Source organism: Pedobacter sp. T50_32 (assembly GCF_057652195.1).
The window spans coordinates 288358-346028 of the sequence record NZ_JBYFBY010000004.1; the positions used below are offsets into that span (position 1 = coordinate 288358).

The 57671-nt window shown below is 37.4% G+C and carries 50 protein-coding genes (2 of these 50 only partly in view); 27 read left to right on the plus strand and 23 right to left on the minus strand.

Annotated features, from left to right (window positions below):
* From rnr to AC23ME_RS14895, 9 genes are all read right to left on the minus strand, one after another.
* On the minus strand, window positions 1–766 hold the start of the coding sequence (rnr, locus tag AC23ME_RS14855) for a ribonuclease R (protein ID WP_487728561.1). Its footprint begins 1370 nt before the window's first position; only the first 766 of its 2136 coding nucleotides appear in the window; its start codon is at window positions 764–766; the stop codon falls past the left edge of the window.
* 147 nt (window positions 767–913) lie between these two features.
* Window positions 914–2122, minus strand: a complete 1209-nt coding sequence (locus AC23ME_RS14860) for a hypothetical protein (protein ID WP_487728562.1) — start codon at window positions 2120–2122, stop codon at window positions 914–916.
* A 176-nt stretch (window positions 2123–2298) separates the two neighbouring features.
* Window positions 2299–4005 carry an ABC transporter ATP-binding protein gene (locus AC23ME_RS14865; RefSeq protein WP_487728563.1) on the minus strand — a complete coding sequence of 569 codons (1707 nt, stop codon included), beginning with the start codon at window positions 4003–4005 and terminating at the stop codon, window positions 2299–2301.
* Window positions 4006–4133: 128 nt separating this feature from the next.
* A complete protein-coding gene (locus AC23ME_RS14870) occupies window positions 4134–4847 on the minus strand; it encodes a 3'-5' exonuclease (RefSeq protein ID WP_487728564.1) in 714 nt (237 codons plus the stop codon).
* A gap of 304 nt (window positions 4848–5151) precedes the next feature.
* Entirely contained in the window at window positions 5152–6543 is a 1392-nt protein-coding gene (locus AC23ME_RS14875; RefSeq protein ID WP_308848226.1) for an arginine decarboxylase, read from the minus strand.
* A gap of 423 nt (window positions 6544–6966) precedes the next feature.
* Window positions 6967–7521 carry a fasciclin domain-containing protein gene (locus tag AC23ME_RS14880; RefSeq protein ID WP_487728565.1) on the minus strand — a complete coding sequence of 185 codons (555 nt, stop codon included), beginning with the start codon at window positions 7519–7521 and terminating at the stop codon, window positions 6967–6969.
* 191 nt (window positions 7522–7712) lie between these two features.
* Window positions 7713–8366, minus strand: coding sequence for a hypothetical protein (locus AC23ME_RS14885; RefSeq protein ID WP_487728566.1), 654 nt, complete (start codon window positions 8364–8366; stop codon window positions 7713–7715).
* 17 nt (window positions 8367–8383) lie between these two features.
* Window positions 8384–9304, minus strand: a complete 921-nt coding sequence (ctlX, locus tag AC23ME_RS14890; protein ID WP_487728567.1) for a citrulline utilization hydrolase CtlX — start codon at window positions 9302–9304, stop codon at window positions 8384–8386.
* Window positions 9305–9354: 50 nt separating this feature from the next.
* On the minus strand, window positions 9355–10806 hold the full coding sequence (locus AC23ME_RS14895) for an arginine deiminase family protein (protein WP_487728568.1): 1452 nt from the start codon (window positions 10804–10806) through the stop codon (window positions 9355–9357).
* A gap of 623 nt (window positions 10807–11429) precedes the next feature.
* Between AC23ME_RS14895 and AC23ME_RS14900 the strand changes: the two genes are divergently transcribed.
* The 10 genes from AC23ME_RS14900 to AC23ME_RS14945 all read left to right on the plus strand — a co-directional run bounded on the left by AC23ME_RS14900 (window position 11430) and on the right by AC23ME_RS14945 (window position 26319).
* Entirely contained in the window at window positions 11430–13103 is a 1674-nt protein-coding gene (locus AC23ME_RS14900) for a glycoside hydrolase family 28 protein (protein ID WP_487728569.1), read from the plus strand.
* Window positions 13104–13106: 3 nt separating this feature from the next.
* On the plus strand, window positions 13107–15041 hold the full coding sequence (locus AC23ME_RS14905) for a glycoside hydrolase family 88 protein (protein WP_487728570.1): 1935 nt from the start codon (window positions 13107–13109) through the stop codon (window positions 15039–15041).
* An 81-nt stretch (window positions 15042–15122) separates the two neighbouring features.
* Window positions 15123–16172: a pectate lyase gene (gene pelA / locus AC23ME_RS14910; RefSeq protein WP_487728571.1), complete on the plus strand. Its 1050-nt coding sequence runs from the start codon at window positions 15123–15125 to the stop codon at window positions 16170–16172.
* Between the two features lie 37 nt (window positions 16173–16209).
* Window positions 16210–18189 (plus strand): alpha/beta hydrolase family protein, encoded by a 1980-nt coding sequence (locus AC23ME_RS14915; RefSeq protein ID WP_487728572.1) that lies wholly within the window; start codon window positions 16210–16212, stop codon window positions 18187–18189.
* 268 nt (window positions 18190–18457) lie between these two features.
* Window positions 18458–19555, plus strand: coding sequence for a hypothetical protein (locus AC23ME_RS14920; protein ID WP_487728573.1), 1098 nt, complete (start codon window positions 18458–18460; stop codon window positions 19553–19555).
* A gap of 13 nt (window positions 19556–19568) precedes the next feature.
* On the plus strand, window positions 19569–20234 hold the full coding sequence (locus AC23ME_RS14925; protein WP_487728574.1) for a DUF4397 domain-containing protein: 666 nt from the start codon (window positions 19569–19571) through the stop codon (window positions 20232–20234).
* Window positions 20235–20662: 428 nt separating this feature from the next.
* Window positions 20663–23596: an Ig-like domain-containing protein gene (locus AC23ME_RS14930; protein ID WP_487728575.1), complete on the plus strand. Its 2934-nt coding sequence runs from the start codon at window positions 20663–20665 to the stop codon at window positions 23594–23596.
* Window positions 23597–23627: 31 nt separating this feature from the next.
* Window positions 23628–24371, plus strand: coding sequence for a hypothetical protein (locus AC23ME_RS14935; protein WP_487728576.1), 744 nt, complete (start codon window positions 23628–23630; stop codon window positions 24369–24371).
* A 24-nt stretch (window positions 24372–24395) separates the two neighbouring features.
* A complete protein-coding gene (locus tag AC23ME_RS14940; RefSeq protein ID WP_487728577.1) occupies window positions 24396–25334 on the plus strand; it encodes a T9SS type B sorting domain-containing protein in 939 nt (312 codons plus the stop codon).
* A gap of 1 nt (window position 25335) precedes the next feature.
* Entirely contained in the window at window positions 25336–26319 is a 984-nt protein-coding gene (locus AC23ME_RS14945; RefSeq protein ID WP_487728578.1) for a PorP/SprF family type IX secretion system membrane protein, read from the plus strand.
* Window positions 26320–26387: 68 nt separating this feature from the next.
* On the opposite strand, the gene AC23ME_RS14950 is transcribed toward AC23ME_RS14945, so the two are convergent.
* A complete protein-coding gene (locus AC23ME_RS14950; protein WP_487728579.1) occupies window positions 26388–27776 on the minus strand; it encodes an MBL fold metallo-hydrolase in 1389 nt (462 codons plus the stop codon).
* Between the two features lie 334 nt (window positions 27777–28110).
* Between AC23ME_RS14950 and AC23ME_RS14955 the strand changes: the two genes are divergently transcribed.
* The 9 genes from AC23ME_RS14955 (at window position 28111) to AC23ME_RS14995 (ending at window position 35571) form a co-directional block, all read left to right on the plus strand.
* Window positions 28111–28587, plus strand: a complete 477-nt coding sequence (locus AC23ME_RS14955; RefSeq protein WP_487728580.1) for a YMGG-like glycine zipper-containing protein — start codon at window positions 28111–28113, stop codon at window positions 28585–28587.
* Between the two features lie 143 nt (window positions 28588–28730).
* Entirely contained in the window at window positions 28731–29108 is a 378-nt protein-coding gene (locus AC23ME_RS14960; protein WP_487728581.1) for a hypothetical protein, read from the plus strand.
* Entirely contained in the window at window positions 29099–29947 is an 849-nt protein-coding gene (locus AC23ME_RS14965; RefSeq protein WP_487728582.1) for a hypothetical protein, read from the plus strand. Before AC23ME_RS14960 ends, AC23ME_RS14965 begins: the two co-directional genes overlap by 10 nt.
* Window positions 29940–30866, plus strand: coding sequence for a tRNA (adenosine(37)-N6)-dimethylallyltransferase MiaA (gene miaA, locus AC23ME_RS14970; protein WP_487728583.1), 927 nt, complete (start codon window positions 29940–29942; stop codon window positions 30864–30866). The genes AC23ME_RS14965 and miaA overlap by 8 nt, the downstream gene beginning before the upstream one ends.
* Before the next feature lie 20 nt (window positions 30867–30886).
* A complete protein-coding gene (locus AC23ME_RS14975; protein WP_487728584.1) occupies window positions 30887–32011 on the plus strand; it encodes a DNA adenine methylase in 1125 nt (374 codons plus the stop codon).
* A 4-nt stretch (window positions 32012–32015) separates the two neighbouring features.
* Complete coding sequence (locus tag AC23ME_RS14980; RefSeq protein ID WP_487728585.1) at window positions 32016–32633, plus strand: hypothetical protein; 618 nt, start codon at window positions 32016–32018, stop codon at window positions 32631–32633.
* Window positions 32634–32945: 312 nt separating this feature from the next.
* Window positions 32946–33476 carry a hypothetical protein gene (locus tag AC23ME_RS14985; RefSeq protein ID WP_487728586.1) on the plus strand — a complete coding sequence of 177 codons (531 nt, stop codon included), beginning with the start codon at window positions 32946–32948 and terminating at the stop codon, window positions 33474–33476.
* A gap of 163 nt (window positions 33477–33639) precedes the next feature.
* Window positions 33640–34185, plus strand: a complete 546-nt coding sequence (locus AC23ME_RS14990) for a DUF3347 domain-containing protein (protein ID WP_487728587.1) — start codon at window positions 33640–33642, stop codon at window positions 34183–34185.
* Between the two features lie 117 nt (window positions 34186–34302).
* Window positions 34303–35571 carry a citrate synthase gene (locus AC23ME_RS14995; RefSeq protein WP_487728588.1) on the plus strand — a complete coding sequence of 423 codons (1269 nt, stop codon included), beginning with the start codon at window positions 34303–34305 and terminating at the stop codon, window positions 35569–35571.
* A gap of 407 nt (window positions 35572–35978) precedes the next feature.
* Here the strand turns inward: AC23ME_RS14995 and AC23ME_RS15000 are convergent, their stop codons facing one another.
* The 5 genes from AC23ME_RS15000 to AC23ME_RS15020 form a co-directional block, all read right to left on the minus strand.
* A complete protein-coding gene (locus AC23ME_RS15000; protein WP_487728589.1) occupies window positions 35979–37061 on the minus strand; it encodes a DUF3667 domain-containing protein in 1083 nt (360 codons plus the stop codon).
* A 14-nt stretch (window positions 37062–37075) separates the two neighbouring features.
* Complete coding sequence (locus AC23ME_RS15005) at window positions 37076–38461, minus strand: nucleoside permease (RefSeq protein WP_487728590.1); 1386 nt, start codon at window positions 38459–38461, stop codon at window positions 37076–37078.
* A gap of 185 nt (window positions 38462–38646) precedes the next feature.
* The gene (locus tag AC23ME_RS15010; protein WP_487728591.1) at window positions 38647–39267 is read right to left on the minus strand and encodes a bifunctional nuclease family protein; all 621 of its coding nucleotides are present in this window, start codon (window positions 39265–39267) and stop codon (window positions 38647–38649) included.
* Window positions 39268–39319: 52 nt separating this feature from the next.
* Window positions 39320–40288: an electron transfer flavoprotein subunit alpha/FixB family protein gene (locus AC23ME_RS15015; RefSeq protein ID WP_487728592.1), complete on the minus strand. Its 969-nt coding sequence runs from the start codon at window positions 40286–40288 to the stop codon at window positions 39320–39322.
* A gap of 82 nt (window positions 40289–40370) precedes the next feature.
* Window positions 40371–41108 (minus strand): electron transfer flavoprotein subunit beta/FixA family protein, encoded by a 738-nt coding sequence (locus AC23ME_RS15020; RefSeq protein WP_487728593.1) that lies wholly within the window; start codon window positions 41106–41108, stop codon window positions 40371–40373.
* Between the two features lie 269 nt (window positions 41109–41377).
* Here AC23ME_RS15020 and AC23ME_RS15025 point away from each other — a divergent pair, with 269 nt between their 5' ends.
* The 3 genes from AC23ME_RS15025 (at window position 41378) to AC23ME_RS15035 (ending at window position 43814) form a co-directional block, all read left to right on the plus strand.
* Entirely contained in the window at window positions 41378–41713 is a 336-nt protein-coding gene (locus tag AC23ME_RS15025) for a tetratricopeptide repeat protein (protein ID WP_487728594.1), read from the plus strand.
* A 136-nt stretch (window positions 41714–41849) separates the two neighbouring features.
* Window positions 41850–43049 carry a chromate efflux transporter gene (chrA, locus tag AC23ME_RS15030; RefSeq protein WP_487728631.1) on the plus strand — a complete coding sequence of 400 codons (1200 nt, stop codon included), beginning with the start codon at window positions 41850–41852 and terminating at the stop codon, window positions 43047–43049.
* 18 nt (window positions 43050–43067) lie between these two features.
* Entirely contained in the window at window positions 43068–43814 is a 747-nt protein-coding gene (locus AC23ME_RS15035) for an LOG family protein (protein ID WP_487728595.1), read from the plus strand.
* A gap of 130 nt (window positions 43815–43944) precedes the next feature.
* Here the strand turns inward: AC23ME_RS15035 and dnaB are convergent, their stop codons facing one another.
* Window positions 43945–45504, minus strand: a complete 1560-nt coding sequence (gene dnaB / locus AC23ME_RS15040; RefSeq protein ID WP_487728596.1) for a replicative DNA helicase — start codon at window positions 45502–45504, stop codon at window positions 43945–43947.
* Window positions 45505–45793: 289 nt separating this feature from the next.
* On the opposite strand from dnaB, the gene rlmB reads away from it, so the two are divergent.
* Together rlmB and AC23ME_RS15050 are read left to right on the plus strand one after the other, a co-directional pair.
* Window positions 45794–46591 carry a 23S rRNA (guanosine(2251)-2'-O)-methyltransferase RlmB gene (gene rlmB, locus AC23ME_RS15045; protein ID WP_487728597.1) on the plus strand — a complete coding sequence of 266 codons (798 nt, stop codon included), beginning with the start codon at window positions 45794–45796 and terminating at the stop codon, window positions 46589–46591.
* Between the two features lie 11 nt (window positions 46592–46602).
* A complete protein-coding gene (locus AC23ME_RS15050; protein ID WP_487728598.1) occupies window positions 46603–47601 on the plus strand; it encodes a hypothetical protein in 999 nt (332 codons plus the stop codon).
* Here AC23ME_RS15050 and AC23ME_RS15055 read toward each other — a convergent pair whose 3' ends face one another.
* Window positions 47602–48693: a mannose-1-phosphate guanylyltransferase gene (locus AC23ME_RS15055; protein ID WP_487728599.1), complete on the minus strand. Its 1092-nt coding sequence runs from the start codon at window positions 48691–48693 to the stop codon at window positions 47602–47604.
* Between the two features lie 411 nt (window positions 48694–49104).
* On the opposite strand from AC23ME_RS15055, the gene recQ reads away from it, so the two are divergent.
* Together recQ and AC23ME_RS15065 are read left to right on the plus strand one after the other, a co-directional pair.
* Window positions 49105–51294, plus strand: a complete 2190-nt coding sequence (gene recQ / locus AC23ME_RS15060) for a DNA helicase RecQ (protein WP_487728632.1) — start codon at window positions 49105–49107, stop codon at window positions 51292–51294.
* Between the two features lie 27 nt (window positions 51295–51321).
* Window positions 51322–52044 carry a YqjF family protein gene (locus AC23ME_RS15065; protein ID WP_487728600.1) on the plus strand — a complete coding sequence of 241 codons (723 nt, stop codon included), beginning with the start codon at window positions 51322–51324 and terminating at the stop codon, window positions 52042–52044.
* On the opposite strand, the gene AC23ME_RS15070 is transcribed toward AC23ME_RS15065, so the two are convergent.
* Together AC23ME_RS15070 and AC23ME_RS15075 are read right to left on the minus strand one after the other, a co-directional pair.
* Window positions 52041–53936 carry an OmpA family protein gene (locus AC23ME_RS15070; protein WP_487728601.1) on the minus strand — a complete coding sequence of 632 codons (1896 nt, stop codon included), beginning with the start codon at window positions 53934–53936 and terminating at the stop codon, window positions 52041–52043. The genes AC23ME_RS15065 and AC23ME_RS15070 overlap by 4 nt on opposite strands.
* Window positions 53937–54016: 80 nt before the next feature.
* A complete protein-coding gene (locus AC23ME_RS15075; RefSeq protein ID WP_487728602.1) occupies window positions 54017–54640 on the minus strand; it encodes a 7-carboxy-7-deazaguanine synthase QueE in 624 nt (207 codons plus the stop codon).
* Window positions 54641–54721: 81 nt separating this feature from the next.
* On the opposite strand from AC23ME_RS15075, the gene AC23ME_RS15080 reads away from it, so the two are divergent.
* Window positions 54722–55051, plus strand: a complete 330-nt coding sequence (locus AC23ME_RS15080; protein ID WP_487728603.1) for a Rieske (2Fe-2S) protein — start codon at window positions 54722–54724, stop codon at window positions 55049–55051.
* Here the strand turns inward: AC23ME_RS15080 and AC23ME_RS15085 are convergent.
* The 4 genes from AC23ME_RS15085 to lepA all read right to left on the minus strand — a co-directional run.
* Window positions 55044–55463, minus strand: coding sequence for a PIN domain-containing protein (locus tag AC23ME_RS15085; RefSeq protein ID WP_487728604.1), 420 nt, complete (start codon window positions 55461–55463; stop codon window positions 55044–55046). The two genes, AC23ME_RS15080 and AC23ME_RS15085, sit on opposite strands and share 8 nt — an antisense overlap.
* Window positions 55464–55730, minus strand: a complete 267-nt coding sequence (locus AC23ME_RS15090; RefSeq protein ID WP_487728605.1) for a DUF6364 family protein — start codon at window positions 55728–55730, stop codon at window positions 55464–55466.
* A gap of 192 nt (window positions 55731–55922) precedes the next feature.
* Window positions 55923–56801 (minus strand): bifunctional 5,10-methylenetetrahydrofolate dehydrogenase/5,10-methenyltetrahydrofolate cyclohydrolase, encoded by an 879-nt coding sequence (locus AC23ME_RS15095; protein WP_487728606.1) that lies wholly within the window; start codon window positions 56799–56801, stop codon window positions 55923–55925.
* A gap of 86 nt (window positions 56802–56887) precedes the next feature.
* On the minus strand, window positions 56888–57671 hold the 3' portion of the coding sequence (gene lepA / locus AC23ME_RS15100; protein ID WP_487728607.1) for a translation elongation factor 4. 1004 nt of this gene lie beyond the right edge of the window; only the last 784 of its 1788 coding nucleotides appear in the window; its start codon lies off the right edge, out of view; the stop codon is at window positions 56888–56890.

The window sequence follows — 57671 nt, forward strand, 5'->3', positions numbered from 1 at the left end:
GACCTGCCAGATCAGCTTCACTTATTTGCTCGGGAATAGCATTCGCTTCTTTTTCTACTTCTGACGGGAAACTTAAAGGAAATCCGTATTCGGCCAAAATGGCGTTCATTTCTGTGTCGTTTTCGCCTTGCTCGCCTAAAATATGTATAACTTTTCCTATTGGATTTTTTGCTCCCTCTGGCCAGTCTTCTAACGCAACTTGTACTTTCTGACCATTTTTAGCTCCGTTTAAATCTCCAAGTGGCACAAAAATATCATGCAACATTTTTCGATCGTCAGGAATAACAAATGCAAAACGTTCAGACACTTTGGCTACGCCGATAAAATCTGTTTTTGCTCTCTTAATGATTTCTACAATCTCGCCCTCATTTTTTCTGCCACTTTTTTTCTTGGCAAATACATAAACCTTTACCTTATCGCCATGTAAAGCATTTTTTAGCTTTCTAGGGGCAACGAAAATATCTTTCTCAAACTCGTCATCAGGTACAATAAATGCAGAACCATCAGCGGTCATATCAACCGTTCCTGTTAGAAAAGTTTTTAGATCCTTCATTTTGAACTTACCTCGCTCTCGTCTAACAAATAAACCTTTTTCGGTTTGTTCAATGAGAACTTCAAGTATTGTATCTATAGATGCTTTATCATTTAAATTTAAACGGCTAGCTACCTGCTTATGGTTAAGAGCTATATTCTTGTTTTTTTCAAAAACATCGCTTATTAGCTGAGTGAGAACTAGTTTGAATTGTGCGTTCTTATTTTTTGCCATAATCGTTTTCCAATTGTACCGAAGATAACAAATGTTGGCGTAGGAATGTGTTTTTTAAGGCAAATAAATGCATTCATCATCATGCTTAAATGCAAAAAGAGCCCCGAATAAATTCGAGACTCCTTCAAAAAAATTACCAATTATCCGTTAAGATTTTTTCAGATTGAAAACATAAGTTCCTCTACTTCCGCAAGCTACAAAAACATAGCTGCCTGCAATTCTAGAGCTAATTACGTTGAAGTTTCCACCAAATGTACTTTGGAAGTGCGTCTTAGCAATTACTTTGATTTTATTGTTTTCAATTTGCGCTACCACTAGGCTGTTGCCAGTAGAAACGTATATTTTGTCTGCTACGATAGATATCGAATTTACCCAGCCACCAACATCTACTTGGTCTAGTAGTGCATTTGTAGCTTTATCTACGTGAATTAGATAATAGTTGTTACCGAATAAGAAGTTTCCATTAGTTAAAGCAGCTACAGATCCGATACCAACATTGTTGCTAGGAATTGGCCAGTGTGTATAATTGCCTTCTGCTGCAGTGTTTGCATCAAAAGTAGCATAGCTATATCCGTTTGTAGCAATGATATCACGGTTAGAAATAGCGATAGATCTTGAACCACCATAAGGTTGGAAAGCGGTTCTGCTAGCTTTTTGTCCGTTGAAAGAAATTATGCTGATACCACCATTTGAAGAAGATGCAGCATATAATTTTCCATTATATTCGTTGTATTTTACGTCTTTTGTTGAATAACCCTCTAGACCTACTGCTTGAGGCTCTGATAAGCTGCCGCCATTAGTTTTAACGATACCAACTACCGCGGGAGCAGGGTATTTATATCTTTCGTAAGTTTTTAAGTCCATACCTAAGTAAAGGCGGCCACCACCGTTGTTGATACAAGTAATATCTGCATCTGGCGTACTAACCGAAGCAACTAGTTGTGGGCTTCCAGATTGGATTTGGATAACATCTACACCGCCACCATAAGCAGCACCTGGAGTTTGATAAGCAATAGCATAGTTGTTGCCATAAGCAGAAACTTCTAACGCACTTAAAGGATTGTTGTTTGCACCCATTTGAGGCTCAATTTTTCCTTTGTAAACTAACTGAAAAGGAAATGCTGTAGCAGTTGCCTCTGTAGTTCTTCCTGAACCATTGGTTTCGGTTGCAGCTTGAAAGTTTAAAGTTACACCTTCGTTAGTCAAATCTACACGGTTAGAAGAGGTAGTGTTATCAATTTTAATGATATTCGCTGCTTCATCTTCCTGCACTACTTCTTGCGTTTCTTTTTTACAAGAGTAAATTGTTGCTGATAATAAAAGTGCTGCAACTAATAAATACTTGTTTCTTAACATCTTTTTTAAGTTTAATTTACATTGCTATATCGAAAAATTATACCAAAAAGGAGTAATGATGAAAAGTGCTTTTAAAGTAGCTTTAAAACGGTTTTATAAAACTATAAGTTGTGGAAATGGGAATTTAAAATGTGGAATTACTCTTTTTTTGAGTAATCAATTCCCCGTTTTTATCACTAGAAATTTCCCGGTATAGCATCAATTAATTTTTGGGTGTAAGCAGCTTTCGGATTTTTATAAATCTCTTCTGGAAATCCCTGTTCTTCTATTTTCCCTTTGTTCATGATAATCATTCTATCGGAAATGTGTTTTACCACAGCAAGATCATGAGAGATGAAAATGTAGGTCAATCCAAATTCTTCCTGCAAATCTCTAAGCAGATTTAATACTTGCGCCTGTACCGAAACATCCAAGGCAGAAACAGATTCATCGCAGATGATGAATTTTGGTTGGAGCGCCAAAGCTCGGGCAATTACAATACGTTGACGCTGACCACCAGAAAACTCATGTGGGTAGCGATTAAAGTGCTCTGCACCTAAGTTTACCTTTTCTAAAAGTTCTACTACATGTGCTTTTCGCTCTGCATCATTAGCATGAACGTTATGGACTATCAAGGGCTCCATAATAGATTGCCCAACGGTAATTTTAGGATTTAAAGATGAGTAGGGGTCTTGAAAAATGATCTGAATATCTCTACGTAGTTTCCTGAGCTCTTTTTTATTTAAGTGGGTGATGTCGTTGCCGTCGAATATTAACTGACCAGACGTAGGTTCTACCAAACGTAAAATGGTGCGTCCTAAAGTCGTTTTTCCACATCCAGATTCGCCTACTAGACCTAAAGTCTCACCTGGAAAAACCTCGAAAGAAACTTGGTCTACCGCTTTTACATAATCATGTGTTTTACCAAATAATCCTTTTTTAATTGGGTACCAAGTGCATAAATTATCAACTTTTAAAATAGGCGCCTGCTCATATAGTTTTGTCCTTCGATGATCAACTTCTTCTTGCGTAAAAGCATTTGCTTCTAAAAGATGCTGCAAACCAACTTCTCTATCTTCATTTAAAAAGTCGGCTACGGTAGGCAACTTTTTGAGTAATCTTTTTGGCGATGGCCTGCAAGCTAATAAACCTTTGGTATAGGGATGGCGAGGGTTTTCGAACAATTGTGCTGCAGTTCCTTGTTCTACAATATCGCCTTTGTACATCACCAAAAGCTCATCGGCAATTTCACTCATTAAGCCTAAATCGTGAGAAATGAAGATCATCGCCATGTTACGTTCGGTTTTTAAGCGCAGCAATAATTGCAGGATTGTTTTTTGAACAGTAACGTCGAGAGCCGTTGTGGGTTCATCAGCAATCAGTAGTTCTGGGTTACAGCTTAAAGCCATTGCAATCATTACCCTTTGCTTTTGTCCGCCAGAAAGTTGGTGCGGATAACTCTCAAAAATATTCTCCGGACGAGGCAGCTGCACTTCCTTAAACAAAGCAATGGTCTGTTCTTTGGCAGTTTGTTTATCCACCTGTTGGTGCAACATAATGGCTTCCCTAACTTGCTCGCCACAGGTAAAAACTGGGTTTAGCGAGGTCATTGGTTCCTGAAAAATCATGGCTATTTTGTTGCCACGATATTTCCTGATTTCCTGGTCGCTGAGATTGAGTAGGTCTACTGTATCTAAATTAATTTCTCCATCTATCTGCGTGTTCTTGCTATCGTGCAAGCGCATAATTGAAAAAGAGGTAACCGATTTTCCTGATCCCGATTCACCAACAATGCCTAAAACCTTACCTCTTTCGAGATTGAAACTTACTTTATGAACGGTTTCTAACCAAACTTTGTCTTCTTGGTTATAAAATTTTACGGCAAGGTCTTTTACTTTCAGCATTTATCAAGCGGATTTAATCACATAGACACATAGCATTATGTTTTTTAAATTGAAATTCATTAAAATTTGATGAATTTGAAAATGCTATCGATTTTGAAACCTATGTTCCTATGTGTTTCATTTTATCTTTACTTCACTAAAGTAATATTTTCTTGCGTAATTATCGGTAATCCTTTAAAGCGTAACAACAATTGTGCAGTAGTAACTACATCATTTTGGCAATACTTCGTAATTCGAGCTAAATCTTTTTGTTGGTAATAAACATCTTTCACCTGACTGCCATCGATATCGTTTTTGGGAGTTGGTAAATCAAATATCGCTGCAAGCAAATTTAACGATGTGTAGTTTTTATAATCGCCGAATTTCCAAAGTTCCATCGTATCTAAGTGGTGAATTTCCCAAGGTTTTTTGCCTGCTAGTTGCAGTTGAGTAGGAATAGGTAAACCGTTAATTAGCATTCTTCTGCATAAATAAGGAAAATCGAATTCTTTACCATTGTGCGCACAAAGCTGCAAGTTTTTAGTTTGCTTGTTCAGTAGGTTGATGAATTGCTTCAATAGGATAGTTTCGTCGTGGTGTGCAAATGAACGCACTCGCAAATGAATTTGCTTACGTTCTAAATGATAGATGCCTACGCTAATGCAAACTATTTTTCCAAACTCTGCCCAAATGCCAGCTCTGTCGTAAAATTCGTTAGCAGTTTGTCCGTCTTTACGCTGATATCTACTTTTCAGTTCCCATAAATCTTGTAAGTGTGGTGGTAATTCATCGAAATTTTCCTTCTGCGGAACAGTTTCAATATCTATTACAAAGACATTGTTCAGTTTAAGGTCTTTTAGCATAGGATGTAGGATAGATGTATATCCAAATTAGTAAATTTTTCTGAACTACTTCACATTATTATCCCGCAGATTTTCGCTGATGTTCCCGCAGATTTAAGGAGATAAATTTTAATGAATAAAAAAATAACCACCTAAGACACCAAGCACACATTAGTTTTAATTAGTATTATTCTCTACCAGATTTAAAGTATAACCCTTAAATGAACTTATATGCCTTATATGGTCAGCCTTAAACCAAAAAATCCCTTCCATAACGGAAAGGATTAATTTATGCTTGACAACCCCCCCTTTAGGGGTTGGGGGTTTAAACGTAACCTAGAATTTTAAGTACCTGCTTACTATTTTGCTCTTCGCCAAAAACCTCAAAGTTGAAAGTCTCATCGCGGTTTCTACGAATAATCACATGTTTCGGACTAGGTAATAAACAGTGATGAATACCACCGTAACCACTTAAAACCTCCTGATAAGCACCAGTATTAAAGAAACCTAAATACTGCACCTTACGGGTTTTAGGCATAAATACACTATTCATGTGCGCCTCTTGGTTGTAGTAATCTTGCCCATCGCAGGTAATGCCACCCAAGTTTACACGCTCATATTCAGCATCCCAATTGTTGATAGGCAACAGCACATATTTTTGGTTCAACGCCCAAACATCCGGTAAATTAGTAATGAAAGAACCATCCAACATCAACCATTTTTCACGGTCGTTTTGTTGTTTACGGCCCAATACTTTGTATAAAATACCAGATGCTTCAGCCACAGTGTATTTACCAAATTCAGTAATAATATCTGGTTCAACTACATCGTGCTCAGCACAAATTTCTTTGATACGTTTTACAATTTCGTTTACCATGTACTCGTAATCGAAATCGAACACCAAACTATCTTTAAATGGCATACCGCCACCAATATCTAAAGTATCTAATTCCGGATTGATTTTCTTGAATTTGCAATATAAAGTCACATACTTCTCTAGCTCATTCCAGTAATATGGCGTATCAGAAATACCAGAGTTAATAAAGAAGTGCAATAATTTTACCCTAAAATTCGGGTTTGCAGCCACTTTGCTATTGTAAAAATCAATCACATCTTCCATACGCACACCTAAACGCGACGTATAGAATTGCGAATCTGGTTGTTCCTCAGCAGCAATACGGATACCCAAGTTACAAGGTGTATCCATCTCAATTTCATCGTCGTAAAGGTTAAATTCCTCCTTGTTATCCAATACCGGAATGATGTTTTTATAACCATCGTGCAACATATCTATAATATATTGCTTGTATTGGAAAGTCTTGAAACCGTTGCAAATAATGGTCGTTTCTTTAGTAAGGTTGCCCTTTTTCTCCAAAGCCTCAATCATTGGCATATCAAAAGCCGACGAAGTTTCTAAGTGGATGTCGTTCTTTAAAGCCTCTTCAACAATATGCTTAAAGTGCGAACTTTTAGTACAATAGCAATATTTGTAGTCGCCACGGTAATTATTTTTGATAATAGCCTGTTGAAACAACAATTTTGCCTGCTGAATTTTCTTGCTCACCATAGGTAAGTAAGTGAAACGCAAGGGCGTACCATAGGTTTCAATCATTTCCATCAAATTTAAATCGTGGAAATATAATTCATCATCTATAATGCTATAGCCCTCTTGCGGGAAACCAACACTCAGATCAAGGAATTCTTCGTAACTCTGCATTGTCTAAAAATTTTTGCAAAAATGTAATTAATAATCGAGAAAAATGTAGCTTCAATAACATTTTTATATTAACTCTAAAAAACAGCTTTAGTTTTTACTTTTTCTAAAGTCTAGCGAAGATTTCTAGTCGTTGTAATTATTTGATTTACTTTGTTTTATATTTAAGTTGTTCAATTTCAAATACTTTTGCTCAAAAACTAATATTACCAGAATATTTTAGGATGTTTTAGGCGTATTTGCTGTTGTTGATTTTGAAAATCAGTTGTAGTATCATTTAAGTTCCGAAAGTCCCGCTTTTTGTTACAAGTCCCGATAAAATCGGGAGCTTTCCACTTCAATCGGGTTTAATTAACAAAATGATATGCTATAAACTTTGTCAATCTTACAGGCATATCGCACATCAAGATTGACAAAGTACTTTATTTATTTCGGAAGCAGCACATCGTTAATTACATGTATTACGCCATTAGATGCTTTTACTGTCGAAATAATTTCGCTGCCGTTTACGTAATTTTTACCATCCTTTTGGGTAATTTTAACTTTACCACCAAATACCATATCATACTCCAAGCCATCTTGAAACAAAACGCCATCTAGTACGCCAACATAAGTATGATAACCTAGTATATTACTTAAATCATCTTTTTTCTCAGGTTTTAACAAATCTTCCACGGTTCCTTTTGGTAGCTTTTCAAAGGCTGCATTTGTTGGCGCAAAAACTGTAAACGGACCAGCGTTGCTTAAGGCATCTACCAAGCCACCCGCTTTAACAGCAGTAACTAATGTCGTAAAGTCAGCGCTTTTTGCTGCCACTTGAACAATGTTCGGGTTAGAAACATCATCAACAACCGCCGACTGTCCGACGCTATTTTCTGAAGTGCTGGAATTGTTTGATGTTTCAGTTGTGGTTTCAGACTGGCTGCTGGTACAAGCCATAAGAAAGGTTGCGGCTACAAGAGCAAATAGATTTTTTTTCATGATGCATAATTTTATTACTAAAATATTCTCGTTTAGTAAATAAAAGTATGATTTCAATCATCTCATTACCATTGATTTAAAATAGTTTTAAGGGCTGATTTTTTGCGTGTTGAAAAGCTGTTGAATATGAATTGAAGTGATGAGTCGTTAAAATTTAATCAATCTTACGAAATCAATAAGAATGACAAAATTTAAATCACATCGAACTTTTTAGCATTGTTGTAGTCAATAATAATTGCTCTGATATTTTTAAATTTCGTTTCACCAATTTTTTCTACAATTTTTGGCTTATCAGCAAAAGCCTCGCTAAGTATATTTTTGTAGTTGCTTTTGGTTATTTCAAAAGTTGCTCCGTCTTTTTCGTACATTATCTTTTGGAAGCCACTTATAATTCGTCCTTCTTTCCACCCGAGATTATTTGTAAATGCAGGTTGCGAACCTCGAGAACCCATTACTGGCGATACTCCAACCGTCATCGTTGGTGCAGAGTTTCTTTCAGGGAAAGTTTTATAGTATAACTTAATTTTAGCATTTTCCGAAGCTACTATTGCTAGGTAAAGACCTTTACCTATTTTTCCAGTAGATTGAACAGAAAGGCTATCATTACCTTTTATAACAACTACAGATAAAAAATCTTCGAAGTCTATTTTTTCTACTTTAGCGTTTTCATCCTTCTTGAAATAGATTTTACTCTTATATTCGGGTTTTGCGTTGACAAGTCCTGAAATTTTTTCTCCATTTTTATTGTAGTAATAGCCAGCGGAATAACTTCTCCCAAATAATTGAGCCTTAACTTTTAAATGACAAGCTGTTAATAGTAAAGAAGCGATAATAAGATGTTTCATTTGAGTTTGTTTATGATTTAAATTTCAGTTTTCAAAGGCAAATGTATCTCCGCTAACATGCACCTCGCACTACCGCCACCATTTTTTTCAATGGTATAAATAGGAGCAGTTACAATTTTTGAAAAAGCAGATAGCGCAGTAATTTGTGTGCCATGTAGGGCTTTCAACGCTTGCTCCGACATTACCAATAAACTCTCACCATCCTTATTCTCTACTTCAAGCATATTACCAGCAAAGTGATTCATTTGCTCGAAAGAAATATCAATTATGGTTTTGTTGGTAGTCTTGAAACTTTCTAGTACCGCTATTTTATCTTCCGTGTACTTAATGCTGTCCAAGCAAACCACGGCAAACTTTTCTCCAATACACATCATCACATTGGTATGGTAAATAGGGAAACCGCCTTCGTCTACCGCTTGAAATGCTACAACTTCGTAGCCACTCAACATTGCGAAGTTCTCCAAAACTTCTTTATCCGTGCGGACACTTAAACAAGCGTAAGCTATTTTGTTTGTCCTATCTAAAACCAAACTGCCTGTGCCTTCTAAAAACAATTGCTGTTGCTCAAAAAAACTCAAATCAGTTAAATGTGCTACTTCAAAAGTCTTTCCCAATTGTTCAATAATATCTTTTCGGCGTTCCAACCTTCTATTTGGCGAATGCATCGGATACAGAAAAACCGAACCATCGTCGTGGAAAGAAACCCAGTTGTTAGGGAATATCGAATCCGGCGTTTCTGGGTCAAGTGTATCACTGATTACAGTAACATCAACACCAATCTTTCTAAGGATATTTACGAAACCATCAAACTCGGACAAAGCCTGCTGCTGAACATTTTCTTGCTCGCCAGCAACCTGAAATTTATTATCGCCAGCTGTTTGATCGTTAAATTTAAAATCAACCGGGCGTATCATTAAAAGGTGGGAAGTTGTCTGCATTATATCAATTTACGATTTTAGATTTTAAGACTCACAATTTAACAATTAACCTAAATTTCATCTCTCAACAGCGGCAAGCTCATACAATGGAAACCGCCTCTAGCTCTAGACAATTCTGCCGATGGCATCAATACTAAAGTGTCTGTTAAGATATCAGCGTTAACCTTCTCGTTTTCTAAATCTTGTATCAAATCTTCAACTTTTACTACGCTAAAACCTTGTGCTTTAAAAGCCTCAACAGTTTTATCATTACGGTCGTAGCCTAAAACTACACCTTCTTTAATAGCTAAAAGGTTGCAAGAGTCTGTCCATTGTTCTCTGCTGTCGTAAGGGAAAACGTTACCGCCGCTGTAAATGATTTTAGTAGGCGAAGTGCTGCCCAAATCATTTCTACTGATATCATCTAACAAAGCCTCCACATGTTCAAAAGTTTTTGGCTGCCCGGGCTTGTTTTTATGAAACTGGATTGCAGTTGTAGTCTCCAACTTCTCGGGTTCTTTTAAGAAATGGATTGGCTCCGTGGCATCATAAACCGGACTATGCGCAATGCTGTGCAAAATTACCCAAGTATCTCGTTTCACCTGCGTAAAAACCGTGTCTAAGTGCATGTAGTCACGCTTGGCAGGAATTTTCACTACTGTTACTTTTTCTACCACGTTGTGCTCGAACAATAATTTAATCGCTTCGTTAGCACCTTCTTCAGATGTACGCTCACTCACGCCAATCAGCACATGGTTTGGAGCTACCATCATCACATCGCCACCTTCTAAGGTAGTACGAAACTCAGGTTCATCTCCCGGGCGCAAAAAGTGCATCGTAGGGTCAGGAATTTCTATGATGTTGTCTCTGTAAACCTTAAAAAACGGATGATTAAAGAAAATATAACGCATCAATAAGGTTTCACGCACACGAGCTTTTTTAGCTGGTTTATTCAATAGAATATGATTGTTAATGGTTGTGCCAACATCCCTAGTGAAAATCAGATTGGGGATAGGAGCAAAAATCATCGTGTCATCTGCCGTACTGCCCGAAATAAACGTTTCTGCCAATTCTTTTGGATCAGTTGCCGTAAGCTTCAACTGCAGTTTGTAAGTGCAGCCTTCAATGGCACAAACCGCGGCGGTTAACTTCTTGCGGATGTATTCATCAGCTAAAATATCGGCCAATAAATTCTGCAGCTCCACCACATTTTCAGAGTTGTGAAAATTCGGGTGGTTTGGCTTGTAAAAACCTCTATTTGCGGCTTCGCTGTCTATTTCTGTAAGTTTTCCTTTAATCTTCTGCGGATCAAGGAAATACATCAGCAACTTGGTGTAGTAATCGTATTCGTCTTTTCTAATCGTGTCTAGGTGTACAATATCTTCAAAAAGCCAATCTTGCGCTTTAGAAGGCACCACTTTGCCCAATCCGCTATCTGGACTGTGCACCAATAATTTTCTCAATCTTCCAATTTCGGTAGTAACGCCTACTTTAAAAACGCTCTCAAGTGGATTTTTATGCATGTTCATATCATTTTGGTGTTGCTACAAAACTATTCTTTTTTTTGAAAGGCGCAAGTTGGTTCAATAGTCCATTTGTTCACAACTTCATTAGTGTGGTTTTTTGAAAAGCAATAGAGGTGCTAGTAGGTAAATTTAGTCCCGCTTTACACTGTAGCCCTCGTTCGCTATCGCTCTCTCGGGGCTGTCGTTTCAATCGGGTTTGGTTAACAAAAAACTGCCTTACTATGTACCAACCTAAAAAGTCGCCAAGACCCAACTTTGTATTAAATCTGTCGTAAAAGTTTTTTTGCAAGGCGCACAAGGTTTTAAACACAAGCTTTTGTATCATAAACCCGATTGAGCGGATTAGCCCGCATCCCGTCCCGATAAAATCGGGATAATCGGGAGCGGCTATGAGCGAAAGCGGGACTGGGCGGCTGCCAAAAGCACAGAAATTTGATTTTCTAAAACTTAAAATTGTAATGACACCTTAAAAATTGAAACACTTGTAACTTATTGTTTACAAGCTGTAAATTGGGAACGTTTGCATAGTTATTTTCGGTGTTTTAGTTCGTTTACTGCGCTAAACTGTGTAGACTTGTTATCGTTTCAATAGATAACCATTTATAAATACACACATGAACATGAAGAAAATTGTTGCTTCAATCTTTGCTCTTGCTCTTGTTGCGCCAATGATTTCGCAAGCACAAAAGGGCGCTAAGAAGGCATACTCTTTTGATAATTTACCGGTGGTAGCCCAAACTTCTTTCAAAAAAGATACTTTTAATATTGTGAATTACGGCGCCAAAAGTGACGGTGTAACTTTGGTAACCAAAAGCATTAATGATGCTATTGTGGCTTGTAATAAAAAAGGCGGCGGTGTAGTTTTGGTACCTAAAGGTTTATGGGTTACTGGGCCTGTTGAGTTAAAAAGTAATGTTAACCTACATTTGGCACATAACGCAATTTTACAGTTTACGAGAGATTTTAGCCAATACGCTTTAGTGCAAAGTAATTGGGAAGGCTTGCCGCAAATGCGAAACCAATCGCCATTATGGGCTACCAACCAGACTAACATTGCCGTTACTGGCTATGGTATTGTAGATGGTGGTGGCGATGCTTGGCGTTTTGTTAAAAAAAGCAAGTTGACCGTAAGCCAGTGGAAGAATTTAGTTGCTTCTGGCGGTGTGTTAACTGAAGACAAGAAAACTTGGTATCCTTCGCAGAAAAGCTTGGAAGGATCGAAAATAAAAGGAAATCCAGGCGAAATTCGTGCTGATAAAAGTGCCGAGCACTACGATTCGTTAAAAGATTTCTTCCGTCCGAATTTGTTGGTTTTTACCTCTTGCAAGAAAGTATTATTGGAGGGCGTTACGTTTCAAAATTCGGCAGCTTGGAACATTCATCCACTGATGTGTGAAGATGTGACTATTAGAAATGTTTATGCTAAAAATCCTTGGTATGCACAAAATGGTGATGGTTTGGATATTGAATCTTGCAAAAACGTGTTGGTAGAAAACAGCACTTTTGATGTAGGTGATGATGGTATCTGTATTAAATCTGGACGTGATGCTTGGGGCAGAAAACGTGCAATGCCAACTGAAAATGTAATTATTCGCAACAGCACTGTTTACCATGCACACGGCGGTTTTGTAATTGGTAGCGAGATGAGCGGTGGTGCTAAAAATATCTTTGTGTCTGATTGTACTTTTATTGGTACTGATATTGGTTTGCGTTTCAAAACTACACGTGGTAGAGGCGGTGTGGTAGAAAATATCCATATTAAAAACATTAACATGATGGATATTCCGGGAGAAGCCATTTTGTTTGATATGTATTACGCAGCCGTAGATCCAATACCTTTGGTAGGTGATAAACGTGATGCACCAAAAGTGGAAACATTGCCTCTTACGGAAGAAACCCCAGTTTTTAAAGACTTTTTTATCAATAATGTGGTTTGCGATGGCGCAGATAAAGCAATTTTTGTTCGTGGTTTGCCAGAAATGAGCATTGCCAACATCAATTTAAATAACATTAACATTAAGTCTAAGAAAGGAATTGATATCCAAGAGGGTAAAAATATCAACTTAAATAATGTTAAATTGACGATTGAACATGGCAATCCGCTAATCAATATCCAAAACGGAAATGACGTGAACTTGAAAAATATAAGTTATAATAGTGCCGATTTATTGTTCAGAATTTCTGGAGATAGAAACAGCAATATTAAAACCGCTGGTTTAGACGTTTCTAAAGCACAAAAGCAGGCCGAATTTTTAGCTGGTGCGCAAGAAAAATCACTACAGATTAATAAATAGTACATGAATAAAATCTTTAAATATAGCATTTTAGCATTTTCATCGACGGCTTTATCGTTTAGCGCAGTGGCTCAAGTGCAACCTCTGTCTCAGCAAATGGCGGCTACTGTAATGGAAATTTGGAAAGATTCGTTGAACCTAAATCCAGCTAAACCAAAAAGGGTAAAATGGGCTTATGACCAAGGTGTAGTTTTAGAAGGAATAGAGGGAATTTGGAAACGTACTGCAAACGGCGAATATTTTAATTATATGCAAAAAAGCATGGATTTTTTTGTCACCAAAGATGGAGAAATACAGCGCTATAAGCAGGGCGATTACAATATCGATAATGTTAAAAATGGTCGTACGTTGCTGACTTTATACAAAGTAACGGGTCAGAAGAAATATTTTAAAGCAGCTACCACACTTTGGGAGCAATTGAAACAACATCCACGTACTAAAGAGGGTGGATTTTGGCATAAGAAAATTTATCCATACCAAATGTGGTTAGATGGTTTGTACATGGGGCAACCTTTTTATGCGGAATATGCCGCTTTAATTAAGGAAGATAAAGCATTTGATGATATCGCCAACCAATTTGTGTGGATGGAGAAAAACTCAAGAGATGCTAAAACCGGCTTAATGTACCATGGTTGGGATGAATCTAAGGCGGAAGCATGGGCTGATAAAACCACGGGCCGATCGCCAAATTTTTGGGGCAGAGCAATGGGATGGTACGGTATGGCAATGGTTGACGTGTTGGAGAACTTTCCTGAAAACCACCCACGTAGAAAAGAAATCATCGGTATTTTAACACGTTTTGCCAATGCGGTACAAAAAGTACAGGACCCTAAAACGGGTTTATGGTTCGATATTTTAGATAAACCTACAGCTAAAGGGAACTATGTAGAGGCATCGGCATCGAGTATGTTTCTGTACGCCATTGCCAAGGCAGTGAGAAATGGATGGTTGCCTGCATCGTATTTTACAATTGCAGATAAAGGTTATAAGGGTATCCAAAGGGAATTTGTGCAGCAAGATGCGCCGGGTAGAATTAGTTTGAAAGGTACGGTAGAAGTATCTGGCTTGGGCGGTAAGCCATATCGTGATGGCAGCTACGAATATTACATCAGCGAAAAAGTAATTACCAACGATCCGAAAGGTGTAGGTGCATTTTTGTTGGCACTAAACGAAATGGAAATTGCTGCAATGCCGAAGCCGGGCAAAGGTAAAACAGTTGTGTTGGATTCGTACTTTAACAACGAAGTAAAGAAAGACCAAAGCAATAACGACCAATCTTGGCATTACAAATGGGACGAACGTCCAAATCCAGGTTTTTCTTTTTGGGGCGATCAGTTTAAAAATTCAGGATTTAAGTTGAGTACTTTGTATCAGGCGCCAACCTCGGCAAATTTGAAAAATGCTTCGGTTTACATCATCGTAGATCCAGATTTTGAAAAGGAAAATCCTAATCCAAAATTTGTTTCTGCTAACGATATCAAACAGATTGAAACTTGGGTTAAAGCTGGTGGCGTTTTGGTGTTGATGGGTAACGATGCAGCAAATGTGGAGTTAACGAATTTCAATAAGTTGGCCAATGTGTTCGGAGTTCATTTTAATGGCGATAGCAAAGGTACAGTGCCAGTTGCAGCTAATTACGAAACCGCTAAGGTAGTTGTGCCGGCTGGCAATGCAATTTTCAAACCGAAGGATTTATTCATTAAAGAATATAGTAGTTTGAAACTTTCTGGTGCTGTAAAATCTATTTTAAAAGATAAAGATGGTGACGATGTAATGTCGGTGACCAAGCATGGTAAAGGCACTGTATTCGTAATTGGTGACCCTTGGTTGTACAATGAATACGTAGATGGTAGAAGACTTCCTTCGAACTATAAAAACTACGAAGCAGGACAGGAATTGGTGAATTGGCTATCGAAACAGGCGTTAGCTAAGAAATAGGAAATTAGCTACAGATGCACAGATGGTTTACTTAAATCCATTGCAAATTTTATCTGTGCATCTGTGGCAAAACAATCGGCAATGAAAAATATCATCAACACCCTTTTAGTTTGCGTTACGTTGTGCGGCTGTGCTACAGCACAAAATGTTTCACAAAATGCTACAAAAACCGAAGTAAAAGTTGATACCATTGCTGAGAAAATGTTGGTGTATCAACTAAATAGTGGAGGTTGGCCAAAGCAGTTGGAAGACAAGAGTGTAGTGAAATACGAGCTTCCTATCACGGATGCGTTATTGGAGAAAATCAAAGCTACTTCTCGGTTACATGCAACTATTGATAATGCAGCGACTACGAGAGAAATTAATGCTTTGGTGCTGGCTTTTAAAAACACAGGAAATCAGGCTTATTTAAGAGCAGCTGAAAAAGGCATCGATTATTTGCTGGAAGCACAATATGCTAATGGAGGTTGGCCGCAATATTATCCGGATAAAAGCAGCTACCGAGCAGAAATTACGTACAACGATAATGCAATGATCAACGCATTGACAGTGATGCTAAACATTGTTTACAAAGCGAACGGGTTTGAATTGGTAGATGCGAAGTATCTCCCCAAAGCTGAAGATGCGGTGAAAAGAGGTATAGATTGTATCTTGAAGACGCAGTTTGTGCAAAATGGCAAACCAAGCATTTGGGCTGCACAGTATGATGAAAATAAGTTAATTCCAGCGAAAGCCAGAGCATTTGAACCAGCATCATTAAGTACGGGCGAGTCGGTAGGTGTGGTGAGGTTTCTAATGAAGTTAAAAAATCCTTCAGTAGAAGTTAAAAACGCTATTGCAAACGCAGTGACTTGGTTTGAAAGTACAAAGATTGTGGGTGTGAAATATGATAAAATAGCCGAAAAGGATAGAGGTTTGGTGAAAGATCCTGAAGCGGTGAGTTGGGCCCGTTTTTACGATTTACAAACCAATAAACCAATTTTTGGTGATCGTGATAACTCCATTAAAGACAAAATAGAAGACATTAGCCAAGAGCGTAGGTACGGTTATGCTTGGTATGGCACTTTTGCCCAAAACTTATTAGCAAAGGAATATCCAAAGTGGTTGAAAGCGAACGGGGCTAACCAGTAATCTCCGTTATTCCTAACGATAAGAGGAATCTAACAATATGCTGAGAAATGTTTTAATCTTCCTGTTCAGTTTTTTGAGCGTTAATTCTTTCGCCCAAAAACAGTACAACGTATTAGATTGGAAAGCTGATGTAAGCTTAAATACCTATTTGGTGCAACAAATGCATCAACAATATGATCAACGCAGAGCTGATTTGAATAATGCGTTAAATTCAAAGCAGCAAACACTTGCCTATATAAATGCAGTTGCAAAAAATGCAAAGCAAGTCTTGGGTAAATTACCTCAAAAAGCTGAATTGCAGCCTCAAGTTACAGGAGAAATCAACCAAGATGGCTATCGAATAGAGAAAATCGTTTATCAAAGCTTCGAAAATCACCATGTAACAGCGAATTTATATGTGCCAAAAGGAAATGGTAAGTTTCCTACTGTACTACTTTTCTGCGGTCACGAGGATGTTTCAAAAGCGACAGAAAGTTATCAGAAAACGGCCATCCTTTTGGCTAAAAATGGTTTCGTGGTTTTTGTGATCGATCCAATTTCGCAGAGTGAGCGGGTGCAGTTGACTGACGAAACCGGTAAATCCTTGACACGAGGCTCTACCACAGAACATACTTTGCTTAACCTTTCGTCAAACTTGTTGGGGACTTCGGTTGCTGCTTACGAATTGTTCGATAATCAACGTGGTTTAGATTACTTGGTAACAAGAAAGGAAGTGGATGCCACAAAAATTGGCGTAATGGGCAATAGCGGTGGTGGTATGCAAACTATTTATTTCGCTGCGATAGACGATAGAGTGAAGGCAATTGTACCATGTAGTTATCTGGCAAGCAGAGAAAATACTTTGGCAACCACAGGTGCTGCAGATGGTTGTGCGCAAATTCCGAATGAGGGTGCGCAATTGCTGGAAATGAGTGATTACCTCATAGCTGCGGCTTCAAAACCTACATTGATTTTAGCAGGACGTTACGATTTTATAGATTACAATGGTACCCTGCAATCTTTTGATGAACTTAAAAAAGTTTATGCTAGTCTTGGCGAGGCTGATAAAATATCGTTGTTTACCTACGACGACGGGCATGGAATTTCCAAACCAAAAAGGGAAAGGGCTGTGCAATGGCTTCGAAAATGGTTCTACAACGATGATAAAACTATTGTAGAGCCTGAGTTGAAAACACTTACAGATCGAGAACTTTTTGCAAGCAAAAGGCATAAAATAAACCTAAGCTTTTCAAACGAGGTTAACATTCAACAACAAAACGAAAGGCTGTTCACTGCATACGCAGATAGCAGAGAAAAGTTTAAAAAACTGAGTTTGGTAGACCGAAAAAAAACCATTCAAAAGCTATTAAATATTAGCACAAAAGAAAGTAAAGTTGAGGTTGAAGAATTTGGACAGGTTCAAGCTAAATTTGCCTCTTTCCACAAAGTGATTATCAGAAAAGATAACGAAGTGCCGATGCCGGCTTTAGTTTATTATCCTCAAAAAACGGCTAAAAAAGTAGTGATTTGGATAAGCGAAGATGGAAAGAATAAACTGATAGATAGCCTAGGTTTGATGCAGCAGTACATTGATCAGAATGATGTGGCTGTAATTTTTGCAGATGTAAGAGGTACAGGCGAAACTGCTGATAAATTGGAACTGAACGATCCAAAATATTTCAGTAAAGATTACCGAAATGCAATGTTGGCATTACATATTGGCAAGCCTTTGCTGGGCCAGAGAACTACCGACGTTTTTTCACTGCTCGATTTTGTAGCTCATAACGGTCAATTTAAAAATGCTGCTTTAGAATTGAATGCAAAAGGGAATATTGGTTTGGCAGCTTTAAATGCTTCACTATTTCGTGAAAACATCATCAATTTAAACTTGTACCAATGCTTAGAAAGTTATCAGCAAATACTGCATCAGCCTTTGGTGAAAGATAGGTATAACTTGGTAGTTCATAGTTTGTTGTCGTATTACGATATTCCAGATTTAGTACAGTGGACAAAAGTGCCAGTTACGTTTTGTAACTAATTGCGTTTGTGGCGAAACACAGGTAAGATTTTGCTAAGCGCAAAAGAAACGTTGTATAATAAACCCTATTGTAGCGAGCACGTAGTGGCAAACCTATGTGTTTGCCAACGCAGTAAAGCGAAAAGAGGGGCTACGATAGCCAAGAAATACTGACGCAGATTTTCCTAAAAAAGCAATTGTAATTTGTGCTTGAATTGTTAATCAGAAAAAAATCAATTTTATTTCGAGCCTTCTTGCACTAGAAACAGTCTATATTTAAAACTTATAGATGATGACCACTAAACTAAAGCCATTGCAGGTTTACTTTGTTTTGCCTGCTTTGTTAATTTTCGCTTTCGCTTTTAAAAATAGCGATAAAGTAAACGACAAGCTGTTTAGCTACGAGGGAAAAACCTATAAGCCGGGCGATACGGTTTATGGCTTCAAAAACTACACAAAATTAATAGTTGGCGATGATGATGCACCCTTGTTGTTGGGCGTTCCTCACGATGGTGTGGCGATAGGAAATCCGGAAATTCCAGAAACTGGAACTACGGGAAGAGATATCAACACCTTGCCGCTGGCCTTTGAAATAGCAGCTAATTTTAGGTCGTCTACTAAAAAGAGGGCGTGGATTGTGATTAATACTATTGGAAGGAAAAGGGTAGACCCAAATACGTATCCAAACGAAGTAGATAAAAGATACACCAACGAAGATGCGAAAAATACGTATTTGAGTTATCATAATTTGCTAAAAGCTGCTCGCGAAAGAATGGCTGAAACACAGAAAAATGGAAAAGGAGCATTGTTTTTAGATTTGCATGGGCAGGCGCACACCTACCAAAGTGCACAGCCTTATATTGCTGTAAACGGCAAAGAGTTAAGCAGTAGATTTATTGATCAAACGGAATTAGGTTACGGTTTAAGTGCAACTGCTATTTCGCAGAGCGATGAATATCTGGATAAACTAGCGGATTCTTCTACTATTGCTGCGATAGCAAGAGCAAATCCGCAGGTGCCATTTTCTCAGCTGATAAGAGGACCGCACAGTTTTGGTGGATTGTTGGAAGCTGAAAAGGTAATTGCAGTGCCTGGTACTAAAATCAAAACTTTAGAGGCTAATGCGGAACTTTTTGGCACTGATGCGAAAGGCGAGGCCAAAAAGCGTCCATATTTTAATGGCGGATATTGTACTAGAAAATATGGTACTGCTGTTTATGGTGCAACAAAAGGATATAGAGATAATATTTCGGCAATACAAGCAGAAACTCCGGGAATTACTGTTAGAAATAACGAGGCTATTAGAGAGATTTCTGCAGAACGATTTAACAGGGCAATTATAAATTTCCTTAATAAATGGTATGGATATAGTTACAAAAGCAGATAATCGCTAATACCAGATGAGCAAAAAACTAAGTCTATTTTTTATACTTATTACTTTCGCCAGCCTATTGGCTTGCAAAAAGGATCAACCTGTTATGGAAGAAGGGAAGGCACGGGTGCGGTTTGTAAATACCTACCTTAATTCCGATCCGCAAGAGTTGTATCAGGAAAATAACAAACTTACATCGCAAGCCGTAGCTTATGGCACTTACAGTGGTTATGTAGAAGTAAATTCTGGTAGAAGTATTTTTTGGTCTAACGGAGCGGTGGAGAACAAAGCGACAACAGCGATAGAAGCTGTGCTTTATAGTGATAACACTTATACGCTATTGTATTACCAAAATGAAAGCTCAAAGCCATCAATTGTGGGATACATTAATCAAGCTAATGCGCCTTCGGTTGGTAAATTTAAAGTGAGGTTTGTTAATTTAAGTGTGATGTTTAATGCAAAGCCTTTGGTAGTTAATGCCAATAATAATGCTATTGTAAGTGCTTTGAATTTTGGTGACAATCCGAGCTATGTAGAACTGGCATTAAATACAGAACTAAAGGTAAATGTAAAGGATAATACTAAAGTTACATTGATGGATGTAACTAAATTTCGAGAAGGAAAAAACTACTTGGTATGGTTTGATACACTTGATGGAACAGAGGTGTCTTATCATATTATCCAAGAAAATTAAAATTAATTAATCGCTCTAAATTAAACCGTTACTTATTCAGGTGACGGTTTTTTTTATGCGTAAAATTGGGGAATTGTACTACCGCTGATACGGTATGATTAGCATTGCTTTGTAAGCTTATTTGTGTAAAATAATTCCCAATTAATATTGCTTTATTGTTAATTTTAAAATAACTGTAGAAAATATTTCGCTGTTTGGGAAATTAAATTTATTTTCGAAACAATAATTCCTACAAGTTGTAGTTCTTGTAGTTTTTATTACCCCAAACACAATAATTGAAATTTGCGTACCCCTGTAGTTTTATGGCTTTAGAAATGAGTTCATTACATTACGCTGTAAAGAGATTTTGATAGCCTATGCACCGAACGTATACTATCAAAATTTCTCTACAAAAATGTTTTGCATACTTAGGCAAGTACCTGGGGTTGATGCTTGTTTTTGTTTGTTTTTCTTTCCATTTAAACGCTCAAGTTTGTGGTACTTCTGGTATAGATGGTCCTAGTACGAACACAAATCCAATCAATACCTATTTTCCTGTTGCCGGCAATAGAAGTTTGCTTGCTGGACAAAAATCAATTTTATTAGAAGCTGTTCCGCCTACAGATGCTCATAGCAACAATTATGGGAATATCGGAATACGTCCAGGAGATTTGATATTGATTATCCAGATGCAAGATGCGCTTATCAATTATGATAACGATAATAGATATGGAAGTGGTTTAACAAATGCTGGAACCGATAATCTGGGGGGAACAGGTTATACCAATATTGGTTTTTCAGGGAAATTTGAATATGTAATTGCACTTAATGCAGTTCCCATTACTGGAGGTACGTTAAATTTTAGAGGTGGCGATGCAGGTGGTGGCGTAGTTAATGAATATGTTAATGCAGCTCCAACCAATACGAGAGGACAACGAAGATTTCAGATTGTACGTGTACCCCAATATTCAAACCTCACGCTAACTTCAGACGTAACAACTGTACCTTACAATGGTAAAGCTGGTGGTGTTATCGCCTTTGATGTGGCGGGTGACATGAATTTCAATGGTTTTAGGATAGATGCTTCTGAGAAAGGATTTAGAGGCGGATTTGGCCCAGTTGCAGGTTCTGCAAATAACATTAACAGTGTTTATGTGACTGGTTCTGGAAGTACTACTTCTGTAGGTAAAGGGGAAGGTATAGCAGGTACGCCACGGTATATGTTCGATGGCTACAAGGATTTTGACAATATAGACGAAGGGCTTCCCGGAGGTTCTTATGGAAAAGGTGCGCCAGCTAACGGTGGTGGCGGTGGTAACGACCATAATGCTGGCGGCGGCGGCGGTGGTAACGGTGGACATGGTGGCGTTGGCGGTTTGGGTTGGGAAGGTCACGGAGCGCCTAACACTTATCCCAATGGAGGTAGACCAGGTAGCTTGGTGCCTACAGATATCACTAGATTGATTATGGGTGGCGGCGGCGGCGGTGGTGATGCGAATAATGCTACTACCGGTGTAAAAGGTGGTGTTGGTGGTGGTATTATCTTGGTTAACGTAGAGAAAATCACGGGTGCTGGAACGATAATATCTAACGGAGGTGAGGGGCAGCCTGGAGTTTATGGAAGTGCCCCCGATGGAGCTGGTGGCGGTGGTGCCGGAGGTACTATTTTCGTAAGAGCTTTGGCGAATAGTGCTGGCGCTACTTTAACCATTCAGGCGCATGGAGGCAAAGGTGGAAATACGTTAAATGATCACGAGAACGAACACGGTCCCGGCGGAGGTGGCGGAGGTGGTGTAGTTTACCACAATGTGCCTGGCGCAGTAGTTAATGCTACAGTTACAAGAGGTAATGCCGGTAGAGCAGATAACGGAAATGGTACGCGTCATGGTGCTGGACATGGAACTATTGGACAGGTAGTTTCTTTTACTAGCGCAAGTTTACCTCCACATCTGCAAGGTGGCGGACAAATCTGCTATCCGGAACTTACCACAGTATTAACCGAGCAAAATCCGGGCATTCCGGGGAGCAGAAATCCAGGAACTACAGCAATTTACACCTTAACCTTAACCAATAGCCTAACAGGCGGAAATGCTGGTGGGGTACAAACAGAGTTAAAATTACCTGCCGGATTTACCGTAACATCTATTACCGCAAATTTAATAAACGGTACTACTGGAGCTACTAATCCGATATATAATTTAACTACAGGAGTTTACTATATCGGTTCTACTAATTTAGCCGATGCGTACAACATTCCGCCGGGTGGCCAGGTAACCTTTACAATCAACGTAGCTATTGCAAATAATGTGGCTGAAGGAATGCACCACGCTAGTGCCCAAAGTACTTATTTAGACCCTACACGTACATCTCTTAATCCAGACAGGAGAGTTACCGCGAGAGATAATGCGTTTGGCGGTAATACGTCTTACGAAACTGGTAATGCTGGCAATGTAAAAGGTATCAACTATAATGGTGATTTAGCTACATTAACAGGAGAAGATGTACATATTAATGCTAAACCGCTTCCAGATGATCTTAACATCGATGTGTTGGAGTGTTTTGATAGAGCCCAAGGTACACTAAAAGCAACAGATCCAGATGCAGCGCACACGCCTGCTACATTGGTTTATACCCTCGAAGGTACTTACGACACCAACAAAGGCACTTTTACACTAGATGCGAATGGGGATTTTCTTTTTGTTCCGAAGATTAGATTTTTTGGAACCGTAACTATTCAATTCAGAGTTACTGATCCGCTTGGCGCATATAATATTGGAGAGTTAACTATTAATCAGCCACAACCTTTACTGGCTATAGCGGAAACAATTACCCATATATCAGCTTACGGTGCAAATGACGGATCTATTTCTGTAGTTTCTAGTGGTGGAGTGGGAGTTCGTACTTATAGATGGTTGTATCCAGACGGTTCTGTTGTAACCACACAAAATATCAGTAATCTCGTTCCGGGATCATATGAGCTTACCATCAAAGATGAAAACAATTGCGAACATACCGAAGTCTTCATCGTTAGAGAACCACCTTTGGTAACCTTGTTGCCGTCGCCTTCTGTGTGTGTTGGAGAAATAACAGTAACTCTGCCTTATAGCAATCCTAGAGTAAATCCAAATTCTTACAGCATCATTTGGAATAGTGCCGCATTGGCTGCTGGTTTAGTTAACGTTACAGATGCTGCTTTGCCAACAATAGTCGCTCCAGCTAGTACTGCAAACATCAACATAGTTGTGCCAGCAAATATTACAGTAAATACTTATAACGGAATATTGAGAGTGAAAAATGCTGCTGGAGATAGTAGTGGAGATATCCCTTTCAGCATTAGCATTACGCCTTATCCTTTAAAAGCACATATACAATTAGTTCAATAAGAAATAAACAAATATTAAAACCCTCAAAAAGATGAAAAAAACAATTACCCGCACTGCATTGGCTACTTTAGTTTTGCTATTAAGCCTAACTTTTTCTAGTTATGCACAATATCATGATGTCTACATTTGCGGTAGCACTTCGGTAAAGCTACGTCCTCAAGAAAGTATTATTAATGCTACTGATAAGGTGCATTGGTATTTAGAAGGGGTAGAAGTTGCAGGAAGTCCGTTTACCTATTCTACATCAGGCTCGGCAGATCTAACTATACCGGCTAGCTTGGCTGTTGGTTTGCACAAATATACTACCGCAATCGAATCGGTAGGAGGCTGTATTGGCGATCTGTCTGACCCGTATGAGGTTTATAAACTTCCAACGAAAACTTTAGCCTTAACAAAGTCTGTAGGTACCTATTGCGGCGCTAACAGTGCTGTTAACGGAACTTCTGGATCTGTAATCACAGCAACTACTACGCCTGCAGCATCACTTCCTGCTGGAGTTGAATATGCCTATGCGTGGTCGGTAACTGAGGGTGGAAACCCAGCTACGCCAGGTTCTGCAGATAACAGCAGTACAGCAACAAGTTTGTATACCATGAACACAACAACTGTAGGTACTTACATATTTAACGCATCGGTAAAGTATGTTTTAGCGGCTGGTAACACAGGTACTTTGGTGTCGGCAGATACGCAGGGATGTAACGTGGATGCAACGGCTACGCAAACTGTTATCGTTACTCCTAAACCAGGTAAACCAACTATTTCTTTGGCTAACTAAGAATAGCAGGGGTTTAGCTAACTCATGGTTTTCCGTAGGTTTACATACGTGGCTGTGCTGTTTTTGCAGGTTCTGTTTGTAAAAGCGCAAGCACCTGTAGCTGGCGAAGTAAGAATAAGGTATGGTGGTGTTGCCACCTTAAGGATAGATAATCCTGCCAGTACTTATTCTTACCGTTGGTTCAGGGATGGGAGACCTATACCCAATGCAACCACATTTATGTATGCCGCTAGAGAGCCAGGAGACTATCGCGTTCAAGTTACAAACGGTGAATGTTTGTCTGATATGTCTGATGTCTTTAGGGTGATTTTGGAGGTTTCAGATTTAGAAGTGAACAAAACGTCTGAAAGTAGATTTGTTGGGCCTAATGAACCATTTTTGTATACCATAACCGTAAAGAATAAAGGGAATACAGACAATCCAAATGTGACGGTGGTGGATCGTTTACCTCCCAACTTGACCTTCGTAAATGTAGAACGCGTAAACCTGGGAAGAGCTAATCATGAAGGTGGTACTGTAATATGGACTATGCCACTATTGGCCGATCAGCAATCGGCTGAGTTAAGAATGAGAGTAATGGCTAAAGTGGCTGGGACGGTAATAAATAGAGCAGACGTAAATGGTGGCGATCTTACCTTGATCGATCCAGACATGAGCAACAATACCTCTACTGATACGAAAAAGATCATCGGCAACATTAGAACGCCAAACGTAATTACGCCAAATGGCGATGGTAAGAATGACGTGTTTAAAATTGATGGGATCGAACTCTACAGAGAAAACACGCTATCCATATTTAACAGATGGGGTAATGAAGTATTTAGAAGTGCTGGTGGGTACAAAAACAACTGGAACGGCGACGGGTTAAGCGAGGGAACCTATTACTATGTACTCAAGTTAGTATCTAAAGAAGGTGTGGATAGTAGTGTAACCGGTTGGATCACTTTATTAAGAGATAAATAGGATGGAAAGAAGAAGGTGGTATCTTATCTTTTTATTAACGCTCATCAGTTTTGGAGGCTTTGCCCAACAAGACGCACAGTATAGTCAATATATTTTTAATGCGGTTTACATCAATCCTGCATATGCGGGTTATCGGGAGCGGGTAAACCTCAATTTAACTTATAGAAATCAGTGGACAGGCATTAACGGATCGCCAAAAAGTTTTTCTTTTGCAGCTGATGCGTTAATGCCTAATGAAAGGGTTGGACTTTCATTAATTGTAGGTTCCGATCAGCTCGGAGCACAAAAAAATCTTTCTGCTTATGCAAATTATGCCTATCGTTTCCCTGTAAATGAAGACGAAACCTCTAAGCTGGCTTTTGGTTTGGGGGCAGGCATTATGCAATCTGGCATAGACGGCACCATGTTAGATGCCAGCGATGCAAATGATGAGTATGTTCCAATTGGGATGGAAAAAACAATCATTCCCGATATTCGTGCGGGCGTGTTTTTTTCTACACAAAAGATGTACATAGGCGCATCGGTAAATAACCTAATTGGTAAATACATTCTCGACAAGGCTAAGCTAAATTTTAACTTTCCTACACCAGAGCCACATTACTATCTAACTGGTGGCGTGTTAATCCCTTTGGTTGAATATGAAATAGACTTTAAGCCTTTCTTTTTAATTAAGGATGATATTTCTGGGCCAACTGTTTTAGATTTGAATGCGTTTTTTCTGTTTAAGCAAAAAGTATGGATAGGTGCGGGCTACAGAACAGGCATTAAACTCTATAACAAGCCGGCTTTAGTTGGTAATGTTAATAATAGGAACGGACTTATTGGCATGGCCGAGTTTTTCGTTAGTGATAAGTTACGTCTAGGCTATTCTTACGATCATGCTACTGGCGGTTTGGCTGGTTACGGCGGTTCTACACACGAAATATCCATCAGCTGGAATTTTATGAATGAACGAGAACGTCGGGTGAATTTCTGTTATTTTTAAACCTAAATCCCCAGAAAAGTACGTTTATAGGCACTTCGTAAAAAAAATCTCATCAAAGGGCAAGGGAATTATAATTCGTAGCTCACGCCTCGTTCAGCTATTTCTGCTTTATATGTCTCGGCTTCCAAAGCATCTTTCAACGCATTTAGGCTATTAGTTTCTCCGTGAACAAGGAAAATTTTCTTTAAGGTAGTTTTATCCTGATGTCTTACATAGTCCATCAAATCTTCATGATCGCCGTGACCACTCAGTAAATCCGTTTTTAAGATTTTTGCATAAACCATTAAATCTCGATTTCTCAAACGGATAATCGGATCGCCGCGTAAAAGCCTATCACCTAAAGTACCTTTTGCACAATAGCCAATAAACAATATCGTAGCGTAGTAATTTTGAATGTTGTAGTAAATATGATCTTGAATTCTTCCTCCTTCCAACATTCCAGCAGAAGAAATAATGATACACGGTTCTAAGTAATTGCTTACCGCTAAACTTTCTTTCTGGCTTTGCAGGTAAGTGAGATTGTCGAACTCAAATTCATCGCCTTTGGTTTCATAGAAACTTTTGGCTTCCTCATTTACATATTGATGATGTCTTCGATAAATATCAGTAGCATGGTTAGCCAGGGGGCTATCAACGAATATTTCTACAGGAGGTAATAAGCCTTTGCTGAAAATTTGGTTCAGCTTAAAAATTAACGACTGTGTTCTGCCAATACTGAATGCAGGAATAATCAGCCTTCCAGAATTCTTGATGCAAGTTTCTTCAATTACTTTAATTAGCGTTTCATCTAAGGAAGCATCTTTGCTATGCAAACGACCACCATAAGTAGCTTCACAAACCAAATAATCAACTGCTGGTAGGCTTTGCGGATTAACTAGCACTGGATAGTTTTTTCGCCCAATATCGCCAGTAAATGCAATTTTCTTTTCTACGCCATTATCGTTAATTTTTAGCACAGCTGCTGCGGCACCCAATAAATGACCAACCGGAACAAAGGTAAGCTCAATAGCTCCTGTAATTTTGAAAGGCTTGTCAAAACCAATGGTAACAAACCTTTCAGTAGTTTCCATTACATGTTTTTGCAGATATAACGGCTGCGGGCCGCTGTAATGTTTTCTTCTACCTTTAGGGCGTTTGTTCTGTTTACTCAGAAAAATATTTACCGAGTCGTAAAGCAATATCTCTGTAAGATCAGCTGTGGGACCAGTACAAAGGATCTGACCGCTATATCCCATCCTTATTAACGTAGGTAAATTACCAGAGTGATCGATATGGGCATGCGTCAATATCACCAAATCTATCTCAGCCGGATTAAAAGGAAATGCTAAATTGTCTTCTTGGTAAGTTCCTTTCTCATAATCTATCCCGCAATCTATAAGTATATTGTAGTTGTCAGTCTGCAAAAGGTGCATGCTTCCTGTAACTTGTTGGGCTGCACCCCATATCGTTAGTTTCATTTATTCTTATCAAAAATAAGTGCACAATATATGTTTTTGTATCCAATACCCGACAATACAAACCATTTTTTTGGTCAATTATAAATGCCGTTTAAAAATTTTATCCACAACAATAAAAACCTAATAAAAGTCGGTTTTTTTCAAGAAAAGTATGTTTTTGCTTTCTTATTGTGAAAAAAAGAAGATAAGTAGATTGATATTTTCACATCTTTTGATAATTCGTTTGGCACAGTTTTTTCAATTATCCCGTCGTTGAGATATTAAAAACTTGGCAACATCTTTTAGAAAACTATTTAAAGAAATTGGTGTTGCTACATAATTAAAACTAAAAGCAATGAAAAAGATATTAATGATAGCTGCAATTGGTGCAACAGTTTTGGCATCTTGCGGTAAAAGCGAAAAGCAAGTAGCTTTAGAAAAACAACAAGCATTAGCTGCCTATAGAGATAGTATCAAGTTAGATAGTTTTAGACGTGCAGAAGTAGAAGCCGAAAAACGTAGGGTAGAAGAAAGACACCAAGCAGAATTGGCTGCTGCAAGACGTAGTGCAACAAGAAGCTATAGTTCTGGTGGTGGTACCGTTACTACCTCATCTGCCGGTGTTACAAGTACTCAGGCTCAGAAAAAAGGTTGGAGCGATGCTGCAAAAGGTACTGTAATTGGTGCCGGAGTAGGCGCAATAGGTGGCGCTTTAATTGATAAAAAGAAAGGAAGAGGTGCTGTTATTGGTGGTTTAGCTGGTGCTGGTGCTGGTTATGCTATTGGTAGAGCAGAAGATAGAAAAAGTGGTAGGGTACAACCAAAACAATAATAAACTCCATCATATATTCGTAAACGCCCAAGCTTAAGAGTTTGGGCGTTTTTCTTTGAAAAAATCGAACATTTTAAGTTTAAGGTTTGTTTCCATAACAAAAGCATTTACTTTGTAATAGCAATACATCTAAATATAAAAAGATGAAAACAGATTTAATTGAAATTTTTCAAACGGTTAGGGCAGCAATGCAACCTTACGAAACGTTGGGGTTTAATTCGCGGATAAACTCGGATACGGAATATGATCTTTGGAGTGATAAAAACGTAACCTTGTTAGGTAAACAAAGAAACGAGATCTACTTTGCGGGCTTAAAGATAATGAAGAGCAGTGTTACACTTCATTTTATGCTCATTTATACCAATCCAGAGGTGAAAGAACTCTTGCATCCAGACCTGTTGAAATTATTGAAAGGCAAGTCATGTTTTCATTTTAAAAAATTAGACGAAACTTTAATGGACCACATTGCCGTAGCCTTGGAAGTGGGTTATAAGGCATATAAACAAAACGAATGGGTATAAATCCGTTATTTCAGGAAGATTTCTTTTTAACTATTCAGGATAAATATCATGCGGTAGAGACCATTAGCGCAAATCCATTTTATATTGTTGCTTTGCAGCAAAAGGTCTATGTACATTTGGTGCCTTTAAACAGTAATTTTACTCCTCAACAATTGCTCTCTTTACAGATAGCTTATCAGCAGCAGGGTATTTTTTTAGTTCATTTATGGGAAGATGTTTGGGCCACGAGAAGAAATCAAATAATGAGCAGGCTACATTCATTCTGCGGCTTAAATCAGTCCTTGCACGGTAGGAAAACTAAAGTAACCTCCTTAGATTTAAGCGAAACTCGGACTTTTTTAGATGTTAACCACTTGCAAGGTTATATTAAAACCAAACACAATTACGGACTTTTTTTAGGTGATGAATTGGTGGCTGCGGCATGTTTTGCAGCACCTAGACAAATGAAAAGTAAAGGTGCAAATTACAAATCTGCAGAGTTGGTGAGGTTCGCCACAAAAAGTGGTTTCACCATAGTTGGTGGCTTAGGTAAGTTGATCAAAGCTTTTTCGGAAGAAGTTACAGTTAACGACTTAATGACTTACGCAGATAGAGATTGGTCTTTAGGGAAGGGTTACGATAAGCTTGGTTTTACTGCGATAGGACAAACTAAGCCCTTGTTCTTCTATGTAGACGAAAAATCTATGCAGCGACAACAGGCGCACCGTTTGCCAAAAAAAATATCATCGGCTTTTGCCGAACAAAATGTATTAAATTTGGACGATTTTATGAACCAGCAGGGCTTTGTAAAAACGTTTAATACAGGAAACCTCAAATATCTACTCTACACAAATGTCTGAAAACAATTTGCTCATTGTACTTGGCGCAACAGCAGTTGGAAAAACTCAGCTGGCAGTACAATTGGCAAAATCTTTCGACGGTGAGGTAATCAGCGCAGATAGCCGACAAATATTTAAAGGGATGGATATCGGCACTGGTAAAGACCTCTCTGAATATTCAATTGATGGCATCAAAATTCCATATCACCTAATTGATGTTAGAAATGCTGGCGAACATTATAACGTAAATGCTTTCAAGGACGATTTTTATCAGGCTTTCGAAGACATAAGCAACAGAGCCAAGTTGCCGATCTTGTGCGGTGGTACGGGCATGTATATTCATAGCCTGTTGCAAAACCACGACCTAACTTCCATCCCAGTCGATGCGGGTTTAAGGGAACGATTGTTGGTTTTGGATAAGGCTCAACTTCAACAGAAACTGGATACTTATTCTCAAGAGCTACGTAAAAATGCAGATTATAGCTCTTCAAAACGTTTAGTTAGGGCTATTGAAATTGCTGAATTCTTAAGTAAAAACGATTATCGACCTGAAAAAAAATCTGTTATAAATCCATTTGTAGTTGGTTTGTATAATGAAGTAGAAACCCGACGGAATAAAATTCTCAACAGGCTAGATACTCGTCTATCTAACGGGTTAATAGAAGAAGTGGAAGTATTACTCGCCAAAGGTGTAAGCAAAGAGATGTTGATTTTTTATGGCTTGGAGTATAAGTTTATTGTCGCTTATCTAGAAAATGAAATTGATTTTGAAACGCTGAAAGATCGCTTGGGCATCGCAATTTGTCAATTTGCAAAACGTCAAATGACTTTTTTTAGAAAGATGGAAAAGGATGGCGTTAAAATTCATTGGTTGTTAGCGGGTGACGACAGGCAGGCGTTGAAAGAAGAGGCGATAGATTTGGTAAGGAAGAATTTCTAAAATAATTGCATCTTCGTTCTATGGATCAAAAAATAAAGCCAATCATTAAATGGACGGGAGGGAAGTATCGAGAGTTCGCTTTATTTAAAGATCATATCCCTGTTTTTGAACGTTATATTGAACCTTTTTTTGGTGGTGGAGGTGTTTTTTTCGCCCTGCAACCAAAAACACCTGTGATCATCAACGATAAAAGCACCGACCTTATTCGGTTTTATCAGCAGGTTAAACAACCTCAATTCAAAACATGTCTTTATCAGTACGCCAGTGCTTGGGAAGAAATTACAACGCTTGCTAAGCAGCTGTGGGAAACAACAGGTTCCTTATTTGTTGAGTTGGTAAATCAAGAGGCAGATATGCAATCATTACATGAAGCGGTCGAATTCGAGTTACCCAAACTAGTCAATACACAAGATGTTTTAAAAAAAGAAACTTTCGTTGTAGAGCCGAATAAATTCATCACATATTTAAAAGATAGCCTATTAGATAAGGCAACACGCATCCAGCGCATCTGTAAAAAAGAAAATAGAATATTTAATGATGCTGAGTTAAAAGACCATTTTGAAACTGGAATTAAAAGCGGTATGTATCTGTTTTTTAGGATGTTGATGAATAAAAATGCAAATCAGCAACTATTTTCGGATGCGCAAAGCGCTGCAAACTGGTATTTTGTAAGGGAATTTTGCTATGCATCTATGTTTAGGTTTAATGCAAAAGGTGAATTTAATATTCCATACGGAGGTATTGCTTATAACAAGAAAAATTTTAGACAAAAAGTCGATCTCATATTTGCAGCACCTACTCAACAACTTTTCAGCAAAGCCGAAATTTTTAATTTAGATTTTGAGGTGCTACTGAACAATCATAAGTTGAAGCCTACGGATTTTATCTTTTTAGATCCTCCGTACGATAGCGAATTTTCTGAATATGACCAAAATGCTTTTACGCAATCAGATCAAACTAGGTTAGCTAATTTCCTAATAAATTGCCCTGCAAAATGGATGGTTGTAATTAAGGAAACTAAATTTATCCGAGAGATTTATACACATCCTCAAATAAAAATCGTAACTTTTGGAAAGAATTACACCTATAATGTACGTGGGCGTAATGATAGGAAAGTAACGCACCTTATCATTACCAACTACTAAACCTATGAATAAGTACTTGCAAATAGCACCCAACGTGTTCAATTGCAAGGTTTGTCCAACTCCTTGCGATGGCGTTAGCAAAATGAACTATCAATTTGCTGATGATGCAGCATTTTCTGAGCATTACGAACAACTTCTCATCCAGCATATCAATCAGTTTACACCATTTAAAGCTGTAAAAGCTGACGAAAAAGGATACCCTGATATTAAAGTACAAAACAAGGCTGGGGCACATTTCTATATTGAAGTAAAAGTGCAACGACGCACTTTCATGAGTGTTGAAAAAGCACTTCCACAAAGTGGTTTAAAGCCTTCAGAAACTGTTGCGTTAAACCTGAGCGATCTCAATCGCTATTTCGAGTTACAACAAGAAAAGAAAATCCATGTTTTTATCTTTTGGGTATTGCTCAATAGACCCTGTGTGTTAGGAGAAAAGGAAAGTCAGTTCTATTACAGACTAGCATCTGAACTTAAGCCCATTTGGCAGAGCGAAAAAGATAAGAGAAAATTTCGTAGAAAAAGTGGCGAAGGAGATGAAGTTGATGGAAAGCATTTGGGCGTTACCGTAAACTATCACTTCAGCCTAAACGAACTTAAAGTTTGGAATAACGAACTTGCGTAGGCAAAGTGTTTGTTATTTAGTACACCTTTAGGTTGTAGATTATATCATCTTTTTTACAAAGTTTAATATTTTTAAGATGTTGTATTTCAGTTATTTGAATTTGTTTTTTGATGTTTTTTTAGTGCGGAGTGGCACGCTGTTTGAATGTTTTTTGACGACTAATGATGTGAAAATATTAGTCGAAAAAATTAAAATAAAATTAAAAACATAATGACGCTACCACTTGTTGATAGCTCATTACATTAACAGAAACATAATGAAACCATCCTCTAGTGATAGCTTCATTACAAATGAAAACAAATAGAAAACACAATGAAAAAGTATACAAAATTTATGGCAAGCGCAGTAGCTGCATTAGCCATCTTCGTAACTACAAACGCTAACGCTCAAACTGCTTCTGAACCAACTAATCCTTCTAGACAAAAACTAGGTATCGGATTAAGCGTAGGCGTGCCCACAGAAGATGGTTTTAGTTTCGCAATTGGTGGTGATTTACGTTACCAAGTTGACTTAGACAGACAATTATCTATTCCAATTACTGCTGGATACACTAATTTAAAAATTAAAGATGAATGGGGTGGAGGAAGCGTTGGTTATATTCCAGCAAAGGCAGGTTTAAAATATTTCTTTAGCCCATCTGGAGCTGGCGCATATGCCTTAGCAGAAGCTGGTGCTGCATTTGGTACCAAAGAAGGTTCTAAAACTTCGTTTGTGTACTCGCCTGCGGTTGGTTACGCTTGGGATAACGGTTTAGACTTAGGTGTAAAATATGAAGGCTTAAGCAGAGACGGTATGAGCAACGGTTATGTAGGTTTACGTTTAGCTTATGGTTTTAAACTATAATTGTTGCGTTAACAAATTATAATCACAATATAATATTATTAAGCCTCGGTAAATTTATCGGGGCTTTTTTGTGTTTTTAGAATAATAAATGCTATTTTGAGCACAAAACAGAACATACCTATAGCTGATTGTTTCCAAATAGCAATCTAAAATAAAAACACGTATGCAAGGGAAAAAATACATTGGTTTGGTAACCATAGCTTTATCGGCATTAATGGCTTGTAATAGCAATCAACAATCTACCGAAACCAAAGATACTACTACTTTAGCCGTAGCAGATACAACGGTTGTAAACACACTTAACTTTAGCGACGAGAAATTGCAGCAGATCTATACTGCTTACATTAAATTAAAGGACGAGTTGGTTAGCACTAAATATGAAACAGCAAAACCAGCTGCTAGCAACTTATCTACAGCTTTAAAAGGTTTTGAAGGATGTGAAAATGCAGCTAAAATTGCTGGCAAAATTGCCGATGCTAAAGATATTAAAGCACAGCGTGCAGCATTTACAGATTTAAATGTGGAACTAATTCCGATATTTAAACATGCGGCATTAACTTCTGGTACAATTTACGTACAGCACTGTCCAATGGCAAATAACGGCGATGGTGGTGATTGGCTTTCATCAGAAAAGAAAATTCAGAATCCGTATTACGGAGATGAAATGATGGAATGTGGCAGAATTGCAGAAGAAATTAAAGCAAAATAACCCAAAAAATTAAAACGAAATTAGAAAATCCAAAAAATTGTAACAAGTCTATAATTGTTTGGGCTTAAATTTTTATAAACGAAAATAACTACTTATAATTATATAAATTTTAGATATATGTCAACTACTGCAGAAATTAAGATAGATGGACAGACCTACGAATTCCCAGTAATTACTGGGACAGAAGGCGAGAAGGCTATCGATATTTCAAAATTGAGAGATCTTACGGGTCACATTACTTTAGATTTTGGATATAAGAATACAGGTGCTACTAAAAGTGCCATCACGTTTTTAGATGGAGAAGAAGGTATTTTAAAATATCGTGGCTATCCAATCGAAGAACTAGCTGAAAAAGCATCATTTTTAGAAGTTGCTTATTTATTGATCTACGGAGAATTACCTTCGAAAGAAACCGTAGAGAAATTCCAAAAGGATATCAGTATGCATACCTTGATCCATGAGGATATGAAGAAGTTTTTTGATGGTTATCCGTCAAAATCTCATCCAATGGCTCAATTATCTTCTTTAGTTTGCTCACTTTCTACCTTCTATCCAGAAAGTTTACAGCCTAATCAATCAGAAGAACAAAAGAACGAAACCATCATTAAAATGTTGGCCAAAATGACAACCATTGTGGCTTTCATTTATAAGAAATCTTTAGGACACCCACTCATCTATCCTAAAAACAAATACGATTATATCACTAACTACCTTTGGATGACTTTCGGTCAACGTACCGAAGATTTCGAACCGAACCCAGTGGTAGTAAGTGCAATGAACAAGCTATTAATTCTTCATGCAGATCACGAGCAAAACTGTTCTACTTCTACGGTGAGAATTGTAGGTTCATCAGATTGTAACCTTTACGCATCTATTTCTGCAGGTATTTCTGCGCTTTGGGGCCCGTTACACGGTGGTGCTAACCAAGCGGTTATCGAAATGTTAGAAAGAATTAAAGAAGATGGTGGCGATACCGACAAATGGATTGCGAAAGCTAAGGATAAAAACGATCCTTTCCGTATGATGGGCTTTGGTCACCGCGTTTATAAAAACTTCGATCCAAGAGCTAAAATCATCAAAAAAGCTTGCGATGATATCTTAGAAAGCTTAGGTATTAACGATCCAGTTTTAGAAATTGCAAAGAAGTTAGAGCAAGCAGCTTTAACAGATCAATATTTCATCGATCGTAAATTATATCCAAACGTAGATTTTTACTCGGGTATCATTTACAGAGCCTTAGGTTTCCCTTCAGAAATGTTTACCGTTCTTTTCGCATTAGGTCGTCTACCAGGATGGATCGCTCAGTGGAAAGAAATGAGGGAAAATAAAGAGCCTATCGGCCGTCCACGTCAAGTTTACGTTGGCGATGTAGATAAGCACATGTAACCAAGTACTCTCTTTACAACCAAATATGTTAATGCTAAGCCGGTGGATTGCCGGCTTTTTTGCGTTTAAAGGTTTTATATAACCGATGCTGAAATAGCTGCCTCGTCATGCTGTCCCGTACGTACGGGTTCAGCATCAGTTTGCATAGATTAATTATAAGAAAAGTAATAGCACATTTTCATCGGAAACATCAGTCCCGCTTTCCGTTCCAATCTTTTTGTAGTCACTGCCATTAATAATTGTCATGCTGAGTTTATAGAAGCATCTATTAACACACAATCCTTCGGCAAGCTCAGGATGACACGACAAAAAGTATTTTCACTTCAATCGCGTTTAATTAACAAAAGCCTGTTCTAATAGCTCAATCTTGCTGGCAATGTTGCAAATTAAGATTGACAAAGTTTTAATTATCCGCCAATAAAACTAATTGCGATAATTATCAAGAAGCAGATAGTTAATAATATACTATAACAGAAGTTTAAGAAAAAGAACTTCAACACTGTAACCCATCTTGAACTTCCGTAGAAGGTTCTTAACGATCTATAAATATACCAAATCACATAAATGCAGGCTAAAAAGTTAACCCAATTGCTCACGTCGAAAACAAAATGTGTCAGCCAATTAATCAGCGTAGCTAAAATAATAACTAAGAAAATAGCCGAATGCGTGTGGAAAGAATAGATGAGGTGCTCGTAGTAAAAGCGCTTCTTCCTTATATAAACCAATTTCAAAATCAGTGCAAAAAGCGGTAATAAAACAAACATCATTTTAGGAATAAACTTAAAAATATCCTGTTCTAATTTCTCTCTTGGGTTTTCATAATTGTTAAACTCTATTGATTTTTTACTGAAGTAGTTTTGAATAAAATTGTCGCGTTCTTCTTTTGGCAAAGCTAACTGGGCTTTCTCATATTCCTCTACAGAACTTTGTGCAGCTGCAAGTCCTTTAAAAATACCTTTGCCACCAATGCTATTATCTATTTGTACAAAAGAAGTAGAGCCTTTTTCTTTAATATCTTTCTCTGCAACCTTAATAATGCTATCTTTTTGCGATTTAGGAATTGGAATGTACCTAATAATCTGCTTAACCTCTTCAATCTCAGAAATAGTAGCGGTATCTATTTTTTCAGTATCTACAGGTTTTTTCGTGCCAACTACTTCATTCTTCTTGTGTTTTTTATCGCCACCAAGTAAAATGATAAAAGCCACAATACTTACAAAAATATAAAGCTTAATGGGATGTAAGAAAGAAGCTCGTTTTCCAGCAACATACTCTACGGTTAGTTTGCCTGGCTTAAAAAGCAGAGGTTTAATCGTACCAAAAAACTTATGCTCAAAGTGAAAATAATCTGCAATAGCATGGGTAATCATATGCCATGCATCTTCTTTTAGCTCTATATTTTCTTGTCCGCAATGCGGGCAATAAGTTTCTTCTACATGGTGACCGCAGTTTAAACAATCTTTCTCTTTTCTAAGCTTAACGGATGACATCGGGTTGGAATAAATTAGTGACTGATTTTATTGATAGCTTCTTCTTCCGCTCGTGTGTGTTTGTGTTTAAACATTAGCGCAAAAAGTACGGTAATTATTAAAGCGTAAATCGCAAAACTTAGCCAGATGTTGTGCCAATCTTTTACGTCTAATGCACGACTTAAACTTCCATCGGCTAAAACACTAATGCCTTTATCACCCAAAAATTTATGTAAGTGCTCATTATTAATATCAGAACTTACTAAGTCGGCGGTAGACTTAATATTTGTATAAAATTTAGTAAAATATTTGTCAATCATCCATCCAGATAATAAACTTCCTAAGATAGCACCAAAACCGTTGGTCATCATCATAAACAAACCTTGCGCAGATGAACGTATTTTAGCTGTAGTTGATGTTTCTACAAACAAAGATCCCGAAATATTAAAGAAATCGAATGCCATACCATACACTATGCATGACAAGATAATCATCCATAGGCCACCAGCGGGATCGCCGTAAGCAAATAATCCAAAGCGAAATACCCAAGCTAGCATAGAAATCACAATTACCTTCTTAATACCGAAGCGTTTTAAAAAGAACGGTATAGCCAAAATAAATAAGGTTTCTGAGACTTGCGATATAGAAATGATTAACGTAGAGTATTTTACAACCAGCGAGTTAGCGTAAATAGGGAATAACTTGAATTCGTCTAAAAAAACGTCGCCATATGCATTGGTTAACTGTAATGCGCCACCCAAAAACATAGAGAAAATAAAGAATAAAGCCATTTTATAATTTGCAAATAACTTAAATGACTCTAAGCCTAAGCTTTCTACAAAAGTTGCTTTTTCCGATACAGATTTTGAAGGTAAACATTTCGGTAGTGTAAAGGAATAAAGTCCCAAAAGAATAGCGCCCACGCCAGCGATATAAAATTGGTTAGCACTTGCTTTGCTACCTGTTAAATTGGTTACCCACATGGCTACTATAAAACCAACCGTTCCCCATACTCGTATAGGAGGAAAACTTTTAACAACGTCAAACTCACTATTTTTTAAAGTAGTGTAACTTATAGAGTTGCTCAATGCAATGGTAGGCATGTAAAAACACATCGCCAATAAAATAATCCAAAAAAAAGTATGCGGACTGTCTACTTGTGGTAAATAAAACATTACCCCGGCATATAAAAGGTGTAGTATAGCGTAGAGTTTTTCGGCATTAATCCATTTATCGGCTAAAATACCAGTGAGTGTGGGCATAAATAGCGACGCTATTCCCATTGTAGAGAATATGATACCAAAATGTGCACCATCCCAACGTTTAGTGCCAAACCAATAGTTAGCGATGGTAATTAACCAAGCAGCCCATACAAAAAACTGCATGAAACTCATTATGGTTAAGCGTAGCTTAATATTCATAAGTATTTTATCTTTTGTTTAGTTTGTTTTGAAAGGTTTGAAGATAGGATTTTTTTGACAGATATTAAATTTTGGTACAAATACAAAATGTTAATTTATCTAAATCCTAAATAATCTTTTACTACTTCGAATGCAGAAAAAATAAAAGCTTCTGTTGTTCACTTAAAAACAAAAAATGCGGGCTATTAGCCTGCATTTCGTCTATTAATTTCATCTCTAATTCGAGCAGCTTTTTCATAAGCCTCTTCGGCTAAAGCTTTCTCCAGTTTTTCCTGTAATTCTTCTAAAGAAAAACTTTGAAAACCTGATGTGGTTTCCGGACTTTTGTGAACTTCTTCAGGAGTAGCGGTATTGCCAGTTAAGCTATCCATATTCTCTAGGAAAAGGAAATCATTACCTTCAATGACAATGCCTGCTGAGGATAGAATAAACTCGTAAGTATAAATTGTAGCATTAAATCTTACTGCAATGGCAATGGCGTCAGAGGTACGGGCATCAATTTCTACCTGTTCTCCATCTTTACTGCACATCAGCTTTGCAAAGAATACACCATCTACTAAATTGTAAATAAGTACTTCGGTAACTTCTACTTGATATGCTTGGGCAAATGATTTGAACAAATCGTGAGTAAGCGGTCGAGTAGGAGACATTTTTTCAATTTCGATGGCAATGGCCTGCGCTTCGAATGCTCCAATAATGATAGGTAACCTTCTTCTTCCGTTAACTTCGCCAAGAACTAGAGCGTAAGCGCCAGATTGTGTTTGGCTATATGATAATCCTACAATGTCGAGTTTTACTTTCTTCATACACAAAATTAACCCTTATCGTTTTGTGAGCGATAAGGGTTCTTGTACAAAGTTACGCTTTATGTGCCTTTAATGCACTAATTATTTTAGGAACCACTTCAAAAGCATCGCCAACAATACCATAATCAGCAACTTTAAAGAAAGGAGCTTCGGCATCTTTGTTAATTACCACAATTACTTTTGATGAACTAACACCTGCCAAATGTTGGATTGCACCAGAAATACCAATAGCAATGTATAAGTTAGGACTAATGGCAATACCAGTTTGGCCAACGTGCTCTGAATGTGGTCTCCAATCTGCATCAGAAACTGGTTTTGAACAAGCTGTAGCTGCACCTAATAAGTCTGCCAATTCTTCTACCATTCCCCAGTTTTCTGGACCTTTTAAGCCTCTACCTCCAGAAACTACAATTTCTGCATCTGGTAAAGAAACTTTATTGGTTGCACGAACGATGTCTTTTACAATTGCAGTTAAGTCGCTAGATTTTACTTCAGGGCTGAAAGCCTCAATAGCTACGCTAGCAGCATTTTCTTTAACACCAAAAGAGTTTGGATTTAAGGCGATAACCTTGTTTTCTGAGGTTAAAGTGGCAATAGCAAAAGCCTTACCTGAAAAAGCTGTTTTTTTGACTGAAAAACCACCTTCTGAAGTAGGTAAATCTACCGCACCATCTACTAAACCTGCTTTAAGTTTTACCGCTAAACGAGGTGCCAAACCTTTTCCAGAGAAAGAGTTAGAAAGCACTACGATATTTGCACCTTCTTTTTTTGCTGCTTCTGCAATAACAGAGGCATAAGCTTGATTTACAAAGTTTTTTAGCTGATCTGCCTCAACTTTTAAAACCTTACTTGCACCATATTTTCCAAGTTCATTTAGCTCGCTATCTGCAACATTGCCAATTGAAATGGCACTTAAACTAGTTCCTTGCTGATCGGCAATTGCTTTTGCATAAGATACTGCTTCAAAAACTGATTTTTTGAACTTGCCTTCAACTTGTTCTACATATACTAATACTGACATATTAATCTATTTGAAATCTCCAATGGGAGAATATTTGATGATAATCTAATTAACTAAAAGTCCCCTTTAGGGGATGTAGGGGTTATATTACTTTTGCTTCGCTATGCAATAAACCGATCAACTCTTCTGCACTCTCCGCAGGAACTAACTTAACCGAACCACGAGGAGCAGGAGTTTCAAATTTGCTGATTTTCCCCACTTCTTCTACTGCTACAGCTTCAACTACTTGCAATGGTTTAGTTCTTGCCGACATGATACCTCTCATATTAGGGATTTTCGCCTCTGCAGTACCTTCGGCACAACTCGCTACAAATTTTCCGCTTACACTTACAACTTCTTTACCACCCTCAATTTCACGCTCAATAGTTGCGGTAGAGCCATCGTAGTCTAATTTTTTAATGATAGAAATAGATGGGATATCCAACAATTCGCCAACCATTGCAGCAACTTGAGAACCGTTGTAATCAATAGATTCTCTTCCACATAAAATGATATCGACATCATTAGATTTAGCATACTCAGCAATTTGAGTAGCCACAAAATAAGCATCTCTCGGTGCTGCGTTAATTCTTACAGCATCGTCTGCACCAATGGCTAATGCTTTTCTAATTGTTGGCTCTGTAGCTGCCTCGCCAACATTAATAACGGTAACCGTCCCTTTTCCGCCTTCGCAAAGCTCAATAGCACGAGAAAGTGCAATCTCGTCGTAAGGATTAACAATATATTGTACGCCGGCAGTATTGAATTGGGTATTATCGGCTGTAAAAGTTATTTTTGTCGTCGTGTCTGGAACGTTACTGATACAAACTAATATTTTCATCTGTTTAAATTTTTGTTGTTCATCGATGATGAATCCGCCACGATTTAATCATTTGTTATTTTTGAAATCATGACAGTTTCACAATTGCTTTAATTTAAAATTGTTATGCTTGCATAATATTACAATGTTATACAATCTAAATCTATTTTCATAAAATAATTTAGAATTTATATAAACAAGTAAGTTTTTTATTGGAAAAGAACAATTAGCGACCACATTTGTGGTACTTATAAATTACACAAACTTAATTAAAAAAGCAGGGATTTAAAATGGAAAACCAGCGATTAACCAAATTGTTTGAATTTTTGGAAGCCGATCCAAACGACAGTTTCATACTATATGCTATTGCCACTGAATATAATGTACAAAACGATTTGGAGAAGGCACTTAAATATTACCTTCAGTTAACAGAAAAACATCCAGATTATGTGGGAACGTATTACCATTTGGGCAAGTTGTACGAAAAACTGGGACAAAAAGAAGAAGGGATTAAAGTATATCAGACAGGAATGAACGCCGCTAGACAAAAACGTGATATGCATGCTTTGTCTGAGCTTCAAGGTGCTTATAACAGTGCCGCAGGGTTAGATTATGAAGATGACTAATTTTTCAATGACCAATAATCAAGTCACAATTATCAGTAACCAAATCACAACGATCAGATAGGTAACAAATTATTGCAAAGCCTAATGAACTTGTGAACAAATGAGCTAATGAACATTTTCAATCGTAAATCTATTGATATCTAAACGACAAATCTTCTTTATCAGGAATGTGATTTACTTCACCTTCACTGCTTTTGGTGGGGCTCAGGCGCATTTGTCGTTATTGTTACGCTATTTTGTTACCAATATCAACTTTGTTAGCGAAGAAGAGTTGTTAGAATTGAATGCGTTAGCACAAGTTTTACCAGGACCAGCTTCTACACAAACTTTGGTAGGAATTGCATATAAAGTTGGCGGCTTAAAATTAGCCATCATCACCTTTTTAATTTGGATTTTGCCATCGGCTGCTATTATGACATTGGCTGCTATTTGGTATTCGGTTTTAGGGCAGAAAGACAAACTAGCTTCGGTTTTAGAATATGTGCATCCTATAGTTTTAGGAATTGTAGCCTACGGGGCTTTCAAACTTGGTAAAAGGGTGTTAACTGATCAGGTTTCTATTTTCTTAGCAGTTGGTGCCTTAGTGGGTACTTTGGTTTTGAAGGAGGCTTATGTTTTTCCTTTAGCTATATTAATTGGAGGGATGGTTTCTTCAGCAATTGGAACACCTACAGAAGAAACCGAATTAAGAGTTCGACTTTTCGCTAATATCAACCCCAAAAAACTAGGCTATTTTATTGGCGTATTGTTATTTATGGCTATGCTTGGCGCATTGATTAACAGAACATCGCCGTTTAGTTTGCCAATCAGATTATTTGAAAATTTTTATCGTAACGGTATCTTTATTTTCGGAGGCGGACAAGTTTTAGTGCCTATGATGCTGACGGAGTTTGTGCAGGTAAAGCAATACTTAAGCCAGTCTGATTTTATGTCGGGATATGCTTTTCAACAGGTTTTGCCTGGTCCTACATTTTCATTTACCAGCTATATTGGTGCTTTAGGTATGAAATATGGTGGCTACGGTATTTTGGGGCAAGCGATAGGTGGTTTTTTAGCTGTTTTAGGAATCAACTTGCCAGGCTTGATTTTGGTGCTTTTTATTGTGCCTTTTTGGAATGATTTGAAAAAGATAAGCCGAATTAAGTATTCACTTTCGGGGATAAATGCGGTAAGTGTTGGTTTTATTATTGCCGCCTTTTTTATGTTAATAGCTCCGGTTGGCTTAAATTGGGTTTTCTTGGCTATCGTTTTAGCTACCTTTTTAATATTGAATTTTACAAAAATCAGCCCTGCTTTAGTAATTGTTGCAGGAGTGGTTTTAGGTTATATAGTTTAGTGCAAATTAATTTTTGAGATGAATAAGTTTGTTAGAGAAGAAGTAAGTTTTTTTAAAGGTGCAAGAACCCGTTGGCAAGAATTAAAATATGTTTTGGGGGTAATCTATCAGTTTTATAAGGGATTTAGAAAATTGCATTTTGTAGGTCCTTGTGTTACCGTTTTTGGCTCTGCTAGGTTTAAGGAAGATCATCCATATTATGAGATGGCGAGAAAAGTTTCTGCTGAAATTTCTAAGTTGGGTTTTGCAATTATGACTGGTGGTGGACCTGGCATTATGGAAGCGGGAAATAGGGGAGCTAAAGATGCTGGAGGCTTATCGGTAGGATGTAACATTGTTTTACCGCACGAGCAACATGAAAATCCTTATTTAGATACCTTTGTTAATATCGAATATTTCTTTGTAAGAAAAGAGTTGCTAAGAAAGTACTCGTACGCATTTGTGGTTTTACCTGGCGGATTTGGAACGTTGGACGAATTTTTTGAAACGCTAACGTTAATTCAGACGGGTAAAGTAGAAAAGTTTCCGATTGTGATAATGGGTAAGGAGTTTCATCAGCATGTTTACGAACACGTACAATTGATGATGGAACAAAAAACAATTAGTCCAGAAGATATGGATTTATTGCTCTTTACTGATGATGTCGATGAAGTGGTTGCGCACATCAGAAAATACAAAGACGATGCGGCAATATTTAAAACGCAATCTCCTAAAAAAGCTTGGTGGATTTTTGGAGAGGAAAAGCCTGAGGCAAAAGCGAGTTAGTTTTTGAAATATTGTAATATTGAAAAATCGTCATTGCAAGGCACGAAGAAATCCTACAAATATAGTTGATTTATCACTTTAAGATTGCTTCGTGCCTCGCAATGACGAAAATTTAGCTGAAAAATATCTCTTAAAACGGTGGATCATCATCCATCATATCATTCATACTTGAAGGCCTGATGATGATATTTCCAGGATTACCAAAGTTTTCTGACGGCATCATTGCACTATCGCTACCTGCTGAGAAGCTAGAAGGAGGCATAAAACTATCTTCCAAATCACCAAACTTCACATATTTACCGATAAATCTTAGTGGTACAATTCCCGTTTCACCGTGACGGTTTTTACCAATAATTACCTCACCAACACCAGCATTTGAACGACCACTTTCATCTTCCATAATGCCGTAATATTCTGGACGGTACAAGAAAAGCACCATATCGGCATCTTGCTCAATAGATCCAGATTCACGTAGATCGGATAACATTGGCCTTTTACCGTTTTGTCCTGGTCTACTTTCTACCGCACGACTTAACTGCGAAAGTGCTAAAACTGGAACTTCTAATTCCTTCGCTACAGATTTTAAAGCTCTTGAGATACTACCAATTTCTTGCTCACGGTTACCCCCGCCTTCACCTTTACCATGCATTAACTGCAAGTAATCGATGATGATCATTTGAATATCGTACTGCGATTTTAGCCTACGACATTTCGCTCTGAACTCGAAAATATTTAATGCAGGCGTATCATCAATTAGTAAAGTTGCTTCTGACAGTCTACCGATTTTACTGTGCAATTGTTGCCATTCCCATTCCGCAAGGTTACCTTTTCTAATTTTCTCTTGCTCAATTTCAGCTTCACCAGAAATCAAACGATTTACCAACTGAACAGAAGACATCTCCAGTGAGAAAACTACGGTTGGTTTGTTGAAATCTACAGCTGCGTTACGGGCTGCAGTAAGTACAAAGGCTGTTTTACCCATCGCTGGACGAGCAGCAATAATCACTAAATCGGATTTTTGCCATCCGCCAGTAATACGATCTAAATCTGTAAATCCAGAAGGTACACCAGTTAAACCATCAGTTTTAGTTCTTAATTCTTCTAATGATGCCAAAGATTGTTTGATGATATCGTCCATTTTCTGCGTATCTCTACGTAAGTTGTTTTGGGCAATATCAAACAAGTTTTTTTCGGCCATATCTAAAAGGTCGAAGATATCTGTAGTGTCTTCGTAAGCATTTTTAATAATATCCGTAGAAATTCTAATTAACTCACGCTGAATATATTTTTGTGAAATGATACGAGCATGGTACTCAATGTTGGCGGCAGATGTTACTCTGTTAGTTAAATAAGTAACGAAATAAGCGCCACCAATCATCTCTAAATTACCCGTAGTACGTAACTCTGAAGTAACGGTTAAAATATCTACAGGTTTAGATTTTTGGAATAATGCTTGGATAGCCTCGAAAATTCGTTTGTGTCTTTCGTCGTAGAAAAGTTCGGGCTTAAGTACGTCGATAACTGCAGATAGGGCATCTTTTTCTAGCATCAAAGCACCTAATACAGCTTCCTCTAAATCAGTAGCTTGTGGCTGTATTTTGTCTACTGTACTAATGGTGTTGGCTAGTCTATTCTTTCTTGCTGATACTGAAAATTTGCCCTGTCCCTTTTGTTCGTTATCCATACTCATGAAACAAAAGTAAACAAAAAGGGAGGTTTTTGTTTGCACAAGTTATTAGGCGTTTGTCAACAAGTTGATTTCTAAAATGATGGATTTTTTGATATATTATAGGGAAGTTTTAGTTCTGCACAATTGGATGTGGATAAGGGGATAGAGATTGTTCAATGGCTAGGTTGTTAAAGTTCAATTGCCGATTAGTGATAATTGTTTACTCTAACGTTCATTACTCACTTTCTCATTTAGTCATTTTATCATTCGTTCGTTCCTTCCTCATTCAATCATTTTCTTATTTTTGTGCATGGACAATTTTAGAAGGCCGCAAGGTAATGATCGTAATAGAGAACGAGGTAGAGAGCGTGTAAAAGAAAATAATGAATTTGTGTTTGGTATTAGAGCTGTAATTGAAGCAATTAAAGCTGCCAGAGATATTGAAACTATTTATTTGCAAAGAGGTTTATCTGGAGATCTTTTTCTAGAATTAAAAGCCTTATTATCGGGATCATTAATTCCATTAAGTGTTGTTCCTATTGAGAAATTGAATAGAATGACCCAAAAAAATCACCAAGGTGTGATTGCGGTTATTTCTCCAATTACTTATCAAAACATTGAAGATATTGTTCCTGCTATTTATGAAAAAGGGGAGACACCTTTAATATTAGTTTTAGACAGTGTAACTGATGTACGTAACATGGGGGCAATTGCTCGTACAGCTGCATGTGTTGGTGTACATGCCATTGTGGTGCCTTTAAAAAATGCAGCGCAAGTAAACGCCGATGCTATCAAAACGTCAGCTGGTGCTTTGTTTTCTATTCCTGTTTGTAGACATGCGAATTTGCATAAAACTTGTTTGTTTCTACAGGAAAGTGGCTTGCAGATTGTTGCATGTACAGAAAAAACTGACGACCTAATTTATAAACCAGACTATACTTTGCCAACAGCTATTGTAATGGGGTCTGAAGACGAAGGTATCTCAAATGAGTTGCTGAGGGTTGCGGATCACTTGGCAAAAATACCAATGGCAGGTAAAATAGAGTCGTTAAATGTTTCTGTAGCTGCTGGGGTTATTTTGTACGAGGCAATTAGGCAGCGATCTTAATGTAATCGCCGATGAAATTAACGTTCCTTAACATACTAATACTGATTGCTGTAAGTTCACTTTGTTCATGTGCAACAATTTTTAACACCAAGCACACCAATATTACATTGGTTGGAGATAAGGCAACTCGGTTCGTCGTAGCTACAGACAGTTCTGTAAATAATATTCATGAGTTTTTGGTAGAAAGAAATAAAAAGCCATTGGTTGTTAGTGTTTTAAGGAATGATACACTTTTAAAAACAACTACGATAAATTCAAATATTTCAAAAACATTTTATCTGAATTTTTTGGTAGCATATGGCTTAATTGGAGGTTTTATCGATTATAATAAACCTAAAATGTTTTCTTATCCTGCATATCAATTTTTTGACAATGAGAAACTGAAATTCGTTTACGCAAGACCTGACAATATTGAACTTCCCGAAAAGAATAAGTTCTTATTAAAAATTGCTCCACTAAACATGGTTACAAACTTCACAAATCCTTCTATGATGGTGGGAGCAGAGGTTAAAAACAATTCATCTTTTAGTACCAATTTTTATATAGGGTACGGTTTTGATGGTTTGCTTCCAAATGTTGATGACTATCAAAATTTTCGTTTTTCAATTGAACAAAGAAAATACTTAAGGAATATTGTTTTTAACGGTACATACGTAGGTGTCGAAATAGATTATTTTAAAACAAAATATACTAAAGAGCTGAGTTACTCTTTAGATAATGATGTAGAGAAGGATTATTATGAAAGACAGTACGAAAACGATATTTTTCTTTTTAATAAAAGAGTAGTTAATTATTCTGCCAAGTTTGGTTATCAATTTAAAAAAGGCAAGATGTACTTCGACTTAATATCTGGTTTAGGAATAAGAAACAAAAAAACGATATTAAATAATGATCCTAATTTGAGGGTGCGTTTTATGAGGTCGCGTCACCCAAACATTTACGATTACAGTAATGAAGTCGGTAATATCTCTGGAGTTAATTTTACTATGGGTGTAAGAATTGGTTTTTAATTAAATAAACTTCCCTCCAAATTTAGCTTTTACATCGGCTACAATGTGTTTTACGAGCTGTTCTTCTGCTCTAGGACAGATCAGTAAAGTATTGTTAGATTCTACAACAATATAGTCGTGTAAGCCTTGAAGGATTACCAATTTCTCTTCCGGTACGTTTACCATGCAGTTTGAAGAATCGAACATCATCACTTGTTCTGAAGGAATTACTGCATTGCCCACATAATCTTTTTCTGCCATTTCGTAAATGGAAGCCCAGGTACCTAAATCAGACCAGCCAAAATCCGAAGGTAAAACATACACATTGTCGGCTTTTTCCATGATGCCAAAATCGATAGAAATATTAGTGCACAGCTGGTATGCGCTTGATATGAACGTCTTTTCGTTCGTAGTGTTGAAAGCAGAACGTCCACCAGCAAAAATATCGTATATATCTGGTAAATGTTTTTGTAAAGCTTTATTGATTGCGCTTGCCGACCAAATGAAAATACCAGCATTCCAAAGGAAATCACCACTTTGTAGAAATGATTTGGCTAGGTCTAAATTAGGTTTTTCTGTAAACGTTTTAACTTTGTGTATCTCTTCGTGTGCGCCTAATATTTCGTCATTATATTGAATGTAGCCGTAGCCTGTATCGGGTCTATTAGGTTTTATGCCCAAAGTGATTAGACAATCGCAATTGGTGGCAGCAGCCATCGCTTGGTCTATTGCAGCAATAAAAGCTTTTTGATTGCCAATAGTATGATCTGATGGCGCAACTACAATTACGGCATCTGTATTTAGTTCTGCAATTTTTGCTGCTCCGTAAGCTATGCAGGGAGCGGTATTACGCATTAAAGGTTCTGCCAAAATTTGATTTTCCACCAAATTGGGAAGCTGTTCCTTGATCAAATCTACATAGCTCTCATTGGTAACGATGAAAATGTTTTCGGGAAGACAAATTTGTAAGAAGCGTTCGTAAGTACTTTGGATAAGCGTTTTGCCAACGCCAAAAAAATCGATAAACTGCTTAGGGAATTCTGTTCTGCTTACTGGCCAAAAGCGACTTCCAACGCCGCCAGCCATAATTAATGCGTATCTGTTTTTGTCCATGCGTAAAGCAAATATATACTTTTATATCATACCTTATGTAAAAGGTTTTTTGTCGGTATAGACTTATTTATGTTCGCTAACAGTAACAAAGCAGTTCGAAAACAGTTTTACAAGTTTTATTAATTATTGGAGTAAGAGGCTAAACGATTAACAATTAAGATAGTGTAGATCTATCGAATTAAACAAAAAAGGGATAGCTGAGTACAGCGTAGTAGTAAGTACAAAAAAAATGTGATTGCTTACATCAATTGGGATAAAAGCTATGGATTGTAGGTTAACGGTTGTAGAGCTTACAAAATCTATTCTCTATTTTTTACTTTTCTAAGAGAATTTATTAGTAAATTGATGCTTTAATTACTGTAAAATTATGTTATTTTGAAGAATAATAGCACACAATATTTAGTACAGGAAATGGATGTAAAGAAATCTTTATTTGATAACCTTCAAACGTTTTTCGGTTTCGATAATTTTAAAGGTGATCAAGAATCGATTATTACCAACATATTAGAGGGGAAGAACACTTTCGTAATTATGCCAACGGGTGGCGGAAAGTCTATCTGTTATCAGTTGCCAGCTTTAATGAGCGAAGGAACAGCAATTGTAATTTCTCCTTTAATAGCGCTGATGAAGAACCAAGTTGACCAGATTAGGGCTTTTGGAGGAAGTGATAGCGTAGCTCATTTCTTGAATTCTTCTTTAAATAAATCGGAAATTACGCAGGTAAAAACTGATTTGTTAAGCGGCCAGACTAAATTATTGTATGTTGCACCAGAGTCGTTAGCGAAGGCAGAAAACATCGAGTTTTTGCGTTTGCTTAAAATATCATTCGTAGCAGTAGATGAAGCCCACTGTATTTCTGAGTGGGGACATGATTTTAGACCTGAATATCGTAAAATAAGACAAGTGATTGCAGGCTTGGGAGAACATATTCCAATTATCGCGTTAACGGCAACTGCTACTCCAAAGGTTCAACAAGATATTGTTAAAAATTTAGGCATGACAGATGCGACTTTGTTCAAATCGTCATTTAACAGACCTAACCTTTTCTACGAAATCCGCCCTAAAAAGAACATTAATAAGGAAATTATCAGATATGTGAAGTATAATCCAGGTAAATCTGGAATTATTTACTGTTTGAGCCGTAAAAAGGTAGAAGAAGTTGCCGAAACTTTAAATATAAATGGCATTAAGGCATTGCCTTATCATGCTGGTTTAGAGCCAAAAGTTAGAGCCGAAACTCAGGATAAATTCCTCATGGAAGATGTGGAAGTAATTGTGGCAACTATTGCTTTTGGTATGGGGATTGATAAGCCAGATGTTCGTTTCGTAATTCATCATGATATTCCGAAAAGTATGGAAGGATACTATCAGGAAACTGGTAGAGCTGGTCGTGATGGTGGCGAAGGTGTTTGTGTAGCTTTCTATTCTCAAAAGGATGTAGAAAAGTTAGCTAAATTTATGAAAGATAAACCTGTTTCTGAGCGTGAAATAGGTACCCAAATCTTAAAAGAAGTTATCGATTATGCCGAGTCGTCGGTTTGTAGAAGAAAGCAGATTTTACACTATTTTGGTGAAAATTTCAACGAAACTGGTTGTAATTGCATGTGCGATAATTGTAAAAAGCCTAAACAACAATTCGATGCAGAAGCACAATTGCTTACTTTATTGAAATTGGTTGAAAGCAGTGGTGAGAAATTTGACGATACCCATTTAATTAACGTTTTTATGGGTTACGAAACGGCACAAACTATTGCTTACGAACAAAGTAAATTACCAGAATTCGGTTCTGGCAAAGCTGATGGCGAAATACTCTGGAAATCTCTTTTAAGACAATCGATATTAAATAATTTCTTAGCTAAAGACATAGATAACTATGGTTTACTGAAGTTAACCAAGATTGGCAGAGATTTTATTGAAAATCCTTATAGCTTAAAGTTTATTATCAATGAAGTACTGGAGGATGCAAGTGATGAAGATGAAGATGAAGTAAAACAAGCTACCGGTGCTTTAGATACGCAATTGCTACAACTGCTGAAAGATTTAAGGAAGAAAATTGCGAAGCAGAAAAATGTGCCGCCATTTGTAGTTTTCCAAGATCCATCGTTAGAAGAAATGTGCACACATTATCCGATTACTAATGATGAATTGAAACAGATCTCAGGTGTAGGAAATGGTAAGGCATTAAAATTTGGAGGTCCATTCATAGAGCTGATTAAAAAGTATGTTGAAGATAATGATATCGACAGACCAGTTGATATGGTGATTAAAACTCAAGCTAATAAATCTGCCCTAAAAGTGTCAATTATCCAAAATATTGATAGACAGATAGGTTTAGAAGATATTGCTCGTTCTAAAGGTATCACTTATACAGACGTACTAAAAGAAGTTGAGGCAATTGTAAACTCGGGTACCAAGTTAAATTTGACTTACTACATCGATGAAATGATTGATGAAGATAGACAAGATGAGGTTTTTGATTATTTTCAGGCTGCAGATACAGATTCTATAGATGCTGCCATTAAAGATCTTGGCGAAACAGATTACACGAGGGAAGAGATTCAATTGATGCGTATCAAATTTATGAGCGAATTGGGGAATTAGGCCTGTCGATGGTGTATAAATCTATCTATGATTAGAAATCCTGTCTTCCTATCCGCCGAGTGGCGAAAACTTGCGCTGGCCAATTACGAAGTTGATAAAGAAGTGCTGCTAAAATATTTGCCACCGTTCACCGAATTAGATGATTGGCAAGGTAAATATTATGTGAGTTTAGTAGGATTTATGTTCATGGATACTAAACTTCGCGGTTTTGGCATTCCTTTTCATATCAATTTCGAAGAAGTTAATTTACGTTTCTATGTAAAGTATAACGAAGCTGGCACTTGGAAAAGAGGCGTAGTTTTCGTTAAGGAAATTGTACCCAAACCCGCTATTACCTTCGTGGCTAATACTGTTTACAAAGAAAACTATCAAACTTTACCCATGAAACATAAATGGGAAATAAAAGATGATAGTTTGTTGGTAGAATACCTTTGGAAAACTAGAAATTGGAATAAATTTTCTGTGACTACTAATTCCGAGCCAGAGGTAATGGCGATTGGTAGCAAAGAAGAATTTATTACTGAACATTTTTGGGGTTATACTAAATTAGCGCCGAATTTGACATCAGAATACGAAGTGCAACATCCCCGCTGGGAAGTTTATCCTGTTAGGGAATACGATATAGCTGTAGATTTTGGAGCAAATTATGGTAAAGATTTTGCTTTTCTGAATAACGAAAAACCTGTTTCGGTGATGCTAGCAGAAGGCTCACCAATTAGGGTTTTAAAAGGTAAGAAGATTAGAGGTTAATTTATCTTCACTACCAAAAACTCGGTTCTTCTATTTCTCTGCCTTCCCTCTTCCGTTGTGTTTTCAAATGCAGGTTGAGCTTCGCCATAACCTTTATAGTTGAGCTGTTTTTTATCAACGCCGTTGCTAACTAGGTAATCGTAAACTGCTTTTGCTCTGTTTTCAGAAAGTTTTTGGTTAGATTTTATTTCTCCAACATTGTCCGTATGGCCTTGAATTTCAATTACCATATTGGTGTTATTCTTCAAAAGATCTGAAAGGATGTTTAGTTCTACTAAAGATGACGGGAGAAGATCAAACTTGTTGGTGTCGAAAAAGATGTTGTTAAGCAAAACCTTACTGCCTACTTTAATTTTATCTAGTAGAATTTCCAACTCGAAGGGCTTATTCGCATCAGCAGGTTTAATATCAAAATGTTTCGAATAAAGTAGGTATCCATCAGAAAAAGCACTAAAAGAATAGCTTTCGTTTGCAGGCATCACAGCCATAAAATCACCAGTTACCTTATCCGTTATTTCGTTGTAAGCCGCTGCGTTGTTTTTAAGATTAATCACCAAAACAGAAGCTTCTAAGGTTTCCTTAGTCTCGCTATCTCTTACAACTCCTTTTACATAGGTTACAGGATCAGGTTTAAGATTTTCTGGAAGTTTAAAACGATAGATATCTACATCACCAAAACCTCCATCTAAATTCGAAGAGAACAAACCTTCTTTTCCATCAGCACTAACGATAAAGCCAAATTCATCATTAAAGGTATTGATAGGGTAGCCCAAGTTTGTAGCTTTCGAAAACGTCCCGTCAGCCTGTAGCTTGCTGTAAAAGATGTCTTTTTGTCCCAATCCAGGCCAGCCATCAGAAGAAAAATACAGTGTTTTCCCATCAGGATGGATAAATGGGGTAGCCTCGTCATAGGGGGTGTTCACATTCGGACCTAAATTAGTTGGGGTCGTCCAATAGCCTTCATCGTTCATTACAGATTTCCAGATATCGTAACCACCAAAACCACCAGGTCTGTTGCTCAAAAAGTAGAGTATACTTCCATCTGCACTAATCGAAGGCTGCGATTCCCACTCACCTGTGTTTATAGATTGACCTAAATTAATCGGCTTGCTCCAATCATTCCCTTCTCGTCTGCATACGTAAATATCACATCTACCCAATCCGTCTGGTCTGTTGCAGCCCGTAAAAAATAAATACCTGCCATCGGGCGATATTGATTGTGCACCTTCGTTAAAATTCACGGTATTGATATTGTCACTCAACGACTTTGCTTGTTGCCATTCTCCATTCTTTTTTACTGAAGTGTAGAAATCTTCATTCCCTTTTACATTTCTAGTAAAAATGATGGTCTGTCCATCGGCAGTTAAAGCAGGGAAATAGTCGCGGTATTCGCTGTTCACATAAAATCCCATATTAAATGGCTCGTAGGGAACTGGTTTTTTTATCGCATTTATAGAAAAATTACAATCTAGTATATACTTTTTAGCTTTGTCTGTAAACTTAACATCTACGTTAGTGGCTTTGCTTAAGAAATTCTCAAAATTCTGCTTCGCTTGTGCATAATCGCCGGTTTGTAATTCCGTTTCTGCTAAAATGAAGTACGTGTTTGGGTTTTCTACAGGAGCGGAATTTACGGCAAGTCTGTAGTTTTCTTTCGCTTTTTGGGTGTTCCTGAGCCTTTTGTAGATGTCGCCGAGTTGTAAATATGCTGTTTGAAATTTAGGATCAGCTTTAATTGCTTCATTTAGGTGCTTTATCGCTTCATCAAAAACGTTTTGCCTTACGTACTGCTGAGCATCTTCAAAGCTATTTTGCGCTTTTTTAATCGTAGATTGACCAAACACAACTGCATTGTATAGAAAGAGTAATATTAAAACAATGTATCTGCACATAAGTTAAAAGTGAATTGTCCGAAAGCCGGAAAACTGCTAAGCAAGTTACGAACAATTAACCAATTAAGCGATTAACCAAATTACGGTATATTCAGATATTTGTGCGTTTGCAATGAAATTTCCCATTTTGGATTAGCCATTACATAGTCGATAATTAATGGCGTTATTTCTTTCGATTTAGACCATTCTGGCTGCAGGTAAAGTTTACAGTTTGGACCAACCATTTCTGCATATTTCTCCGCCCATTCAAAATCACTCTTGTTAAAAACAATAACCTTTAGCTCGTTAGCAAAAGGAGTGATATCTGGACGAGGTGCTTTGAATTTCTTTGGAGAAAGACAAATCCAATCCCAAGAACCAGAAAGGGGATAAGCGCCAGAAGTTTCAATGAAAGTTAAAATACCGCGGTCTTGGAGTTGTTTTGTGAGATAATCTAAGTTGTAAATCAAAGGTTCTCCGCCGGTAACTACCACAGCCTTACCAGGAAAAGTATCTGCTTTTGTAGCAATATCGTCACTTAAAGTAAGTGGGTGTAATTCTGCATCCCAACTCTCTTTTACATCGCACCAATGGCAGCCTACGTCACAACCTCCTAAACGAATGAAATAAGCAGCCTTACCTGTATTATATCCTTCGCCTTGAATGGTGTAAAATTCTTCCATTAAAGGAAGTAGCGTGCCGTCTTCGGGAATGTGATGTGCCATAGAAATTTAAGGTCGCAAAGTTAATTAATTATGGCAGAATATAGTAATCTCTGTATCTTGCCTTATTAATATGACAGCAATATGAAGTGGATAAAACTAGATGTAGAATTGCCTGAAGATGATTTTGTTAGGATGATTAAGGTAGATGGCAAGAAATTATGTCTAGTTAAACATCAAAATAAACTTCATGCTTTGCAAAATAGTTGCCCGCATGCAGGTGGTATTTTAAGTGGTGGTTGGTGTAAAAATGGAAATATTGTTTGTCCACTTCATCGTTACGAGTACAACTTAGAAACCGGAAAAGGCTTAGCTGGTCAAAATGATTATGTGGATATTTATCCGATAGAAGAGCGGGAAGACGGTTTTTATGTAGGTTTGCCAGAAGGATTTTGGAAGCGATTGTTTAGTTAAGCAAATGCTTATCGAAGAAACTTTTGCAAGACAGTACTTCAATTTCAGAAAAGTAAAAGTCTTCAATATCTTCAGTTACAATGCAACTGCACCTCACAGATTTTGCAGCATAATATTCTAAACCATCTTCAAAATCATTGATTTTCTTGTTTGAAATAGTTTCTAAAACGCCATTGCCAGTATTATCTGCAACTTTAATATGTTCACATAAAATGGATATCTTTTGTTTAGCAGTAGCTTTGTTTTTCTTTTCTGCGAAATAGAAAGCAATGGCCAAACACATAGGAGAGGTGTAAACTTCAAATTTTGGGTTGCTAGCTAAACTTAATATCCTTGATGAGTAATTAAACAAAGGAAATTCTTTATTTAGGACAGAAACCAAGACATTGGCATCTAAGAAAATCCTGGTCATTTACTTAGATTTTTTAGAACTGAAGAACTCGTCTTTTAAATCTTTTCTGGATGATTTTGGCGTACGCTTGTATTCTACTTCGCCCTCGGCTACCATGCTAACCCAATCACTAATTGGAAAATCTTCTAGTGATTTATATTGTTTAGAGGTTACCTGCGTAAGTAAATATTCGATTAAACGAGATAAGCTAATGTTGTTTGCAGCAGCGTATTTCTTCGCTTTTTCTACAACATCTTGGTTAAAACTTAAAGTTAGTTTGGTATCCATATTTACCTCCGTTTCTAAATTACAAAACAAAGATAAATATTATACGTATGAATAAAAATAGTTATACGTATTTTATTCTTGAAACGAATAAGGAATTTTTTATTCTAACCACCTAAGAAACCTTAGCTCACCTAAGTATGCAATCAATAGAAATTAAAATGTCCTAAGGAGTCTTAGGTGGTTAAAAGAATATTAATATATCTCTTTTCTAGCCGATGCTAAAGTGTTCTTCAACAAACCAACAATAGTCATTAAACCTACACCACCGGGAACAGGAGTGATGAACGAAGACTTAGGTGCTACATTTTCGAAATCTACATCACCATACAACTTAAAACCAGATTTAGTCTCAGTAGAAGTTTCTCTGTTGATACCCACATCAATTACAATAGCTCCAGCTTTAACCATATCAGCAGTAATAAAGTTCTTTTTACCGATAGCTGCGATGATAATATCAGCCTGTAAAACCTGCTCTTTTAAATCTTTGGTTCTGCTATGCGTTAAAGTAACTGTACAGTTTCCAGGGTTAGCGTTACGAGCCATTAAAACACTCATCGGACTACCCACAATATTACTTCTGCCAACCACAACGCAATGCATTCCAGTAGTATCAATATTGTAAGCTTGTAACATCAGCAAAATACCATAAGGCGTTGCAGGAATATAGCAAGGTAAATTACGCATCATTCTACCCAAGTTAATAGGGTGGAAGCCATCTACATCTTTCATCGGGTCAATAGCTTCGGTAACCTTCTCAGGGTCTATGTGCCTAGGTAAAGGCAATTGAACAATCAGACCGTCAACATCCGCATCAGCGTTAATTTCTCTAACCTTTTCTAAAAGCTCAGCTTCGGTTACAGAATTATCATAACGGTATAAAGAAGATTTAAAGCCAACCTTCTCGCAGTTCTTCATCTTACTAGCAACATAGGTTTCGCTACCACCATCGTTACCAACTAAAATGGCAACCAAATGAGGTTTTCTACCTGTTTCTGCTAAAAATTGAGCTGCTTCTTCGGCTATTTCTACTTTAACTTTTTCTGATACGTATTTTCCGTCTAATAATTGCATGTAATATTGAGTATAGCGTATTGAGTATTGAGACATAACGGCTTATTGCAAATCGCAATACGCTTATCGCAATACGCAATACTAAGTTAATCTAATTTTAAAACAGCCATAAACGCCGTCTGTGGAATTTCTACGTTACCCACCTGACGCATACGTTTTTTACCTTTTTTCTGTTTCTCTAATAATTTACGCTTACGAGAAATATCACCACCATAACACTTGGCAGTTACATCTTTACGTAAAGCACTTAAAGTTTCTCTAGCAATAACTTTAGCTCCGATAGAAGCCTGTATTTTAATCTCGAATTGTTGGCGAGGGATTAGTTCTCTCAATTTCTCGCAAATCTTCTTACCGAAATCGTAAGCATTGCTACGGTGAATTAAAGAAGATAAAGCATCTACAGGTTCTTCGTTTAAAAGCATATCTAAACGTACCAAATCAGATTTTTTATAGCCAGTTTGGTGATAATCGAAAGATGCATAGCCTTTAGAAATGGTCTTTAATTTATCATAGAAATCAAATACAATTTCGCCCATTGGCATTTCAAAAACTAATTCAACTCTATCAGAAGTTAAATAAGATTGGTTAACAATGATACCTCGTTTTTGGATACAAAGCGACATTACAGGTCCAACAAACTCAGCTTTGGTAATGATATTTGCCTTGATAAAAGGTTCTTCAACTCTATCTAATTTACTTGGGTCTGGTAAATCTGACGGGTTATTTACAATAATCTCATCGTCTTTGGTGGTGTACGCTTTGTAAGATACGTTGGGAACTGTAGTAATTACCGTCATATCGAACTCACGCTCTAAACGCTCTTGGATAATCTCCATGTGTAGCATTCCTAAGAAACCACAACGGAAACCA

Coding starts and splice junctions, on each gene's coding strand:
- AC23ME_RS14860 (WP_487728562.1), bottom strand. CDS start 2,122: ATGTTAAGAAACAAGTATTTATTAGTTGCAGCACTTTTATTATCAGCA.
- AC23ME_RS14865 (WP_487728563.1), bottom strand. CDS start 4,005: ATGCTGAAAGTAAAAGACCTTGCCGTAAAATTTTATAACCAAGAAGAC.
- AC23ME_RS14870 (WP_487728564.1), bottom strand. CDS start 4,847: ATGCTAAAAGACCTTAAACTGAACAATGTCTTTGTAATAGATATTGAA.
- AC23ME_RS14875 (WP_308848226.1), bottom strand. CDS start 6,543: ATGCAGAGTTACGAAGAATTCCTTGATCTGAGTGTTGGTTTCCCGCAA.
- AC23ME_RS14880 (WP_487728565.1), bottom strand. CDS start 7,521: ATGAAAAAAAATCTATTTGCTCTTGTAGCCGCAACCTTTCTTATGGCT.
- AC23ME_RS14885 (WP_487728566.1), bottom strand. CDS start 8,366: ATGAAACATCTTATTATCGCTTCTTTACTATTAACAGCTTGTCATTTA.
- ctlX (WP_487728567.1), bottom strand. CDS start 9,304: ATGCAGACAACTTCCCACCTTTTAATGATACGCCCGGTTGATTTTAAA.
- AC23ME_RS14895 (WP_487728568.1), bottom strand. CDS start 10,806: ATGCATAAAAATCCACTTGAGAGCGTTTTTAAAGTAGGCGTTACTACC.
- AC23ME_RS14900 (WP_487728569.1), top strand. CDS start 11,430: ATGAAGAAAATTGTTGCTTCAATCTTTGCTCTTGCTCTTGTTGCGCCA.
- AC23ME_RS14905 (WP_487728570.1), top strand. CDS start 13,107: ATGAATAAAATCTTTAAATATAGCATTTTAGCATTTTCATCGACGGCT.
- pelA (WP_487728571.1), top strand. CDS start 15,123: ATGAAAAATATCATCAACACCCTTTTAGTTTGCGTTACGTTGTGCGGC.
- AC23ME_RS14915 (WP_487728572.1), top strand. CDS start 16,210: ATGCTGAGAAATGTTTTAATCTTCCTGTTCAGTTTTTTGAGCGTTAAT.
- AC23ME_RS14920 (WP_487728573.1), top strand. CDS start 18,458: ATGATGACCACTAAACTAAAGCCATTGCAGGTTTACTTTGTTTTGCCT.
- AC23ME_RS14925 (WP_487728574.1), top strand. CDS start 19,569: ATGAGCAAAAAACTAAGTCTATTTTTTATACTTATTACTTTCGCCAGC.
- AC23ME_RS14930 (WP_487728575.1), top strand. CDS start 20,663: ATGCTTGTTTTTGTTTGTTTTTCTTTCCATTTAAACGCTCAAGTTTGT.
- AC23ME_RS14935 (WP_487728576.1), top strand. CDS start 23,628: ATGAAAAAAACAATTACCCGCACTGCATTGGCTACTTTAGTTTTGCTA.
- AC23ME_RS14940 (WP_487728577.1), top strand. CDS start 24,396: ATGGTTTTCCGTAGGTTTACATACGTGGCTGTGCTGTTTTTGCAGGTT.
- AC23ME_RS14945 (WP_487728578.1), top strand. CDS start 25,336: ATGGAAAGAAGAAGGTGGTATCTTATCTTTTTATTAACGCTCATCAGT.
- AC23ME_RS14950 (WP_487728579.1), bottom strand. CDS start 27,776: ATGAAACTAACGATATGGGGTGCAGCCCAACAAGTTACAGGAAGCATG.
- AC23ME_RS14955 (WP_487728580.1), top strand. CDS start 28,111: ATGAAAAAGATATTAATGATAGCTGCAATTGGTGCAACAGTTTTGGCA.
- AC23ME_RS14960 (WP_487728581.1), top strand. CDS start 28,731: ATGAAAACAGATTTAATTGAAATTTTTCAAACGGTTAGGGCAGCAATG.
- AC23ME_RS14965 (WP_487728582.1), top strand. CDS start 29,099: ATGGGTATAAATCCGTTATTTCAGGAAGATTTCTTTTTAACTATTCAG.
- miaA (WP_487728583.1), top strand. CDS start 29,940: ATGTCTGAAAACAATTTGCTCATTGTACTTGGCGCAACAGCAGTTGGA.
- AC23ME_RS14975 (WP_487728584.1), top strand. CDS start 30,887: ATGGATCAAAAAATAAAGCCAATCATTAAATGGACGGGAGGGAAGTAT.
- AC23ME_RS14980 (WP_487728585.1), top strand. CDS start 32,016: ATGAATAAGTACTTGCAAATAGCACCCAACGTGTTCAATTGCAAGGTT.
- AC23ME_RS14985 (WP_487728586.1), top strand. CDS start 32,946: ATGAAAAAGTATACAAAATTTATGGCAAGCGCAGTAGCTGCATTAGCC.
- AC23ME_RS14990 (WP_487728587.1), top strand. CDS start 33,640: ATGCAAGGGAAAAAATACATTGGTTTGGTAACCATAGCTTTATCGGCA.
- AC23ME_RS14995 (WP_487728588.1), top strand. CDS start 34,303: ATGTCAACTACTGCAGAAATTAAGATAGATGGACAGACCTACGAATTC.
- AC23ME_RS15000 (WP_487728589.1), bottom strand. CDS start 37,061: ATGTCATCCGTTAAGCTTAGAAAAGAGAAAGATTGTTTAAACTGCGGT.
- AC23ME_RS15005 (WP_487728590.1), bottom strand. CDS start 38,461: ATGAATATTAAGCTACGCTTAACCATAATGAGTTTCATGCAGTTTTTT.
- AC23ME_RS15010 (WP_487728591.1), bottom strand. CDS start 39,267: ATGAAGAAAGTAAAACTCGACATTGTAGGATTATCATATAGCCAAACA.
- AC23ME_RS15015 (WP_487728592.1), bottom strand. CDS start 40,288: ATGTCAGTATTAGTATATGTAGAACAAGTTGAAGGCAAGTTCAAAAAA.
- AC23ME_RS15020 (WP_487728593.1), bottom strand. CDS start 41,108: ATGAAAATATTAGTTTGTATCAGTAACGTTCCAGACACGACGACAAAA.
- AC23ME_RS15025 (WP_487728594.1), top strand. CDS start 41,378: ATGGAAAACCAGCGATTAACCAAATTGTTTGAATTTTTGGAAGCCGAT.
- AC23ME_RS15035 (WP_487728595.1), top strand. CDS start 43,068: ATGAATAAGTTTGTTAGAGAAGAAGTAAGTTTTTTTAAAGGTGCAAGA.
- dnaB (WP_487728596.1), bottom strand. CDS start 45,504: ATGAGTATGGATAACGAACAAAAGGGACAGGGCAAATTTTCAGTATCA.
- rlmB (WP_487728597.1), top strand. CDS start 45,794: ATGGACAATTTTAGAAGGCCGCAAGGTAATGATCGTAATAGAGAACGA.
- AC23ME_RS15050 (WP_487728598.1), top strand. CDS start 46,603: ATGAAATTAACGTTCCTTAACATACTAATACTGATTGCTGTAAGTTCA.
- AC23ME_RS15055 (WP_487728599.1), bottom strand. CDS start 48,693: ATGGACAAAAACAGATACGCATTAATTATGGCTGGCGGCGTTGGAAGT.
- recQ (WP_487728632.1), top strand. CDS start 49,105: ATGGATGTAAAGAAATCTTTATTTGATAACCTTCAAACGTTTTTCGGT.
- AC23ME_RS15065 (WP_487728600.1), top strand. CDS start 51,322: ATGATTAGAAATCCTGTCTTCCTATCCGCCGAGTGGCGAAAACTTGCG.
- AC23ME_RS15070 (WP_487728601.1), bottom strand. CDS start 53,936: ATGTGCAGATACATTGTTTTAATATTACTCTTTCTATACAATGCAGTT.
- AC23ME_RS15075 (WP_487728602.1), bottom strand. CDS start 54,640: ATGGCACATCACATTCCCGAAGACGGCACGCTACTTCCTTTAATGGAA.
- AC23ME_RS15080 (WP_487728603.1), top strand. CDS start 54,722: ATGAAGTGGATAAAACTAGATGTAGAATTGCCTGAAGATGATTTTGTT.
- AC23ME_RS15085 (WP_487728604.1), bottom strand. CDS start 55,463: ATGACCAGGATTTTCTTAGATGCCAATGTCTTGGTTTCTGTCCTAAAT.
- AC23ME_RS15090 (WP_487728605.1), bottom strand. CDS start 55,730: ATGGATACCAAACTAACTTTAAGTTTTAACCAAGATGTTGTAGAAAAA.
- AC23ME_RS15095 (WP_487728606.1), bottom strand. CDS start 56,801: ATGCAATTATTAGACGGAAAATACGTATCAGAAAAAGTTAAAGTAGAA.